Origin of the sequence: Paenibacillus sp. HJGM_3 (assembly GCF_045062745.1) — a bacterium.
In the GTDB taxonomy this organism is placed as follows: Bacteria; Bacillota; Bacilli; order Paenibacillales; family NBRC-103111; genus Paenibacillus_AA.
In genome coordinates this window covers 1-56,823 of the sequence record NZ_JBJGED010000039.1, presented here as the reverse complement: position 1 = coordinate 56,823, position 56,823 = coordinate 1, and the positions used below count along the sequence as shown (strand labels likewise).

General features: G+C 57.4%; 54 protein-coding genes (1 of these 54 only partly in view). 18 read left to right on the top strand and 36 right to left on the bottom strand.

All coding sequences use genetic code 11. The annotated features are described in order from the left end of the window. On the bottom strand, positions 1-290 hold the 5' portion of the coding sequence (locus tag ACI5FR_RS30240; RefSeq protein ID WP_405461433.1) for a YciI family protein. Its footprint begins 58 nt before the window's first position; the window shows 290 of its 348 coding nt (coding positions 1-290); the start codon lies at positions 288-290; the stop codon falls past the left edge of the window. A 146-nt stretch (positions 291-436) separates the two neighbouring features. Here ACI5FR_RS30240 and ACI5FR_RS30235 point away from each other — a divergent pair, with 146 nt between their 5' ends. From ACI5FR_RS30235 to ACI5FR_RS30220, 4 genes are all read left to right on the top strand, one after another. After that, positions 437-1,006, top strand: coding sequence for a DUF1697 domain-containing protein (locus tag ACI5FR_RS30235; RefSeq protein ID WP_405461431.1), 570 nt, complete (start codon positions 437-439; stop codon positions 1,004-1,006). Positions 1,007-1,184: 178 nt separating this feature from the next. Further along, the gene (locus ACI5FR_RS30230) at positions 1,185-3,266 is read left to right on the top strand and encodes a HelD family protein (protein ID WP_405461429.1); all 2,082 of its coding nucleotides are present in this window, start codon (positions 1,185-1,187) and stop codon (positions 3,264-3,266) included. Positions 3,267-3,330: 64 nt separating this feature from the next. After that, complete coding sequence (locus ACI5FR_RS30225; protein ID WP_405461427.1) at positions 3,331-3,720, top strand: iron chaperone; 390 nt, start codon at positions 3,331-3,333, stop codon at positions 3,718-3,720. 121 nt (positions 3,721-3,841) lie between these two features. Continuing rightward, positions 3,842-4,636 carry a TetR/AcrR family transcriptional regulator gene (locus ACI5FR_RS30220; RefSeq protein WP_405461425.1) on the top strand — a complete coding sequence of 265 codons (795 nt, stop codon included), beginning with the start codon at positions 3,842-3,844 and terminating at the stop codon, positions 4,634-4,636. 166 nt (positions 4,637-4,802) lie between these two features. Here ACI5FR_RS30220 and ACI5FR_RS30215 read toward each other — a convergent pair whose 3' ends face one another. The 4 genes from ACI5FR_RS30215 to ACI5FR_RS30200 form a co-directional block, all read right to left on the bottom strand. Beyond that, positions 4,803-5,591, bottom strand: a complete 789-nt coding sequence (locus ACI5FR_RS30215) for an ABC transporter permease (RefSeq protein ID WP_405461423.1) — start codon at positions 5,589-5,591, stop codon at positions 4,803-4,805. Then, the gene (locus ACI5FR_RS30210; protein ID WP_405461421.1) at positions 5,588-6,475 is read right to left on the bottom strand and encodes an ATP-binding cassette domain-containing protein; all 888 of its coding nucleotides are present in this window, start codon (positions 6,473-6,475) and stop codon (positions 5,588-5,590) included. The genes ACI5FR_RS30215 and ACI5FR_RS30210 overlap by 4 nt, the downstream gene beginning before the upstream one ends. Positions 6,476-6,647: 172 nt before the next feature. Continuing rightward, positions 6,648-7,598, bottom strand: a complete 951-nt coding sequence (locus ACI5FR_RS30205) for a hypothetical protein (protein ID WP_405461419.1) — start codon at positions 7,596-7,598, stop codon at positions 6,648-6,650. Between the two features lie 118 nt (positions 7,599-7,716). Then, a complete protein-coding gene (locus tag ACI5FR_RS30200) occupies positions 7,717-8,574 on the bottom strand; it encodes an Hsp33 family molecular chaperone HslO (protein WP_405461417.1) in 858 nt (285 codons plus the stop codon). 85 nt (positions 8,575-8,659) lie between these two features. On the opposite strand from ACI5FR_RS30200, the gene ACI5FR_RS30195 reads away from it, so the two are divergent. Next, a complete protein-coding gene (locus tag ACI5FR_RS30195) occupies positions 8,660-9,400 on the top strand; it encodes a MerR family transcriptional regulator (RefSeq protein WP_405461415.1) in 741 nt (246 codons plus the stop codon). A gap of 26 nt (positions 9,401-9,426) precedes the next feature. Here ACI5FR_RS30195 and ACI5FR_RS30190 read toward each other — a convergent pair whose 3' ends face one another. Continuing rightward, complete coding sequence (locus ACI5FR_RS30190; protein ID WP_405461413.1) at positions 9,427-9,627, bottom strand: CDGSH iron-sulfur domain-containing protein; 201 nt, start codon at positions 9,625-9,627, stop codon at positions 9,427-9,429. Between the two features lie 140 nt (positions 9,628-9,767). On the opposite strand from ACI5FR_RS30190, the gene ACI5FR_RS30185 reads away from it, so the two are divergent. The 4 genes from ACI5FR_RS30185 to htpG all read left to right on the top strand — a co-directional run bounded on the left by ACI5FR_RS30185 (position 9,768) and on the right by htpG (position 13,346). Next, entirely contained in the window at positions 9,768-10,250 is a 483-nt protein-coding gene (locus tag ACI5FR_RS30185; protein ID WP_405461412.1) for a MarR family winged helix-turn-helix transcriptional regulator, read from the top strand. Continuing rightward, entirely contained in the window at positions 10,243-10,800 is a 558-nt protein-coding gene (locus ACI5FR_RS30180) for an MOSC domain-containing protein (protein ID WP_405461410.1), read from the top strand. Before ACI5FR_RS30185 ends, ACI5FR_RS30180 begins: the two co-directional genes overlap by 8 nt. Before the next feature lie 77 nt (positions 10,801-10,877). Beyond that, complete coding sequence (locus ACI5FR_RS30175; RefSeq protein ID WP_405461409.1) at positions 10,878-11,297, top strand: VOC family protein; 420 nt, start codon at positions 10,878-10,880, stop codon at positions 11,295-11,297. A 174-nt stretch (positions 11,298-11,471) separates the two neighbouring features. Continuing rightward, positions 11,472-13,346 (top strand): molecular chaperone HtpG, encoded by a 1,875-nt coding sequence (htpG, locus tag ACI5FR_RS30170; RefSeq protein ID WP_405461407.1) that lies wholly within the window; start codon positions 11,472-11,474, stop codon positions 13,344-13,346. A gap of 377 nt (positions 13,347-13,723) precedes the next feature. On the opposite strand, the gene ACI5FR_RS30165 is transcribed toward htpG, so the two are convergent. The 7 genes from ACI5FR_RS30165 to ACI5FR_RS30135 all read right to left on the bottom strand — a co-directional run bounded on the left by ACI5FR_RS30165 (position 13,724) and on the right by ACI5FR_RS30135 (position 21,192). After that, positions 13,724-16,471 carry an alpha-L-rhamnosidase gene (locus ACI5FR_RS30165; RefSeq protein WP_405461405.1) on the bottom strand — a complete coding sequence of 916 codons (2,748 nt, stop codon included), beginning with the start codon at positions 16,469-16,471 and terminating at the stop codon, positions 13,724-13,726. Between the two features lie 182 nt (positions 16,472-16,653). Then, complete coding sequence (locus tag ACI5FR_RS30160; RefSeq protein WP_405461403.1) at positions 16,654-17,907, bottom strand: ATP-binding protein; 1,254 nt, start codon at positions 17,905-17,907, stop codon at positions 16,654-16,656. Positions 17,908-18,091: 184 nt separating this feature from the next. Next, positions 18,092-18,214, bottom strand: coding sequence for a cyclic lactone autoinducer peptide (locus ACI5FR_RS30155; RefSeq protein WP_405461401.1), 123 nt, complete (start codon positions 18,212-18,214; stop codon positions 18,092-18,094). 6 nt (positions 18,215-18,220) lie between these two features. Then, positions 18,221-18,742 carry an accessory gene regulator ArgB-like protein gene (locus ACI5FR_RS30150; protein WP_405461399.1) on the bottom strand — a complete coding sequence of 174 codons (522 nt, stop codon included), beginning with the start codon at positions 18,740-18,742 and terminating at the stop codon, positions 18,221-18,223. Next, positions 18,735-19,349: a hypothetical protein gene (locus ACI5FR_RS30145; protein ID WP_405461397.1), complete on the bottom strand. Its 615-nt coding sequence runs from the start codon at positions 19,347-19,349 to the stop codon at positions 18,735-18,737. Before ACI5FR_RS30145 ends, ACI5FR_RS30150 begins: the two co-directional genes overlap by 8 nt. Before the next feature lie 236 nt (positions 19,350-19,585). Continuing rightward, positions 19,586-20,647 carry a CotH kinase family protein gene (locus tag ACI5FR_RS30140; protein WP_405461395.1) on the bottom strand — a complete coding sequence of 354 codons (1,062 nt, stop codon included), beginning with the start codon at positions 20,645-20,647 and terminating at the stop codon, positions 19,586-19,588. 137 nt (positions 20,648-20,784) lie between these two features. Then, complete coding sequence (locus ACI5FR_RS30135; RefSeq protein ID WP_405461394.1) at positions 20,785-21,192, bottom strand: hypothetical protein; 408 nt, start codon at positions 21,190-21,192, stop codon at positions 20,785-20,787. A 337-nt stretch (positions 21,193-21,529) separates the two neighbouring features. On the opposite strand from ACI5FR_RS30135, the gene ACI5FR_RS30130 reads away from it, so the two are divergent. From ACI5FR_RS30130 to ACI5FR_RS30120, 3 genes are all read left to right on the top strand, one after another. Then, on the top strand, positions 21,530-22,135 hold the full coding sequence (locus ACI5FR_RS30130; protein ID WP_405461392.1) for a DUF2642 domain-containing protein: 606 nt from the start codon (positions 21,530-21,532) through the stop codon (positions 22,133-22,135). A 175-nt stretch (positions 22,136-22,310) separates the two neighbouring features. After that, entirely contained in the window at positions 22,311-23,699 is a 1,389-nt protein-coding gene (locus ACI5FR_RS30125) for an ArsB/NhaD family transporter (RefSeq protein WP_405461390.1), read from the top strand. A gap of 36 nt (positions 23,700-23,735) precedes the next feature. Continuing rightward, positions 23,736-24,401 carry a DUF2642 domain-containing protein gene (locus ACI5FR_RS30120; RefSeq protein ID WP_405461388.1) on the top strand — a complete coding sequence of 222 codons (666 nt, stop codon included), beginning with the start codon at positions 23,736-23,738 and terminating at the stop codon, positions 24,399-24,401. Between the two features lie 60 nt (positions 24,402-24,461). On the opposite strand, the gene sda is transcribed toward ACI5FR_RS30120, so the two are convergent. Continuing rightward, positions 24,462-24,623, bottom strand: coding sequence for a sporulation histidine kinase inhibitor Sda (gene sda / locus ACI5FR_RS30115; protein ID WP_405461386.1), 162 nt, complete (start codon positions 24,621-24,623; stop codon positions 24,462-24,464). 255 nt (positions 24,624-24,878) lie between these two features. On the opposite strand from sda, the gene ACI5FR_RS30110 reads away from it, so the two are divergent. Together ACI5FR_RS30110 and ACI5FR_RS30105 are read left to right on the top strand one after the other, a co-directional pair. Then, entirely contained in the window at positions 24,879-25,529 is a 651-nt protein-coding gene (locus ACI5FR_RS30110) for a response regulator (protein ID WP_405461384.1), read from the top strand. A 4-nt stretch (positions 25,530-25,533) separates the two neighbouring features. After that, positions 25,534-26,466 carry a polyprenyl synthetase family protein gene (locus tag ACI5FR_RS30105; RefSeq protein ID WP_405461382.1) on the top strand — a complete coding sequence of 311 codons (933 nt, stop codon included), beginning with the start codon at positions 25,534-25,536 and terminating at the stop codon, positions 26,464-26,466. Here ACI5FR_RS30105 and ACI5FR_RS30100 read toward each other — a convergent pair. Beyond that, a complete protein-coding gene (locus ACI5FR_RS30100; RefSeq protein WP_405461380.1) occupies positions 26,463-27,548 on the bottom strand; it encodes a CobW family GTP-binding protein in 1,086 nt (361 codons plus the stop codon). The two genes, ACI5FR_RS30105 and ACI5FR_RS30100, sit on opposite strands and share 4 nt — an antisense overlap. Before the next feature lie 84 nt (positions 27,549-27,632). On the opposite strand from ACI5FR_RS30100, the gene ACI5FR_RS30095 reads away from it, so the two are divergent. Further along, positions 27,633-27,809 carry a hypothetical protein gene (locus tag ACI5FR_RS30095; RefSeq protein ID WP_405461378.1) on the top strand — a complete coding sequence of 59 codons (177 nt, stop codon included), beginning with the start codon at positions 27,633-27,635 and terminating at the stop codon, positions 27,807-27,809. A 109-nt stretch (positions 27,810-27,918) separates the two neighbouring features. Here ACI5FR_RS30095 and nrdR read toward each other — a convergent pair whose 3' ends face one another. Then, positions 27,919-28,392 (bottom strand): transcriptional regulator NrdR, encoded by a 474-nt coding sequence (gene nrdR / locus ACI5FR_RS30090; protein WP_405461377.1) that lies wholly within the window; start codon positions 28,390-28,392, stop codon positions 27,919-27,921. Positions 28,393-28,502: 110 nt separating this feature from the next. Here nrdR and ACI5FR_RS30085 point away from each other — a divergent pair, with 110 nt between their 5' ends. Continuing rightward, entirely contained in the window at positions 28,503-28,727 is a 225-nt protein-coding gene (locus ACI5FR_RS30085; RefSeq protein ID WP_405461376.1) for an alpha/beta-type small acid-soluble spore protein, read from the top strand. 72 nt (positions 28,728-28,799) lie between these two features. Here the strand turns inward: ACI5FR_RS30085 and ACI5FR_RS30080 are convergent, their stop codons facing one another. The 5 genes from ACI5FR_RS30080 to polA form a co-directional block, all read right to left on the bottom strand. Beyond that, a complete protein-coding gene (locus ACI5FR_RS30080) occupies positions 28,800-29,381 on the bottom strand; it encodes a lytic transglycosylase domain-containing protein (RefSeq protein WP_405461375.1) in 582 nt (193 codons plus the stop codon). Further along, positions 29,378-29,974, bottom strand: a complete 597-nt coding sequence (gene coaE, locus ACI5FR_RS30075; protein WP_405461373.1) for a dephospho-CoA kinase — start codon at positions 29,972-29,974, stop codon at positions 29,378-29,380. The genes ACI5FR_RS30080 and coaE overlap by 4 nt, the downstream gene beginning before the upstream one ends. Before the next feature lie 51 nt (positions 29,975-30,025). After that, positions 30,026-30,721 (bottom strand): sporulation membrane protein YtaF, encoded by a 696-nt coding sequence (ytaF, locus tag ACI5FR_RS30070; protein ID WP_405461371.1) that lies wholly within the window; start codon positions 30,719-30,721, stop codon positions 30,026-30,028. Between the two features lie 64 nt (positions 30,722-30,785). Beyond that, positions 30,786-31,613, bottom strand: coding sequence for a DNA-formamidopyrimidine glycosylase (mutM, locus tag ACI5FR_RS30065; RefSeq protein ID WP_405461369.1), 828 nt, complete (start codon positions 31,611-31,613; stop codon positions 30,786-30,788). A 54-nt stretch (positions 31,614-31,667) separates the two neighbouring features. Beyond that, positions 31,668-34,319, bottom strand: a complete 2,652-nt coding sequence (polA, locus tag ACI5FR_RS30060) for a DNA polymerase I (protein WP_405461367.1) — start codon at positions 34,317-34,319, stop codon at positions 31,668-31,670. A gap of 105 nt (positions 34,320-34,424) precedes the next feature. Here polA and ACI5FR_RS30055 point away from each other — a divergent pair, with 105 nt between their 5' ends. Beyond that, a complete protein-coding gene (locus ACI5FR_RS30055; protein ID WP_405461366.1) occupies positions 34,425-35,177 on the top strand; it encodes an HAD family hydrolase in 753 nt (250 codons plus the stop codon). Here the strand turns inward: ACI5FR_RS30055 and ACI5FR_RS30050 are convergent. From ACI5FR_RS30050 to ACI5FR_RS30025, 6 genes are all read right to left on the bottom strand, one after another. Next, positions 35,141-37,432 (bottom strand): bifunctional diguanylate cyclase/phosphodiesterase, encoded by a 2,292-nt coding sequence (locus ACI5FR_RS30050; protein ID WP_405461364.1) that lies wholly within the window; start codon positions 37,430-37,432, stop codon positions 35,141-35,143. The genes ACI5FR_RS30055 and ACI5FR_RS30050 overlap by 37 nt on opposite strands. Positions 37,433-37,449: 17 nt before the next feature. Then, positions 37,450-38,112: a phosphate signaling complex protein PhoU gene (gene phoU, locus ACI5FR_RS30045; RefSeq protein WP_405461362.1), complete on the bottom strand. Its 663-nt coding sequence runs from the start codon at positions 38,110-38,112 to the stop codon at positions 37,450-37,452. 26 nt (positions 38,113-38,138) lie between these two features. Next, on the bottom strand, positions 38,139-38,891 hold the full coding sequence (gene pstB, locus ACI5FR_RS30040; protein WP_405461360.1) for a phosphate ABC transporter ATP-binding protein PstB: 753 nt from the start codon (positions 38,889-38,891) through the stop codon (positions 38,139-38,141). A gap of 21 nt (positions 38,892-38,912) precedes the next feature. After that, entirely contained in the window at positions 38,913-39,773 is an 861-nt protein-coding gene (gene pstA / locus ACI5FR_RS30035; RefSeq protein ID WP_405461358.1) for a phosphate ABC transporter permease PstA, read from the bottom strand. Next, a complete protein-coding gene (gene pstC, locus ACI5FR_RS30030; protein WP_405461453.1) occupies positions 39,770-40,675 on the bottom strand; it encodes a phosphate ABC transporter permease subunit PstC in 906 nt (301 codons plus the stop codon). Before pstC ends, pstA begins: the two co-directional genes overlap by 4 nt. A 176-nt stretch (positions 40,676-40,851) precedes the next feature. After that, positions 40,852-41,769 carry a phosphate ABC transporter substrate-binding protein gene (locus ACI5FR_RS30025; RefSeq protein ID WP_405461356.1) on the bottom strand — a complete coding sequence of 306 codons (918 nt, stop codon included), beginning with the start codon at positions 41,767-41,769 and terminating at the stop codon, positions 40,852-40,854. A 338-nt stretch (positions 41,770-42,107) separates the two neighbouring features. Here ACI5FR_RS30025 and ACI5FR_RS30020 point away from each other — a divergent pair, with 338 nt between their 5' ends. After that, entirely contained in the window at positions 42,108-43,835 is a 1,728-nt protein-coding gene (locus tag ACI5FR_RS30020) for a methyl-accepting chemotaxis protein (protein ID WP_405461354.1), read from the top strand. 602 nt (positions 43,836-44,437) lie between these two features. Here ACI5FR_RS30020 and ACI5FR_RS30015 read toward each other — a convergent pair. The 9 genes from ACI5FR_RS30015 to ACI5FR_RS29975 all read right to left on the bottom strand — a co-directional run bounded on the left by ACI5FR_RS30015 (position 44,438) and on the right by ACI5FR_RS29975 (position 56,414). Then, entirely contained in the window at positions 44,438-45,154 is a 717-nt protein-coding gene (locus ACI5FR_RS30015) for a response regulator transcription factor (protein ID WP_405461352.1), read from the bottom strand. Positions 45,155-45,281: 127 nt separating this feature from the next. Next, positions 45,282-47,084: a two-component system histidine kinase PnpS gene (pnpS, locus tag ACI5FR_RS30010; RefSeq protein WP_405461452.1), complete on the bottom strand. Its 1,803-nt coding sequence runs from the start codon at positions 47,082-47,084 to the stop codon at positions 45,282-45,284. Between the two features lie 186 nt (positions 47,085-47,270). Beyond that, positions 47,271-48,524, bottom strand: coding sequence for an alpha-L-fucosidase (locus ACI5FR_RS30005; RefSeq protein ID WP_405461348.1), 1,254 nt, complete (start codon positions 48,522-48,524; stop codon positions 47,271-47,273). After that, on the bottom strand, positions 48,521-49,660 hold the full coding sequence (locus ACI5FR_RS30000; RefSeq protein WP_405461347.1) for a Gfo/Idh/MocA family protein: 1,140 nt from the start codon (positions 49,658-49,660) through the stop codon (positions 48,521-48,523). Before ACI5FR_RS30000 ends, ACI5FR_RS30005 begins: the two co-directional genes overlap by 4 nt. Further along, positions 49,657-50,442: a sugar phosphate isomerase/epimerase family protein gene (locus ACI5FR_RS29995; protein WP_405461345.1), complete on the bottom strand. Its 786-nt coding sequence runs from the start codon at positions 50,440-50,442 to the stop codon at positions 49,657-49,659. The genes ACI5FR_RS30000 and ACI5FR_RS29995 overlap by 4 nt, the downstream gene beginning before the upstream one ends. Beyond that, positions 50,439-51,986, bottom strand: coding sequence for an extracellular solute-binding protein (locus tag ACI5FR_RS29990; RefSeq protein WP_405461343.1), 1,548 nt, complete (start codon positions 51,984-51,986; stop codon positions 50,439-50,441). Before ACI5FR_RS29990 ends, ACI5FR_RS29995 begins: the two co-directional genes overlap by 4 nt. Before the next feature lie 88 nt (positions 51,987-52,074). Further along, on the bottom strand, positions 52,075-52,947 hold the full coding sequence (locus ACI5FR_RS29985; RefSeq protein ID WP_405461341.1) for a carbohydrate ABC transporter permease: 873 nt from the start codon (positions 52,945-52,947) through the stop codon (positions 52,075-52,077). A gap of 15 nt (positions 52,948-52,962) precedes the next feature. Next, the gene (locus ACI5FR_RS29980; RefSeq protein WP_405461339.1) at positions 52,963-53,913 is read right to left on the bottom strand and encodes an ABC transporter permease; all 951 of its coding nucleotides are present in this window, start codon (positions 53,911-53,913) and stop codon (positions 52,963-52,965) included. A 167-nt stretch (positions 53,914-54,080) separates the two neighbouring features. Further along, complete coding sequence (locus tag ACI5FR_RS29975; RefSeq protein WP_405461337.1) at positions 54,081-56,414, bottom strand: helix-turn-helix domain-containing protein; 2,334 nt, start codon at positions 56,412-56,414, stop codon at positions 54,081-54,083. Between the last annotated feature and the right edge of the window lie 409 nt (positions 56,415-56,823).

Here is a 56,823-nt window from a genome sequence, read left to right as displayed (position 1 = left end):
GCCCACTCGAGTGCGGTGTCGAGATCCGGCACATCGATGATGAAGAATCCGCCGATCTGTTCCTTCGTCTCTGCGAACGGCCCATCCTGCACGAGCACTTCGCCGTCTTGCCGCCTAAGGGTTGTTGCGCTCTCCGGGGCGTGTAGGCCGGCGCTCGCCACCACGATCCCGGATTCGCGCAAAGCCTTCACATAATGCGCCCATCCGGCGAGATAGTCCTGCTGCCGCGACGGATCTTTTCGCTGCGCGAAATCCTCCGGGCTTTCATAGAACAAGAGTGTGTACTGCATAGTCCATTCCCCTCTCCAGTTTTAGTGAAGTGTACGTTTTCGCCACTCACTCTAATGACGCAGGATCAACCGCCATTTCGACAGCAAAGCCAAAACTTGTTAAACTATTTTTGTAAACGTATGCCAAAAGGAGGAATCTAGCTGCTATGACCATTCATATCGCCTTGCTTCGAGGCATCAACGTCGGAGGGCACAATAAGATCAAAATGGCGGATCTCAGGGTCGCTCTTACCGAGTCGGGCTTGGACCGGGTTCAGACGTACATCCAGAGCGGCAACATCCTGTTCGAGTCGGATGAAGACGCGGGCGCGCTCGCTGAGCGGATCGAGCATGTGATCCGGGAAACGTTCGGCCTCTCGATTAAGACCATTATAAGAACGCGCGAGGAAATGAACAAGATTGCCTCGAACTGCCCGTTCACGGACGAGCAGATTGCCCGGGCGGAAAAGAACGCGGTCGGCGAGGTGCTGTACGTCTCGATGCTGCTCGAGGAACCGCAGCCGGAGCGCGTGGACAAGCTGAAGGAGTACAAGACGAAGGACGAATCGTTCCACCTGTCCGGCAACAATCTGTACATGCTGTTCCACCCCACCATCCGCGATTCGAAGCTCGCCGTTCAAGCGGACAAGCTGGGTGTGCCGGCTACCGTGCGGAACTGGAAGACAATCAGCAAGCTCGTCGCCATGGCGAATGAAATGGCCGAGGCGAAGGCTTAGCAGGTGCGGTCTGACACAACAAAAAAACCAAGTCTGCGAACAGACTTGGTTGGGCTGACGTATGCCAATTTTTGGACCCACGATTAACTTATAATACTACAACGGAAAGGATAAGTCTATATTTTTTTGCGATTCTCTCTATACTTAAGGATATTCTGAACGAAGGAGAGATAGCGCCATGATCTGGAATGCAAGCGAGACGGATGAAAAAAAGTACTTGAGTGCCGTGACAGCCCAGCTGCAGCAAGCCGTGCGGGAGTTGGAGACGAAGATCGCCACGGCTTCCCATGACATTGTGGATACCAAAGCGTATATGTGGGCCAATCGGGACCAGCTGGATCCCGCGGAACGGGCCGCGAACTTGGTCGATCTATCACTCGCGATCGATTATGGGGAGAGGGCGGTTCATAAGCTGAGCAAGCTGCGGAAATTGGCGCAGTCCCCCTATTTTGGACGTGTGGATTTTCGAGCGGACGAGGATTCCCGGGCAGAAGCGGAGCCGTTCTACATCGGCCTCCACGCCTTCAGCACAGCCGAGCGTCAAGACAATGTCATCTACGACTGGCGCTCGCCGATTGCCGGCCTTTTCTACGATTACCAAGTCGGTCGTGCCTCTTATTCCGCTCCGGACGGTCCCCTAGACGGCGAGATGAGCTTGAAGCGGCAGTATAGAATCAGCAGCGGCGCGATGGAATATATGATCGAGAGCTCGATGAACATTCACGACGACATTTTGCAAAGAGAGCTGAGCCGCACGTCGGACGAGAAGATGAAGCATATCGTTGCCACGATCCAGCAGGAGCAAAATGCGATCATCCGAAATGTTACGTCCCGAGAGCTGATCATTCAAGGCGTCGCGGGTTCGGGGAAAACGTCGGTCGCCTTGCATCGGATCGCATTCCTTTTGTATCGGAATAAAGAGACTTTGACGTCCCCCCAGATTCTGATCCTCTCTCCGAATAAAGTGTTCTCCGATTATATCTCCAGCGTCCTCCCGGAGCTGGGGGAAGAGCATATTCCCGAGATCGGCATGGAGGATATCGCCGTAAGAGAACTCGGGGAGAAATGCTCGTTCCAGACGTTCGGCGAGCAGGTCGAGGAGCTTGCCCAGGGGGCGGACGTGTCCCTGATCGAGCGCATTCGCTACAAGGCGCGTATCGAGATGGTGCACGAGATCGACCGATTCATCGAATATGTCGGCTCAGCCTGGTTCGTGCCCGAAGCGATCGCGCTGGATCAAGCGTTCCTATCGAGGGACGCGGTATCGGAAGCCTACAATGCATCCAGCAGGCTGCCGGTCAAGCTCAGATTGGAAAAGACCGCCAGGACGCTCGCGGAAACCGCCAGAGACGACCAGGGAGCGCGGCTCCGACCATCCGCCTTCCAGAATATCTACTCCGCTGTGAAAAAGATGTTCCACACGCATTCGATCCTTTCCCTCTACAAGATGTTCTACGAGTTTATCGGCAAGCCCGAGCTTTTTCGGCTGAGACCGAAAGGCAAGCTGGAGTACGCGGATGTGTTTCCTCTCGTTTATATGAAAATCGTTTTCGAAGGCAAGGCGCCGTACGATACGGTGAAGCACCTCGTCGTCGATGAAATGCAAGACTACACGCCCGTTCAATATGCGGTGCTGGCCCGGCTATACCCGTGCAAGAAAACGATTCTGGGTGACGCCGGCCAGTCCCTGAATCCTTACTCCTCCTCGTCACTAGCGCTGATCAAGCTGGTATTCCCCGGAGCGGATACGGTCGAGCTTTTGAAAAGCTACCGGTCCACGATGGAAATCATCGCCTTCGCCAGGCACATCCTGCCTGAAAGCCCTATCCAACCGATCGAACGCCATGGAGAGGAGCCTCTTCTGATCGGGACCGAGGAGCCGGCCGAAGAGCTTCATCGCATTAGAGGCATAATCGGACAATTTCCTCGAACCGGCTTCCGCACGATGGGCATTATTTGCAAGTCGTCGTCTTGGGCCGAACAGCTGTATCAAGCGTTAGGAGCGACGGAGCCTCGGGTTCATTTGCTGGATTCCAACAGCCGGAAGTACGAGGAGGGAATTATGATTGCGTCCACGCAGATGGCGAAGGGCTTGGAATTCGATCAAGTGCTCGTCCCGTTCGCGAACGCGGAGCACTATTCGACCGAGATGGATCGGAGTTTGCTGTACATTGCCTGCACCCGGGCGATGCACCGGCTTACGCTGACATACTCCGGCGAGGCTTCTCGGCTCGTACCCCGCAATTCGGAAGAAACTTAGGTCCGTCGTTGTTGTATAATTAAGGTAGAGACGACCCCTTTCATTCCAATTCCAGGAGGCGCAGATGGCTGACGCTAAAAGCAATTTTCAATCGGTAGATGAGTATATCGTAACCTTCCCGCAGGACGTTCAAGCAATTTTGGAGCAAATTCGACAGACGATTCGAGAAGCGGTGCCCGAAGCGGAGGAAGTGATCAGTTATCAGCTTCCGGCGTACAAGTACCATGGGATGCTGATCTATTTCTCCGCCTACAAAGCGCACACCTCCTTGTCCTTCCCGCCTCCGTTCACTGTATTCGAGGTGTTCCGGGACCGCTTGGCCCCCTATGACGTCTCCAAGTCGGCGGTGAAGTTCCCGCTCGCTTCCCCTTTCCCGTACGACCTGTTGACCGACATGGTGAAGTTTCGGGCCGAGGAGAACCGGGAGAAAGAATCGAAGAAGAAAAAGAAATGAAACTATGGCGATTCACATAGCCAACGCCTGCAAATTTACCGGTAAGGTTTGACCAAGCCGTTTGTGGTATACTGTGTATAGGATATACAATTTCACCTAGAGCAGGTGTAGGGGAGTCGCCATGAAGAACAACCACGATGACGAGCATCAGACAGCCATACAAGATTTGCCGAACGGCGCGAAGCTGAGTTGGGGGCTGGCCAAGCAGCCGCGGAGAGGCCCGAAGGGCGAGCTCAGCGTCCCGCAGATCGTCCAGGCCGCCATCGCGATCGCCGACAAGGACGGGCTCGCCGCGGTCTCCATGAATCGGGTGGCGGCCGCCCTCGGATTCACGACGATGTCGCTCTACCGCTACATCTCCAGCAAGGACGACCTGCTGTTCCTGATGCAGGACGCCGTGTGCGAGACCGTGATGCCGGCTGAACTCGAGCATGCCGATGATTGGCGCGAGGAGATGCGCGCGTACGTAAGGGAATGCATGCGTTTGATGCGCCTTCATCCCTGGTACGGTGACATCCCGGTCAGCGGCATCCCCCTCGGTCCGCACAACCTCAAGCTGATTGACTGGGCGCTGCGTCCCATGCGGAACTTCCCGCTGAACGATTTTGAGAAAATGTCGATTGTCCTGCTGCTCAGCACGTATGCGCGGATGTTTGCGATGATTTCCCGCGATTTGGATCGGGCGATTGAAGCCGGCGCGAGTCCGGATTCGATCAGCGGATTGAATTATACCGCTGCCTTGCAGCACCTCGTCAAGCCGGAAAGTTTTCCGTACTTGTACCCGTTAATCGCGTCCGGCGCTTACACCAATGAGAACGAGTCCGACAATACGATCGGGAGCGACATTGATTTCGGGCTGGAACGCATTCTGGACGGGATCGAGCATTATTTGACCCGCAGTGGGTCTCGGAGATAGATTTCCGTACGAGCAGAATAGGAAGTCAACATGGAACGTGATTCCTCTAATCCACTAAAATAGCGGAACTAGGTTCCCTCCCCCAAACAACGGAGCCTATGTCTTCCAATTAAAAACAGCGGTCCGATCGAAATCGGACCGCTGTTTCGTTCCCGCACGCCCTTCCTTAGCGGCGACCCGCCTTGCGCTGGAAGGCGATGACGCACCAGACGATGGCGATGAACATAATGGCCAAGCACCAGACGACGGCCACCCAAGCGTGATCTTGAATGGAAGTGCCGGTGAGGAGGCCGCGAATCGTCTCGATAACCGGTGTGATCGGCTGATGATTCGCTACCCCCTGCAGCCAGCTAGGCATCGTGCTCGTCGGGACGAAGGCGCTGGACAAGTAAGGGAGGAATAAGAGCACGAACCCATAGCCGCTGGCGGCCGAAGGGCTGCCCGTCACAAGACCGATGGCGGCGAACAGCCAGGTGAACGTCAATATGAACAGGACGATGACGGCCAGTGCCCCCAGCCATTCCATCGGTCCTGCGGAAGGGCGGAATCCTACCAACAGAGCGACGCCGATGACGACTACGGTCGCGAGAAGATTGCGGGCCAGGCTGGCGACCACATGCCCGGTCACGACGCTCAGGCTCCGGATCGGCATCGTCCGGAAGCGGTCGATAATCCCGTTCGTCATGTCCGTAGCGACGTCCACCGCCGTACTCGACGAGCCGAAGCCGGCGCACAGCAGGATAATGCCCGGAACGACGTAGTTCACGTAGTTGCCGCTTGTATCGAGTGCGCCGCCGAATACATAAGTGAACAGCAGCATCAGCATGATCGGCAGCATAATGGCCATGATCAGCGCCTCGGTATTGCGCAGGCTGAGACGAATGCTCCGCCCGATGAAGACGGCGTTCGTCACCCCGAAGGACGCGCTTCTAACAGATTCACGCAAAGTGGTCATCGTACGGCTCCCTCCAATTTTTTCTCTGTCAGCGCCAGGAATACGTCATCGAGGCTAGGCTTCCGAATACTCACTCGGGTCTCATGAGCGAATTGCAGCGACAGCTCGGTGAGCGTGTGCCTCACATCCTGTATCGTGCCGGTGGTCGGCACCGTGCGGAGCAGTGTCCCGTGCGCATCGTGCAGGTCGATCACCTCGCCGCCTACGCGGGCTTTCAATTGCTCCGCCGTTCCGGTCGCTACGACGTGCCCGTCGGCGATTACGGCGATCAGATCGGCGAGCTGGTCCGCCTCCTCCAAGTACTGGGTCGTGAGGAATACGGTAATGCCCTGCTCCTTTAGCTGTCCGATGAGCTCCCACAGAGCGAGCCGGCTCGTCGTATCGAGGCCGGTCGTCGGTTCGTCCAGGAACAGTACCGGCCGCGGAACGACGAGACTGATTGCGAGATCGAGGCGCCGACGCATCCCGCCCGAATACGTTTTGACCCGCTTGGCGGAAGCATCCGTCAGTTGGAAATGAGTCAGCAGCTCATCCGCCCGCTCCCGCGACTCCGCCGCCGTAAGCCCCGACAGCCGGCCGATCATTCTGAGATTCTCGATCCCCGTCAGCGCTTCGTCGACTGCGGCGAACTGGCCGGTCAGGCTGATCGACCGCTTGACCTCATTCTTATCGCGGACGACCTCATAGCCGGCGACCCGGACCGATCCCGCATCCGGCGCGACCAAGGTGGACAGAATGTGGATCAGCGTCGTTTTGCCGGCCCCATTGGGCCCGAGCAGCGCGAAGATGCTGCCGGTCGGCACGGCCAGATCAATTCCGTCCAGCACGAGGTGGCTGCCGAACGACTTGCGAAGCCCTTTCACTTCAATAGCGTTAGCACTCATCATAGCTCTCCCTTCCTTTTCTCGGACAAGTAATTGTGTATTATATAAACAGTATATTATATACACTATTTTGTGGCAATTGTTTTTTATAAAGGAGTATGCCGGTCATTCCAAAAAAAGCAGCTGCAGCCAGGAACTCTAATGGAAGTTCCTGATTGCAGCTGCTTTTAGGCTAGTTCATTACCGCAGCGGCTCGGATCGCCTCGACAGCATGCTTGAACGTGAGCGCTTTGTCGGGATCATGAAAAATCGGGGCACCTGCATACAGCTGAACCCCCCAAGAGGGTACACTCGATGCCGCGGACTCGGTTAGGCTCTCCGGGAAATCCAACGCATCCAGAATCAGCTGCACCTTCCGATGATGCGGAACGAAATGTTCCGACCGGGCCAGCCACTCCCGCCCCCAGCCCGCGCCGCGTCCGCTCTTCGAACAATAAATCAGCGGGGTATACACATCTATGGCTTCCGCTAACGCTTTATAATCTTGGGCGAATATTCGGGTCAGCGCGCCATCGAATTCCTCCGGCGTCCACGGACACATATAAGCGCCGACTATGCAATCCGGCAAACGGGTTTTGATCAATCTCGAATAATGAAGCGCGTACTGGGCAATTTTGCGGCATTTATGATGTTTCCACTCTTCCGCATATCGAGCTAATATCTCTCTAGGAGAAGTAGCGTCAACGCCTGCGTGGTAACAGAAATCGGCGATACAGCGGCTGCAAAAGCAGCTGTCCTGCAAATCGGGCTCAGGCGTTTCGAACCAGCCGGCATAGGTCAAGTAATCGAGCCAAATGCCTTTTGGTTTATATTGCTTCAGCCCGGCCAGCAGCTGCTCTTCGATTTCCGCCAAAAAATCGGTTTGAGACAAACAAATTCCCTGTACTAACCTGCCGTATCGAATCGGCCGGCCGTCTACCCCGATTGGAATGAGAGCAGGTTGCTTTTCGAAATCGGCGCGGAACGTTTTGAATTCCACACACGCCTCCAATCCCTGCTCTTCGCAAGCCGCGAAAACAGCTTCATTAAACCCGTGGAACCATCTGGCGTTGACGCCATAATCTCGGACTTTGGCGGGCAGCTCCCCGCTTCCGTAGGGGCCGAACAATAAAGGAATCGACATCTCCAGTCACCTCTTCATTCTTTTTAAGTGGTCTTTCACTCTCTTCTACACCGTCGGATGCGATTCCTTTCCAAATGAAAACGGACCTGACCGGAAGATTGCCGATCAAGTCCTTGAGTTACAAATTCGCCAGTTCATCCGGCTGAAACGTATACTTGCGCCCGCATTTATGGCAGACGATCTCGAGGGGACGGCCCAATTCCCGCGCATCAACCACCTCCGCTTTGTCCAGGGCGTACAGCAGCGGATACACGAGCTCCTTCGAGCATCCGCAGAACAGACGGACCGGCTCTACGCCCACGAGCCACACGTCCTCGAACATCGACGCCAGCACCGTCTCTGCCGCTTCGCGGGATGGCGCCTCCTCGAGCAGCCGGCGATGCCGGGAGATTATGCCGCCAATGCGGTCCAGCAGTCCGCTTGGCGCGCCCGGCAGCAACTGAGCCATCAGCCCTCGGCTGGACGACACCTCATCCCGGTCACCTAGCACGACGTCGAGCGAGAACAAGGTCGGCGTCTGCTCGCTTTGCCGATAGTAATGCGACAGATCGTCCACGATGTTCGCATAAGGCATATCCGTAATACCGGTGAAGCAGCGGTTCATGCCAATATCCTTCGTGACCTGCATACATGCTCTGGCTCCCAGCCACTGCTCGATCGTCCTGCGGTCCCGGTCCTCCGTCGACGCCCGCAGCCATTCCTCGCTTACATAGCCGCTTACGTGGCCTGCGCTATCGGCATCTGCGTAGATGACGAAGTCACGCCGAGCGGCTTTTACTTTGAGATTCACGCTTTGATTATCCTTCAGCGTCCCTGCCACTAAGCTCATGGCCGACACGGTGCGGGCAAGAGCGGTGCTCAACACCGGGTTCATGCCGGGTTGACCGCAGACGGCTCTGATCAGCTCGGTATTCTCTACGAACATGATGCGGGCTTGGTGCTGATACGCTAACGCTTTGATCCTATAGGCTTCCATCGCTTCTTGCTCCTCTCTTCTTGCACCACTCCTACGAATCCTAGTATAATTCCTCACGTAACGTTAGGTTCAAGGAGGAACAGCTGTGCCAAAAGAGACCAATTGGAAAGTCGGAGAGCTGGCCCGGCGCTGCGGTCTCACGGTGCGGACGCTGCACCATTACGATGAGATCGGCTTGTTCTCGCCATCCGGCAGTACCGCCTCCGGTCACCGGCTTTATTCGGAGGAAGACGTCGTGAAGCTGCAGCAGATCATTTCACTCCGGCAGCTCGGCTTCGCCTTGGAGGATGTGAAAGCTTTCCTGCACGATCCGGATTACGATCCCCTGCAGCTCTTGGAGCTGCAGCTTGATCGGCTGAATGCCCAGATCCGGGCGCAGCAGGAGCTGCGTTCCCGGCTGGAGCAGCTGCAGGAGATGCTGCGCACCGAAAGGACCGTGTCGCCCGAGCATGCACTGGAGACAATTCAGCTGATGAACATGAGCCAGAGCCCTCATTTCCGGCCGGAGCAGGTTGCGGAATTGAAGATGCGGTATCAGAATATGGGGGCTGCCGAGTCCGAGCGGATGAGGGAACAAGGGCGGAAGCTGATCGATCGGTTCTCCGCCGCCATGCGGGACGGTACGTCTCCCGGCGATGAAGCCGTACAGCTGCTGGCCCGGCAATGGCAAGATTTGCTGCGCCAATTTACCGATGATGAGGAGCAACTAACGCGATCGGCGGAGCGGTATTACGGCGAGCACCCCGAGCAGGCGCGACCCTTCGGTATGGACGGTGAGCTATATGCGTATATTCGGGCAGCATTGGATGCGCAGCGAAGCATTTGACCGGATCGTTATCGCCCCTTCTGACCTCATCGTGCAGGCGACGCTTCCCTGTAACAGGCACTCTTATGCGTACCGTCGCAAAAAGGCTGGTTGCCCGACTGGCCGCACCGGCATAACGCGATCGTCTCTCCGGTCGTGAAGCGGTCCCCCTTGCCGTCTACCAGCTCGACTTGCCCTTGGATGACGAATGGACCTTCGTCGTACTTGACTACCTTAATGTTAGACATCGAATGATTCCTCCACATTGTTTTAGTTGACTGCACAACAAAATTATCACAGGAAAGTTGCTCAGTCAACAATTATTTTGTTGATCACGCAACTAAATTGCAGTAAAGTAGACCTATACCTACTACGAGGAGAGGAATCCATGAAGAAGGAACGATTGTCCGATTCCGAGCTCACCGCTTGGCGTATGTTCATCAAGTCGTACTCCAAAATCATCGAGCAGATCGAGCACGATCTGTCCGAGAACAAGCGCGTACCGCTAGGTACTTACGATGTCCTGATCGCACTGTTTGAAGCGCCGGACAAGAAACTGCGCCTTCAGCAGCTGCTGGACAAGGTGGTGCTCACCAAAAGCGGAATTACCCGTCTCGCTGACCGATTGGAACGTGAAGGCCTTATCCGCCGAGAGGTTAGCGAGACCGACCGGCGCGGTTTCTATGCCGTTCTTACGGAGGAAGGCGAACAGCAGCTGCGCCGGGCTTGGCCGATCTACGCGCGCGGGATCAAGCAATATTTCGCCGCTCCCCTCTCGGAGGATGACATTGCGGTGATTGGCCGTGCTCTCCAGAACATTCATCGGAACATGGAAGCCGTACGTGCGCAAGGGACGGACGAGCATGCATAGCGACACCGTTAACGTTCATGCCGTCATGCTGGCCGACCGGGCAGAAACGTTCGTCACTCGCCGGGTTCCGACCATCCATGTACAATTGGGAGGCATCCCGGGCGACCGTCACTATGGGCTCCTCCGACCCGCAGATTCTCGGCAAAAGATATATCGAAAGGGCACCCTGATTGCCAACCGGAGGCAGATCAGCATCGTCTCCGAAGAGGAGTGCGCCGAAATTGCCGTTCGCTTGGGAGTCCCCGAGATAGTGCCGGAATGGCTGGGCGCCAACCTGCTGATCAGCGGCTATGACAGGCTCACATTGCTGCCGGGCGGAGCCAGAATGTTATTTCCGGACGGGACCGGACTGATCTGCGAAGGCGAGAATAGGCCTTGTATCGGGCCGGGTCGAGTAATTGAACAGCACTATGGCATACCTGGGCTGGCGGCACGATTCGTATCCGCAGCGCAAAAAAGACGCGGCATCGTCTGCTCGGTGGAATGCGAAGGTACGATCGCCGCTGGAGATTCCATAAGAATTATAAGATTCGATGGATCGGAACAATAGCAATTGAGAAGAAACTCGCCGCCTCCCGGCCTGCTATACTGGATTTGTCTACCAAATCCATAAAGAGGTGAGTCCGAATGGCTACAACGGCAAGGCAAATTTACGTAAACCTTCCGGTCAAAGATTTGAATCGCTCGGTGCAGTTTTTCTCCAAGGTCGGCTTCGAGTTCCACCCGCGATTCACCGATCAGAACGCCGCTTGTATGATCATCGGCGAGAACATCTTCGCCATGCTGCTGACCGAAGATTTTTTCAAGCCGTTCAGCAAGAAGGCGATCGCGGACGCCTCTCAAACGACGGAAGTGATCATGGCGATCTCGGCCGACAGCCGGGAAGCAGTCGACACTCTCGTAGAACGGGCGCTCGCCGCCGGCGGTTACGTCTCGAACGACAAGACGGATCATGGATTCATGTACTCGTGGAGCTTCCAGGATATCGATCACCACTTGTGGGAAGTGCTGTACATGGATGAGAGCGCCATCGATCAAGTCCAGTGATGGTGCCGCTTACGTGGTCCGCACAAGTGCATCGAGTTGAACGAAGAGGGCCGCGCGGCCCTCTTTTTCTTGTATTGACTAACAAATTGAGGAATGTTATAAAACATAGTAGTGGCACTCTAAGACGACGAGTGCTAATCTAGCGAAACCGATCACTGAAGGGAGCTTTAACGAATGGAGAAAAAGCAGTTCCAGGCAGAGTCGAAGCGGTTGTTGGAGATGATGATCAACTCCATCTACACCCAGAAGGAAATTTTCCTCAGGGAGCTCATCTCCAACGCAAGCGATGCGATCGATAAAATTTATTACAAGGCTCTGACCGACGACAACCTCGTCTTCGACAAAGACAGCTACTATATTCAAGTGACCCCCGACAAGGCCAACCGGACACTCATCATCACCGATACCGGGATCGGCATGACCGAGGAAGAGCTGGAGACGAACCTCGGCGTCATCGCCAAGAGCGGCTCGCTCGCGTTTAAGAAAGAGAACGAGTCCAAGGACGGGCACGACATTATCGGCCAATTCGGGGTCGGCTTCTACTCCGCCTTCATGGTCGCCGACGTGGTGACGGTCGTCAGCCGGGCGCTCGGCAGCGACACCGCGTACAAGTGGGAATCGACGGGGGCCGAAGGCTACACCATCGAGCCCACGACGAAGGCTACGGTCGGGACCGAGATTACGCTGAAGATCAAGAGCAACACGGAAGAAGAGAATTACGACGAGTACTTGGAGCCTTATCGGCTCAAGGCGATTATCAAGAAGTACTCCGACTTCATCCGCTACCCGATCAAGATGGAGTTCACGGGCAAGCGGCCGAAGGAGGACAGCGACAGCGAGTTCGAGGACTACACGGAAGAGCAGACGGTCAACAGCATGGTGCCGATCTGGCGGAAGAACAAAAACGAGCTGACGGCCGAGGACTACGAGAAGTTTTATCACGAGAAGCATTACGGCTTCGACAAGCCGATCAAGCACCTCCACGTCAGCGCGGACGGAGCGGTCGTGTATCAAGCGATTCTGTTTATTCCGGAGAACATCCCGTTCGACTATTATTCGAAGGAATACGAGAAGGGCCTCGAGCTGTACGCGAACGGCGTCCTCATCATGAATAAGTGCGCCGACCTGCTGCCTGACCACTTCAGCTTCGTGAAGGGGATGGTCGATTCGGAGAGCCTGTCGCTCAACATCTCGCGGGAGATGCTCCAGCACGACCGTCAGCTGAAGCTGATCGCGAAGAACATCTCGAGCAAGATCAAGGGCGCGCTGCAGAGCATGCTGAAGGACGAGCGCGAGCAGTATGAGAAGTTCTACAAGTCGTTCGGCCGCCAGCTGAAGTTCGGCGTGTACAGCGACTACGGGGCGAACAAGGATCAGCTGCAGGACCTGCTCCTGTTCTATTCCTCGAAGGAGAAGAAGCTTGTCACGCTGGACGAATACGTCTCCCGTATGCCGGAAGAGCAGAAGTATATCTACTACGCATCCGGCGAGTCGAACGAGCGCATCGAGAAGCTGCCGCAGACGGAGCTCGTCGCCGACAAGGGCTTCGAGATTCTGTACTTCACCGACGATATCGACGAATTCGCGATCAAGATGCTTATGACGTACAAGGAGAAGGAGTTCAAGTCCGTCTCGAGCGGCGACTTGGGCATTGAGGCCGACAACAAGGAAGAGAACGAAGCCAACACTGAGTACAAGGATCTGTTCGAATACATGCAGAGCCAGCTCGGCGGCAAGGTGTCTGAGGTGAAGGCGTCGAAGCGGCTGAAGTCGCACCCGGTCTGCTTGTCCGCCGCGGGCGATCTGTCCATCGAGATGGAGAAAATCCTGAAGACGATGCCGAACAACGCCGATGTCAAGGCGGACAAAGTGTTGGAAATCAACGTGAACCACACCGTGTTCCAATCGCTGAAGGATGCTTTCGCTGGAGACAAGGAGAAGCTCAATCTGTATACGGCGCTGCTTTACAACCAGGCTTTGCTGATTGAAGGCTTGCCTCTGCAGGATCCGGTCGAGTTCACGAACGATATTTGCAAGATTATGGTGTAACGGCCCATCTTTGCAGAGCGAAACCGTCACTTTTAGGATGACCCGGCGCTAGATGCGCCGGAATAGCTGCAATTATTTCATCTAATTGAAAGTCAAGTCCGTCATCCTGGGCAATAGATGAAAAATTTTCCTCTATTGTGCCAAGGAACCGAAATTTTGGCGACTTTTCAGTGAATAGCTGCAAATTTTTCTTCTATCGGCTCGGAAAATCCGAAGTTTCAGAGAATAACGGCAAGTTTTTCATCTATCGGCGACCTAGTGGCAGGATGGAGTCTCTCAAGGCTCGATAACGCGTGTCCCTTTTTTACAACCAACTGGAAACCTCCCTCTTTTCCTTCGAACCCGATCGGTTCCGCAGAAAAAAGGGAGGTTTTTCCTTAATTAAACACCACGAACCGGTACGCGCCCGAACCCATCTCCAGCTCCGTCGCCTCTGGTGTCCGCTCCAGCACGGTAATCCCGGCCGAATCGGACAGCGCTAGCCCGCTCTCTTCCATCCGCTGATCGGGTCGGCCGGGCAGCCGGACATGCCCCGTCGTCCCCGCCGGCAGCCGCACGTCGAGGCAGAGCCGGTCCGCCTCCCGCCGCCAGCTGCATTCGATCGGCCCTTGGATCGAGTCGTACTGGCACCGGACGTAGTCGAGCCCGCCGCCTATCCGCGGGTGGATGCGAATCCGCTTAAACCCCGGCACTTCTTCATCCAGATCGATGCCGCCCACGAACCGGAAAATCCACTCCCCAACCGACCCAAGCGCATAATGGTTGAACGAGTTCATGCCCGGCCGCTGGAACCCGCGCTCTTCCGTCCATCCATCCCAGCGCTCCCAGATCGTCGTCGCGCCCTGGAGCACGGAATAGAACCAGGACGGGTAGCCGGTCTGCATCAACAGCCGGTACGCGACCTCCTCATGCCCGGACTCGACCAGCACCGGCAGCAGCCAGCGGGTGCCGTGGATGCCCGTCGACAGATGCCAGTCCCTAGCCTCCAACAGCTGCAGGAGCCGGCTCACGGCGAACGCCCGCTTGGGCTCCGGCAGCAGCTCCATCGCTATCGCCATGACGTAGGCGGCCTGCGTGTCGCCCTTGATCCGGCCCTCTGCGTCGACGTAGGCGCGATTGAACGCAGCCTTGATCGCGCCGGCCAGCTGCTCGTACCGGGCAGCCTCCTCCGGCCGGCCGATCACAGCGGCCATCCGGGCCAGCAGCGCCGTCGAATACGCGAAGTAAGCCGTAGAGAATACGTCGTAGGGGGTTGTCGAGAAGGGCGACACGTTCGGGAAATCGCCGAGACCGGTTGACTCCGGAATAGACAGCCAATCTCCGTATTGGGGCAAATCTTCCCGAAGGAGCCCAGGGTGCAGCTCCTCCAGATACGTGATCCACCGGGTCATCGACGCATAATGGCGCTCAATCACACTTGTATCGCCATACACCCGGTACATCATCCACGGAATGATCACGCCCGCGTCTCCCCATCCCGCCGAAGCCGTATGGTCGTATGTCATGTCTCCCCCATGCTCCGTCTTCCCGCCTGGGATGAACGGCGCGAAGTCGGTGAAGGCGCCTGTCGGCCGCTGCGCATCGGTCAAGTCGGTCAGCCACTTGACATAGAACGGAGCGGCGTTCATGAAGTAACTCGACGTGCGGAAGAACACCTGAGCGTCCCCGCTCCACCCTAGCCGCTCGTCCCGCTGCGGGCAGTCGGTCGGGACGCTGACGTAATTGCCGCGCTGCGTCCACTCGATGTTGGCCAGCAGCCGGTTCAGGAGCGGGCTTGACGTCTCCAGCGTCCCTGTGCGGTCCAGCGCGGAGTAATACACGACGCCGGTCACGTCCGACGGCTGCAGCTCACCCTGGTAGCCGGCGATCTCCGCATAGCGGAAGCCATGCAGCGTGAACCTAGGCTCGTACTCCTCAACTCCGCGCCCGCTCATCGTATAGATGTCCGTCTGCCGCGTCAGCCGCAGGTTGGCGGTATACAGCGCCCCGGTCGGGTCCAGCGCTTCGCCGTGCCGAAGCGTCACGACGGTCCCGGCCTCGCCCTGCAGTCGAACCCTGAGGCGGCCGACCATGTTCTGCCCCATATCGACGAGCCATACGCCGCTCGGATGGCGGGTGACGGAGAGAGGCGCCAGCTCCTGCATCGCTTGCACCGGCGGACAGCTGTCGGCAGAGAGGAAGCCTTTGTAGGCGTAGAACACGTTCGCCGCCGCCCAGCCGGCGTCGTCGAAGCCGGCCGCCGTCCAGCCGTGCATCTCCAACCGGGCGTCATACGTCTCGCCCATATGGTAATCGGTAGCGGTGAGCGGACCGAACGAAGCTCGCCACGACGTATCCGACGCCAGCGACTGCCTCGAGCCGTCCGCGTAATCGACGTTCAGCTGCACGAGGACACGAGGATCTTGACCGTATCGCTGATAGCCGAACATGCCGATATAGCCCGAGTACCAGCCGTGGCCGAGCAGGATGGCCACCGTCGCGGAGCCGCCCGGCTCTCCGGCGAGCGCCTCGGTAACCGACTCCGTAACGTCGTACATCTGGGCGGCAACGCGGATGCCGTACTCCGTCCAATCCGGCGCTAGCCGGTCGCCGCCGATGCGGCTGCCGTTCACGTACAGCTCGTAGGCGCCGAGCGCCGCGATATGCAGTGTCGCCTGGCGGATCGGGCGTGCCCGATCCGGCCGGAAGCTGCCGCGCAAGTACACCGCCGGCTTCGGCTCGGCATGGGTCGGCCGATGGCTCGACTTCAGGCCGATCCACCGGCCCTCCCACTCAGCTCGCGACAAGAGCCCCATCGACCAATGGGCCGTCTCGCTCCAGGCTGAGGGCACCCCCGACTCGTCCCAGATTCTCGTCTTCCAGTAATAGGTGCGCCCGGATTGGAGCGCTTCGCCCGCATAACTGATATGCTGAGACGCTTCCGATTCGACCTTCCCGGAGTCCCAGACGTCGCCTATGTCGGCATCCAGGTTATCCGGGCTAGACGCCACAAGCACGCGGTAGGCGCTCTGCCTCACCCCCCGGCGGTCCGATTCCAGCCGCCAGCTCAAGTAGAGGGGGCGGCGGTCCAGACCGGCAGGGTTATGCATGTAGAGCGTCCGCAGCTGCTGCACCGTCACATTCATCGTTCCATCCTCCTCTCGAAACCCCACAAAGTGATGTGGCCTTCTAAGCTCATTAAGAATGTAAAGGACAACGGTTGCGAAGAACATTCGGAAAATTAACGGTTTTATTAGGAATCTTGACTTCGGGCGCAGGTCAGCAAAAGAGCCGCCGAGTAACCTCGGCGGCTCCGGAATGAAGGCGGCTACGCCTTCGGAAAGGTGATCGTATACTGGGTGCCCTTGCCCAGCTCGCTCGTGACGTCGATTTTGCCGTTCATCTTCTTCAGGATGCCGAACGACACCATCGTCCCGAGCCCTGTCCCCTTCTCCTTCGTCGAATAATACGGCGTCCCGAGCCGCCGAACTTGCGCCGGGGTCATCCCGACGCCGGTATCGCTTATGTAGAGCGCCGCCTCATCCTTCATCGTATACGCCCGGAGCTCCAACGTGCCCCCATGCGTTATCGCCTCGATGGCGTTTTTGCCGATATTGACGAGCGCTTGCCGGAACTTGTGCCGGTCGCCTACAATCAAGATCTCCTCGTCCGCCTCCACGGCGTTGATATGAATGTTATTGAAATGCGCGTACGTCAGCAGCACATTGGACAAGTAAACGATTTCTTCATTCAGTGGAATCGTCTCGATCGTCTCCGGGTCCGGCTTCGCCAGCGCGAGGTAATCCGAGATAATCATTTGGGCGCGATCCAGTTCTTCCAGGCAGATTCGCTGATAGTAGTCCCTCCGCTGCTTGTCCAAATTGTCGATGCCGAACAGCTGGATGAATCCCCGGACAGTTGTAAGCGGATTCCGAATCTCGTGCGCCACCGAGGCGGCCATCTCGCTCACGATCTTGATCTTCTCGCTCTTCCACACTTCTTCCTGAATATGATGGTAGCGGTGCAAGAAATCGATCATCGACATGAGGACGATGAGGATGATCGCCTGGATAGCGTACGTCAGCGTCAAGGTCCCCGGCTGATCCAGGAGCAGCTCCAGTTCGCCCAATATGAATAAATACACGCCGAAGGTCACGAGCTTGATCATGGTGCAGAGAACAGCGGCCAGCAGCATCTTCCGAGCCCCGGTCATCGATCGGCCCCATTGAATGGCTCCAAGGGTCATTGCCAGTGTAGGCAGAATGGCCATCCCATATACCCACCCGTTAGGCGCTTCCTGCATGTAACGGACGAAGAGCAGCACCGCATACAACCCAATCGAGACAAGCGATCCCCCATACAACGAACCGGCGGCGAGCAGAATGGAACGGAAGTCATAGCTCAGCCCGTGGATGACGACCGGCATGTACATCGTCACGGCAATCGCAATCCCGAAAATGAGAAACAGCAAGATCTGGTACAAGGCCGGCCGGTTCCTGGTCCGGAGGATATACGGGTAGAACAGCAAGGGAGAGAAGATAATGAGAATGTTTAGCGTAAAATCCTTAAAAACATTGATCATGGGTGCCCCCTATGCCTGATCCGCTTGAATTCTGCTCTCTCCCCTTATCATAACCGATACCTGGGCTTCCCGAGAATAGAAAAAGCTCCGATCGAAGCAATTCGATGAGGCGAGTTCGTCTTTAGAGCTAATTCTGTAAAAAAAAAACCGAACCAACCGGTTCGGAGGCTGCAATTTAAAAAAATTATTTCAGCAGTTCTTTTGGCGCCTTCGGACGATGGACGGCCCACGGACTTGCCACACTCACAAACGCAACGGCTACTAATGCCAACAACTGTGATGCATATCGAGCGGCGACTTGTTTCACGACCTTTCACCTCCTTTCAGGAATGTGAAGCAGTGTGAGAGACTGGATGAGGAACCCAAGGGCTAGAGTTGGATTCTGGATGAAGAAATTGCTTGCGACGACAAGACAAGCCAATGCCTTCAACAGGGGGTAGTAGCGAGGCGGGATTCGGGTATGGCCTTCGATGTTGGCCGGTGCGAACACTAAGATTAAGAGAAGGCTGAGTACGCCGAAGATAGGCACCAATGAAGCTGTAACCGGAAGCTGCGGAAACCCGATGGCGATGATGCAGGATACGATCGTGCATTTCGTCGACGAATCCAAGTGAAACCCGCCTGTTGTGAACCTTAAACCAATGAAAGATAGAAGAAATAAGACCGTCTCGATTCCTTTTCCCGTCCAGATGCCAACGGTTATGGAAAGAAAGAAAATGATGAATCCATTGATCAGGATGATGAGCGCAAACTGCATGATGTCGATGCTGGTCGTCTTCTCCGGGTTCGCATTCTTAATGCCGGTAGCGATACGCAAAGCAAGGGCGTCAATCATTGCTCGAATCCTTTCTTATGGATAAATAGATCAAGAAAACGAAAATGGCGATAAGCGGGATCGTCATTAGAAAGAATGGGATCGCGCTATCTTCGCTGTTGTAATAGAGAGTAATCCAAGCCAGGGCGGAAGCGAGTAAGATGGCGATGAGGAATAGCCGATTCAGCCCTTTATACTGCACAAATGCGCGTTGCCCGAAAGGAACGTAAGCGAACCCAATCTTTCTGGACTTAAATAAGTATGTAATCAGTAACGCTGCTGCGCTCGACACGATCTGAGTGGTATAGCCGGGCAGCGTATTCGGTTTGACTTGATCGAACGTCAGGACGCCGGCCAAATCGAGGCCGAGCATAACGATGGACTGAAGGATTCCGTAAGCAACGTAACCTGTAACGGTTATAATCGCCGCGTAGAACACTTGAATCTGAAAAATAAAATGAATAAAGGCGAAGATTAGTAGAACCGTGACGACTGAATCCATTATGGCGTGGTTGAATCCGATTCGAATCGAGTAGGAGACGAAGGACAGCATCGCCGAGACGAACAGGACACTACTGTGGTACAGCTTGTACTCGAATCGGAATAAAGCGAACATTAGAGCAAGCATTGCCAAATACTCCATTGATGAAAACAAGATATACAGTACGAAATCCATTTTGCCCCATGCCCCTGTTCTATCAAAGTTGCCTCTATCTATAAATATACCATGTTTAGGTCTATTGACAACATGATTCTACAAACGCTTGATGCGATTTTGCAGGATTGTGACAGACTATGTAGGATGACGTCAAAATAAGCCCGGAACCCGGATATTACTAGGTCCTCGGGCCTATAAGAAGTCATTCAAAGCACTCGCTCGTGCACCGCTTCCCCTATAATCTCCCTCCTCTCCTCGATGTAGGACCGGATCAGCTGAGGCTCGTTCTTGAATACCGAATAGGACCATCGGCGAGCCGAATCCTTGTAAATGTGGGGAGCGATGCGTTCGACCATCTCCTCCACCACCGGTTGGATCCTCCTGACCGTAAACGTCTTGTCGAGAATCGTGCCGAGAATGCGCAGGTAGCGATCCGCCACTCTCGAGCTCGAGAGCAGCTTCCGGGTCAGGTGATTGTAGCCGCTCACGCGCACCAGATCGCTCCCGCACTTATTGCCGTAGCAATTGCGGCCCCACGTCCCCTCATAATCCCAGGGCACCATCCGGTAGTAGCCTTTGGTAGCGTGCTTGTAAATCGCATAGTTTTGGTCGAAGCCGTCATAGTTGCCGGTGAATACCGCTCCGGCCAGCCAGTGCAAGTAATTGTTCACGTCGAGCTTCTTGGACAAATACGTCTCGAGCTTCGATCCGCTGAGCGAGTTGATCTCGGAGATGAACGATTTCAGCTGCTGGCGATCCGAGGAGCCTCCAATTTTCAACTCATAGCCATTGAACAGCGACTCCTTCAGCCGGCTCGAATCCGGGTCGTACTTGCCGAAATTGGCATTGTCGTTTATCGCATACATCAGCGCCTTGACGGGAATGCCTCTTCTTCGGAAAAATGCGCCGTTGACGGCTTCGATCTCCAGATACACGCCCAAGCTTTGTCCGTTCAGCTTAAGCAGCACATGCTTCGTCTTTGGGCTCGGAACGCCGATCCATTCGAAGAAGCGGAACGAGAGCGCATTCCGGATCATGGACGGATCGTCGAACTCGGCATTCAGATGCACCGTCTTCCCTTTTCGTACGATTTCGTACGATTTCTTAGGGTAATCCCTCGTATGGCCGCCTCGATAACGCAGCTTGATCGGTTCTTTGACACCATTCGCCAGGAGGTAGGCCGTTACGAACTTGTCGCTCCATACATTGTGATTCAACTGCTTCCGCTGATCTTCCTCGATCACGAGCTGTCGAACCGGTAGGTCCATTCCCCATCCTCCGTTCCAGTTTCCCGCCATATATACGAAAAAGCCTATCCTGAGTAGATAGGCTTTTTGTAATGCTTTACTTTATGACGGCTCCCGCTTCCTCGCAACGGCGCTTGCCCTAGCTTCAGCGGCTCTTGCTAGCTTCTGCAGCCGCAGTGGCTTTTGCCGTGGCTTTTGCCGTGGCTCTTGCCGTGACTCTTGTCGCTCTTGTGGCTCTTGTGGCTCTTGTGGCTCTTGTGGCTCTTGTGGCTCTTGTGGCTCTTGTGGCTCTTGTCGTGGCAGCTCTTGTCGCTCCGGTGACTCTTGTCGTGACAGCTTTTGTCGCTCCGGTGGCTCTTGTCGTGACAGCTCTTGTCGCTCCGGTGGCTCTTGTCGTGGCAGCTCTTGTCGCTCCGGTGGCTCTTGTCGTGACAGCTCTTGTCGCTCCGGTGGCTCTTGTCGTGACAGCTCTTGTCGCTCCGGTGGCTCTTGTCGCTCTTGTGGCTCTTGCCACACGAGCAGTCGTCTTTTACCCATTTTTTGTTCTTCTTCTTCTTTTCCGACATGCTCTACTACCTCCTTCAGAAGAGATAGTACAAGTTATGTGAGTGCCGGAATTGCGGACACAGACAACCTCCTATTCGTTCAAAAGATAGTCTTGTAACTCCCCGTCCCCTCTTCAATCCGATTATACGAGACAAGCGTGGAAGTTCAGAGAAAATAGATTCGTATCCAGTACGATTCCGTACGGGATACATATTTATATACTACATATCGACATCCATGATAGATGAAAGGAGGTTGCCGCCTATGTAACCACTAAGGAAGTTCCGATGCTGGCAGGCCGTAACCGTCACTGGATTCGCAACCGTCATTACTAACTTTTGAGAGGGGAATTATACAATGGCGTATCAAGGTCAATTGAACAATCTGATAGGCAAAGAAGTGAAGGTCAACCGAGCCGGTCCCGATTCCATTCAAGGCCGTCTGCTCTCCGTCCAATCGGACCACATGATTCTGCATACGTCCGATAGCATCGTATATGTGAACGGCAGCCATGTGAAGAGCATCAGCGAGAACACCGGCAATACGAGCAACAACTACGGAACTCCTCCGCGCCACACCAAAGCGGGCAATTTCACTTCCCTGCTGCAAGGCCTGAAGCACCAGTTCGTCCAAATCAACCGCAACGGTCCGGAGAAAATCGAAGGCTTTGTGGCCGAAGGGACGCAAGACCACTTGCTGCTCGTGCACCAAAGGGAATTGATCCGTATTCCGGTGTTCCATATCAAGAGCGTAAGCATCCTGCTCAAGCAAAACAAAAACAAGGACAAGAGCAACAGCAATAAAAGCGGCGGCGACAACAAAAGCGATGGCAACAAGAGCAACAAGAGCAACAAGAGCAACAAGAGCAACAAAAGCGGCAAGAGCAACAAAAGCGGCAAGAGCAACAAAAGCGGCAAGAGCAATAAGGGCAAGAGCAGCAAGAGCAACAAAAAGAGATACTAACGTACGGCCTCTTATCTCCGCGTAAGGGGGGCAACCTCGTTCATGCTCATCCTACTCCTGACGGCAGGCATCGCACTCTACTTTATTTGTAACCCGAACGATCCACTGACAGTAGGTTACGTTCCCGACCCGATCGATTCGACAGATCCCCCCTGCGGGACTGAGGCGAGCCCGCATGCCTGACCTCGCGTTATGCGCTACCCTGACCGTCTTAAGTGTGACGGTTCTTTTTCTAATCGGGCGCCCGGGCGGTTGGAATCCCGCCATCCCAACCGCCGCAGGCGCGGGGCTGTTGCTCGCATTAGGGGCGCTCCCCCGGCCGGGCCTGTCCCCGAGCTTGTCGATCGCCGGCAGTGCCGCATTGACATTGCTATGTACGATCATGATGGCCCTCGTGCTCGACAGCATCGGATTTTTTCGGTGGACGGCTTACAATGTCATCCGCCGGGCGCAGGGCTCCGGCATTCGGCTGTACTGGCTGATCGGCCTGCTCTGTTGTCTGATGACGTTGTGCCTGAACAGCGAGGGCAGCATTCTGATCACGACACCGATCATCATCCGGATCGGGACGCTGCTGAATCTTCAGAACCGCCAGAAATTCCCGTATCTGATCTCCGGCGCCCTGGTCGCGATCGCGTCCAGCGTTCCGATCGGAGTCGGCAACCTCGCCACCCTGATCGGGCTCCGCATCATCGGGATGAATCTGAATACGTACGCGGCGCAGATGCTGCTCCCGGCCTTGCTCGGAATCGGCGCCATGGCGATGTTGCTGTTCCTGCTCTTCCGACATGCTATCCCGCGGCGTATCACTTTGTTCCTGCCGCCGGATACTCCGGTATTCCCGGACCACATTCCTCGTGCCTACTACAATCCGAAAACAATCGACCGTTGGATTCACAAGGGGAACTCGCCGCCAGCCGCTTCCATCGATTGGAGCTTGTTCCGCGCCGCTCTCGCCATCGTAGTCTTGGTAAGGATCGGTTATTATGCAGGCGCCCGGATCGGCATTCCGCCGGAATGGATCGCGGCAGCAGGGGCGGTCTCTCTGCTCGCCATCCGGTGGATCCGAGTCGGTGTCGGGCCGACAGACCTGTTGAGGAAAACCCCTTGGTCGATGTTCGTTTTTGCGGTCAGTCTATATATGGTCGTCGATTCGGTTCACCGCTCCGACATAACCGGCCTGCCGATGCAGGCGCTGAAGCCATATCTGGAGGCCGGAGGGCTGCAGACGGTCATGTTGGCAGGCTTCTCGGCGATGCTGATGTCGGGTCTGTTGAACCACTTGCCTGCCGGGATGCTCAGCGCCTTATCCTTATCCGAGTTGGGCCTGGATCCGGGTACGCTGCAGCTGGCTTATTTGGCGAATGCGCTTGGAATGGAGATCGGCGCCCTCCTGACACCGTTCGGCTCGGTCGGCTTGATGCTATGGCTGTTCCTACTGCGCAAGCACCATGTGGAGCTCTCTTGGAAGCGGGCCGTGTGGGTTATGTGCGTCGTCGTTCCTATCAGTCTAGCAATCAGTCTGCTCGGCTTGTATGCCGGGGCGCGGTGGCTGACTGGGTAACGATACTCGCAAAAAGTGAAGTGAAGGAGGTGTACTATGAACACCATGCGTGCGTTTATTGGAAAGCAGATTGAAATGGAAATTACGGGGAGGAAAATGCCGGTTCGGGGGTACCTGATCGATCTCGGCAGCGACATAGCCGTGGTCCATAACGGAATGCAGTTCTTGTACTTGCCTATTATTCATCTTCAGTGCATGTCTCTCTGCCAGCCCATCGACACGAGTCTGTCCGAGCCGCCGGAGCCGCCCTTCGAGAGTCAGACCGACATCTCGTACCGCAAAGTGCTGATGAATGCCAAAGGGATATTCACGGAGCTGTATATTACGGGCAACCAGTCCATTCACGGATACTTGACGAGCATTATGAACGATTTCTTCGTGTTCTATTCCCCGGTGTTCCGTTCGGTTTTCATTTCCATGCATCATTTGAAATATTTGATCCCCTACTCGCCGAACGTGACGCCCTATTCGCTGAAGCAGGACCGGTTCCCGCTGAATCCCAGCTCCCTGTCGCTCGCCCGAACGTTCGATCAGCAGCTGAAGAAGCTGGAAGGCGAATTCGTCATCCTCGACCTGGGAGAGAATCCGAACAAAATCGGTCTGCTAAGAAGCGTCCAGAACAACATGCTGGAGCTCATAACCGCCGACGGCAAGACGATCTTCCTGCATATGGAGCACGTCAAAACCGTTCACGTTCCCTAAGAAACTAGAAAAGCTTAGATATCGGCAAACCCGTCCATTGGCGGGTTTTTCCTTGCGGGGTTAACCCGTGAGCGAGCTCTCAGGCGCCGAGCCGCGCGAGGGCACGACGAGCTTGCGCTTCTGAATTTCGGAATAGAGCATCGAGATGAACGCGCGTTCCAATTTCATTTCAACAGCCTGCAAGTAAACGTCGATCAGATGAGCGTCGCTAAGCTTATGCATGGCAGCATGATCCCTTCCATTTTATGTAATATCTTCCCAACCTTATACCTAATATGATAGTCAAACTTTCCCTGAATCTCAGCACAATCCTATTGCATTCCCTCGCATTCTTTTCTTTCAACGTGTTGCATCGGCTCTACAATAAAATGCAAAAGAATTTGGCGTTTAGGGACTCTAGCAATATACTTTCTTTTTTTGATTTGATAAAATAAGGAAAGATTTAGCCCATCCGGAGCGAAGAGGTGAAGCAACAGCGTGAGCAAAAGCTGGAAGGTACTTGTAGTGGACGAGCACCCTCTGTTTGCCCATGCGACCGAGCAGCTGCTATCGAGAATCGAACGCGTAGAAGTCGTCGGAGTGATCGGTACCGCCCTGCATTGTATGGATGCAATCGCGAGATACAATCCCGATATAATATTCCTGGACTATCAGCTGCCTGACCATGAAGCGATAGAGATCGTCGCTACCATCAAGAAGAGCTACCCCAACATTCATATTCTGATATTCACCGGCAAAGACATTCCCGAACTGATGAATCCGTTCCTGGAGCTGCAAGTGAGCGGAGTGCTGTCCAAGGGAGCGAATCACGCCGTTATCATCCAGCACGTCCAAGGCATTATGAACAATTACGCCATGGTACCGCTCTCCCTCTATCATGAGCTGCGGAGGGTCCCGAAGTCGCCGCTCCTCGATGCCGGGCTGACCCGGGACGAGATCAAGATTATGGTCATGCTCGTCAAGGGCGAGACCCATGAGCATATCGCCATCCAGATGCATATCAGCAAGCGGTCCGTGGACAATTATTTGAAGAAGATCTATAGCAAGCTCAGCGTACAGACCCGTTCGCAAGCGATCGAGAAATTCCTCCAGAGCGACTATTACGAGCTTGCCTTGAAAGGGGACTAGAGCCGTGAAGCTCGCTACGAAGCAATTGCTGGATGAGGCGGCGGACCGGTACATGGCGGACAGCGAGCTGAACGGCCTGCTGAAGCGGTTCATAGCGCGGAAGGTGGAAGAGCAGTCGGCGTGGGCGGAGCTGACGATGGCGACGCACACCCTGTTCGGGGGGACGCATCCGCATATCGAGGAAGCCGCCGCGGTCACCGAGATGCTGCTGCTCGCGCTCGATATCGTCGACGACCTGCAGGACGGAGACAATCCCGAGATGCCGTGGCTGCAATGCGGACACGCCGTAGCCTTGAACGCCATCCTCTCGCTCGTGTTCGCCTCCGTAGGCGAGCTCGCCCGGCTGAACGGGCAGGGGTCCGCCCCCAATATCGACCTGCAGGTCGTGAGCCAGCTCGTCGCACAGGGCGTGCGGGGACAGCAGCTCGACATCAGCCATGCCGTCGAGACGGAGCAGGATTATATCGAGATGATCAGCGCCAAGTCGGGATCGATGCTGCGGCTCGCTTGCTATATCGGCTACGCGGCGGCCGGTCTGGAGGATACATCCGCGATGAAGCGGATGGAAGAGCTGGCGCTCACGATCGGCATCATTATCCAGATTCGCAACGACGTCCGCGACATCACCCGCTGGGATTTGAAGAACGATTTGCTGCACAAGAAAAAAACGCTGCCCGTCCTGTTCTTGCTCACCGAAGAGGCGGACGACGCGTTCGAGCCGCTCCTCGCCTATTATGAAGGCCGGCTGTCCCGCGACGAGTTCCTGCTTCACAAGCACGCATGCCTCACGCACATCGAACGTAGCGGGTGTCTGGAATACGCGGCGGTCATCGAGACGCTGTTCAGGGACCGTGCGGAGGAACTATTGGCAGGGTTGGGACGCGGTCCGTCCGAACGCTCCGATTTCCTCCATCTGACCCTCGGAGCGGCAGGCTAGACTGCGGAATGGGCCTCCAGCTCCTCGAGTCGGCGCCGCAGCTCTTCACGGTCGAAGTGCTCGCCGATGAAGACGGCTACGTCCGGCACCTCGCGCTGAGGAGTAATCCGCATGCAATCGAGCTGGCGGTACGCATATTGGAACATGAACCGGGAAGAGGTATCCGTGAACGTCAGGATGCCTTTGGCCCGGTATATTTCATTGGGCAGCTCGTTCATGAATTGCTCGAACCGTTCGCTGTCCACTGGACCGTCCATATAATGCGTATAGACCATGACATGATCGTGAGAATGATGAGCATGGCGGTGAGAACGGTCGTGAGACTGGTCGAGATCGTGACCTTGGTGATCATGATTATCGTGGTCGTGACATTGATGATCGTGGTGATCGTGGTCGTGGCCTTGCTGGTCATGTTCGGCCTCGGGACCCATTGCTATCGGCTCGTTAAGGCTTGAGACCAAGCTCAGGTCGAACTCGCAGCGCACCGTATCCAGCACCCGAGCATGCCCGTTCCATTCTTCGATCAGGACATGGCAGGCGATCCGCTCCTCTTCGGAGATGAGATCGATTTTGTTCAGCACGATGAGCGAGGCGGCGCGCAGCTGGTCCTTCATGAGCCGATACGTTTGGCCTTTGCCCTTCTCGTGAGCGGCCAGCAGCTGCGCCGCATCCATGACCGTGACGATGCCCTTCAGTTCCGCGCGAAGCAAAAGCGAGGCTTCCGTCACGCCGTCGAGCAGCTCCAGCGGATTCGCCGCGCCGGTGCACTCCACATACACCACATCCGGCCGATGCTCATTCACCAGCCGCATAATCTCCACACCCAAGTCTCCCCGCACTGTGCAGCAGATGCAGCCGCTCAGCATTTCGGCCATCGCGACGCCTTCTCCCACCTCCAGCCCGTCGAGATTCACGTCTCCGATTTCATTCATGACGACGGCCGCTTTAAGTCCCTCCGCTTCGGCCTGCTGGAGCAGCCGGGCGAGCAACGTCGTTTTGCCGCTGCCGAGAAACCCGGCCAGCACATACACCGGGATGACGCGCTCGCGCCCGGCGTTCTTCTCGTACTCAGTCTTACTCATAGTGTAGACTCCACTCCTCCAATAATATTCGGAATTTCCATCCGGATCATGCGGGGACTCTAACCTCGAAGGAGGTGGCGTTCCATGGATCGCGAAACGATTCGTGCGATGGAGCCGAAGTACACCGGGAATACCCGTCATCTGACGGAAGGCGAAGCGGCGGCCATCATGCACAATGACCCGACCTATGAAGGGGATGAGGACGGTATGCTCGAGCACATCCCGCCCGTTCTGCTCCTCGGCATCAACCGCCCGCAATAACCGCCTGCTCCCGACATAACGGTCCCTAACCCTTCCGGATGTCCGGAAGGGTTAGGCACGTAGAGGACGCGAGCAAGTACTCCGATTTCCACGTATTCGGCCCGCTTGGCTACTTGGAAGGATTCGGATCCTGCTTGCCCAGCAATTGCGTCAGTTCTTTCATGAACATATTGATATCCTTGAACTGCCGATAGACGGAGGCGAACCGTACGAAGGCGACTTCGTCGACAGGGTGCAGCTGCTCCATGACGAGCTCGCCGATCTCCCTGCTGGCCACCTCGGCGTGGGCATGGCTGCGCAGCTCCTTCTCTACTTCCGCAACGATGAATTCCAGCTGCTCCATCGACACCGGCCGCTTCTCGCAGGCGCGGATGAGGCCCCGCAGCATTTTATCCCGGCTGAATTCCTCCCGGCTCCCATCTTTCTTGATGACGATCAGTGGAGTCTCTTCGATCATCTCGAATGTCGTGAATCTTCTCTGGCACTTGTCGCACTCCCGGCGTCTGCGAATCGACCGATTCTCGTTCGCGGGCCTGGAATCCAGCACTTTGGTGCCGGCATAATCGCAGTACGGACACTTCATCGGCGTTCCTCCTTCGTCTTCCGGCTGACCGTGATTTCCATTGTTTTGATAGCATGAACCTATTTCAACCGTCGCATAATAGGATTACCAACGACAAGGAGGTGAACAACATGGCAGGACAAGGATCTCGCTCCAACCAACTTGTAGTTCCCCAAGCGAACCAAGCGTTGGACCAGCTGAAATTTGAAGTCGCGCAAGAGCTTGGCATTTCCATGTCGACAGACGGGTACTATGGCAACATGGCTACTCGCGACGCCGGATCCATCGGCGGTAACGTAACGCGCCGCCTCGTACAGATCGGCGAGCAACAACTGGCAGGTCAACAACTGAGATAATCCGTTCCCTACAAGAGAAACGCGAGACGGCCCTTCATCCTTCGGGAGAGGGGCCGTTGCTTTTGCACGGGCTTACGTAGTGCGGGGCCCCAGTTCCTCATCGTACAATTTCACGTATTTATTATAATAATACATCACCCGCTGAATGTAATGGCGGGTTTCCCCGAACGGGATTTTATCGATATTTTTGAGCGTCCCGTCCCAGATTCCGCTCGACAGCCACTTCCTCGCATTGCCGGGTCCGGCATTGTAAGCCGCGAGCACCGCGATCCGGTTCGAATCGAACTGCTGGTACAGCGAGTTCAAGTACCAGGCCCCCACCTCGATGTTCACGTCCGGCCGCTCTAGCGAATGCACCGTTTTGTCCGCGTAATCGGCCTTCTCCACGATCCATTGCGCCGTATCCGGCATGAGCTGCATGAGGCCGATCGCGCCCTTGCGGGACGTCTTCTCCGGGTTGAAATTCGTCTCGACCCGGATAATCGCGGCGATCAGGAACGGATCCACGTTGTAGTTCGTGGCGCTGACCCGGATATCCTTCTCGTACTTGATCGGATACATCCATGTGCCGAGCAGTCTCGTATTGTAGAACAGGAACACGACGAACAAGAACAACAATAGAGCAAAAACGCGTTTTTTTCGAAAAAACTTCATCCCAATCCCTTTCTGCTCCAAAATTGGTCCAGCTGCCGTTCGGTCGCTTCGAGCGTACCGCTGTTGTCAATCACGATATCCGCCCATTGCCGCTTCTGCTCGATCGGCAGCTGCGCCGCGAGCCGCCGCTCCGCCTGCTCCGCCGTGAGGGAATCGCGCGCCATCAGCCGGGCGAGCTGCACCTCGCGAGGGACATATACAAGCATCACTTCCTCGAACATGGAAGCCAGGTTCGACTCGTAGAGCAGAGGGACATCGACGACGACGAGCTTGTCCGGCTGCAAGCGCTCGAACTGCGCGAGCTGTTCCCGCATTGTAGCGCGGATCGGGGGATGCAGAAGCCCCTCGAGGTCCCGCCGGGCCGTCTCGTCGCCGAAGATCCGCTCGCCTAGCTTCTTGCGGTTCAAGCTCCCGTCCTCGTTCAGGATGGCTTGTCCGAACCGCTCGGCGACTTGCGCCAGCACGGGACTGCCCGGAAGGACGACCTCGCGCGCGATCCGATCGGCGTCCACCAGGTTCGCCCCCCGCTTCACGAGCATCGCCGAGACCGTGCTCTTCCCGCAAGCAATACCCCCCGTCAAGCCAATGTTCATTTGGGCTCCCCCTTGTGCCACTCATCTGGATTCCATACGCCAATCACTGGATTACAAGAGCTTCATCAGCCCCATAAGGATCAAGAGAAATCCGGGGAGAAAGCTCAGCTTCTTCATCCAGGCCCGGTTCGCGTACAGCATGCCGACACGAAGCCCTGTCGCAATGAACAGGCCGCTCGAGCAGGCGATCACGAATGCGGTCATGAGCGAGCTGAACCCGATGAAGGCCGCCCCGATACCGGCGCCGAAGGCGTCCAGCGACAGCGCGATCCCGAGCAGCACCGCTTCCGAGGCTGAGATAATACCGGACCGGTCCATATCGGCGAGCGACGGCTTGCGCAAAATCTGAATCACGAGGCCGAGCCGCTTCCACTCGATGACGACGATCGTCTTGACCTGGTCTCCTTCGTTCTTTGTCACCTCTGTGACGGTAACCGGGACCTGCTCCCCCGCCCCTTCCGAATCGGCGTCCGGCTGTTGGTTACGGACGATCTGCAGGATCGCCCATACCCCGATCCCGATCAAAATCAGCGCTCCGATGCTCGTAGCGGCGCGGGGACTTAAGAATTGGGACACAAAGGCGCCGAGCTGCATCGCGATCCAGAAGATGAATCCCGAGCAGCCCGAGATGATGACGATCGACAGCACTGGAATCCGAATTCGTCTTAATCCGTAAGTAACCCCTACGCCGAAGCCGTCCAGGCTGACGGCCAGCGCTAATAAACACAAAGACACATATAGCTGCATCCGCACGACGTCCTCTCCGCTCTAGGCTCTTACCCACTATATGCGAAAGAGGCGGTTTCGTGCCTTACAGCTTCTGACACTCGGGGCACAGATGGGTACCCCGGCCGCCGACGACCGTCTTCACCATAAGCGTCCCGCAATGGGAGCAAGGGTCGCCGTCGCGGCCGTAGGCGTGCAGCTGGTGCTGGAACATTCCCATTTCGCCCTGTCCGTTCACATAGGACTTGATCGAGGATCCGCCGGCATCGACGGCATCTTGCAGGGTGGAGACGATCGCGGTGTGAAGCGCATCCAGTTCCTCCCGCGAGAGAGACCTCGCTGGGCGCTCCGGATGAATACGCGCCATATGGAGCGCTTCGTCCACATAGATGTTGCCGATGCCGGTCACGATCTCCTGGTTCAGCAGCAGCGGCTTGATCTTCGTCGAACGGGATGCCATCCGCTGCCGGAATTCCTCGGCCGTGAACGCCGGATCGAGCGGCTCGACGCCCAGCTTGTTCAGCGGAGCGCTCGACCACTCCTCGCCCGGCGCGAACAAGTGCATCGTGCCGAATTGGCGCACGTCCTTGTAGCGGAGCTCCGTGCCGTCGTCGAAATGGAACACGACGTGCGTATGCTTCTCCACCGGCTCCTCAGCCCGGTACACGCCGTACCGGCCCTCCATGCGCAGGTGGGACACGAGCACGAGCTCGTCAAGCAGCAGGCGCAGGAACTTGCCCCGCCGCTCGACGGCGCGGATCGTCTGCCCTTCGAGCAAATGGCTGAACTGCCGCACGTCGTCCGGCCGCTGAATGATGCGCGGCAGATGGACGGAGACGCGTTCGATCCGCTTGCCCGCGACGAGCAGGGTCAACGTGCGTCGAACCGTTTCTACTTCTGGCAATTCAGGCATGATGTGTTCTCCTTAGCTGTATAAAATGATCCATAATAACGCTTGCGATCCGATTTATTTCGCTTCGTACCAATTGACGCCGTCGTTCACGTCAACCTTGAGCGGAACGTCAAGCGCCAAGGCGCTCTCCATCACTTCCGGCACCAATGCCCGCATGAGCTCCAGCTCCTCCTCCGGTACCTCGAACACGAGTTCGTCATGCACCTGCAGCAGCATGCGGCTTCGCACGCCCGCGTCCTGCATCCGCTTCGCGATCTGCACCATCGCCAGCTTGATAATATCGGCGGCCGTCCCTTGGATCGGCGTGTTCATCGCCGTACGTTCCGCGAACGAGCGTAGGTTGAAGTTCGACGCGTTAATGTCCGACAAGTAGCGGCGGCGCTGGAGCAGCGTCGTCACATAGCCGTTCGTGCGGGCTTGCTTCACGATGTCGTCCATATAGCGGCGGACGCCCTGGAAGACGGAGAAGTATTGTTCGATGAATTGGGCCGCGTCCTTCCGCGTAATGTGCAGGTTCTGCGACAGCCCGTAGTCGCTGATCCCGTAGACGATGCCGAAGTTGACGGCCTTCGCCTGCCGGCGCATGTTCGCGTCCACCTCGGTCTCGGCGACGCCGAACACGTCCATCGCCGTCTTCGTGTGGACGTCCATATTGTTGCGGAATGCCTCGATCAGCTTCTCGTCCTTCGAGATGTGCGCCAGCACCCGCAGCTCGATCTGCGAGTAGTCGGCGGCCAATATATGCCAGCCCGGCTCCGTCGGGACGAACACTTTGCGGATCTTGCGCCCTTCCTCGAGCCGGATCGGAATGTTCTGCAGGTTCGGGAACTGGCTGCTCAGCCGTCCCGTAGCGGCGATCGTCTGCTGGTAATACGTATGCACCTTGCCGGTCTCCGGGCGAATTTCCTTCAGCAGCCCTTCCACATACGTCGATTGCAGCTTCGCGAGCTGCCGGTAATGGAGAATGCTCCGCACGATCTCGTGATACGGCTCGAGCTTCTCCAGCACCTCGGCATCGGTGGAATACCCGGTCTTCGTCTTCTTGACGACCGGGAGCTTCAGCTTCTCGAACAGCACGTCGCCGAGCTGCTTGGTCGAATTCAGGTTGAATTCCATGCCGGCCAAGCCGTAGATCGTCTCGGCGAGCTTGTCGATCGTCTTGCCGAGCTCCGCGCCCAGCTGGCGCAGTCCCTCTCCGTCCACGCGGATGCCGGTCTTCTCCATCCCGGCCAGCACGGCGGCGAGCGGCTTCTCGAGCTCGAAGTACAGCCGGTTCATCTCCTTGTCTTCGAGCTCGCGGCGCAGCACCGGCACGAGACGATTCACCAACGCGGCCTTGCGGCACAGATGCTCGCTCAGAGGCTCGAGCTCCGGCAGCTTGAACTTCGCGCCCTTGCCGTACACGTCCTCGTCGGCGGCGATGCGGGGCAGCCCGAAACGGCCGGCGAGCGCGTGGAGCGCATGATTCGACTCGGTCGGATCGAGCAAGTATGCCGCGATCAGAACGTCGAAGTCCACGCCGCGCAGCGGCACTTGTCTCCATGCGAGCGCTACCTCGGCGCGGTGCATGTCGTACACATACTTCTTCTCATCGGGGTCCCCGAGCCACCGGCGGATGGGCGCTCCGCTCGCGGTGAACAGCCGGTCGCCTGGAAGGTACGCCACCCCCGTCGGGGTGAAGAAGCTGAGTCCCACGATCGCCGCGGTATGCGGGTTGTCGCCGATCACTTCCACGTGCACCGCCTCGACCTCGCTCGCCTCCAGCTGCTTCACGAAGCCCGGGATCCGGCCTTCGTACAGCACGTAGACGTCGAGCTCCTCCTGGGGCTCGTCCGACACAGGCGCGCTCGGCAGCTCCAGCTTTTCGATCAGCGACTTGAATTCGAGCTTGCGGAACATCGCGCCGAGCGCGTGTCCGTCGTAGCCGTCGTACTGCAGCGTGTCCAGCTCAATCTCGAGCGGCACCTCGCGGTAGATCGTGGCGAGATCCTTGCTCATGCGGGCGCTGTCCGCGTGCTCGCGGATCTTCTCCTGCATCTTGCCGCTGATCTCGTCGACGCGGGCCAGCACTTCTTCCACGCTGCCGTATTGATGCAGCAGCTTCAGCGCGGTCTTCTCGCCCACGCCCGGGATGCCCGGAATGTTGTCCGAGGCGTCGCCCATCAGCCCCTTCAGATCGATGATCTGATGCGGCTTCAGCCCATACGTCTCGTGAATGTGCTCCGGCGTGAAACGCTCCACCTCGCTGACGCCCTTGCGGGTCAGGGCTACCGTTACGTTCGGGGAGCTTAGCTGCAGCATATCCTTATCGCCCGTAACAACGACGACCGGGAAATCCTTCTCGTCCGCCAGGCGCGTCATCGTCCCGATAATGTCATCGGCCTCGTAGCCGGCCAGCTCGAACTGGGAGATGCCGAACGAGCGCAGCAGCTCCTTCACGACCGGGAATTGCTCGGACAGCTCGGGAGGCGTCTTCTCCCGGCCGCCCTTGTAGTCCTCGTAGCCTTTATGTCGGAACGTCACTTTGCCCGCGTCGAAGGCGACGAGGAAGTGCGTCGGTTTCTCTTCTTCGATGAGCTTGAGCAGCATGGTCGTGAACCCGAACACCGCGTTCGTATGCAAGCCGGATGAATTGCTAAGGAGCGGCAGCGCGAAAAACGCCCTATAAGCGACGCTATTGCCGTCAATTAGAATCAATTTGCTCATTATCCACCTCTTTTAGTCCAGTCCTTCTTCCATCATAGCACAAATGGCTCTCATATCCTATGCACCGCGCTCATATGGATGAAGGATAAAGGAGATGTGGGCCTCATGAGGAAAACGAGCATTCCGCAGACGGTACGGACGCTGTTCTTCGACATGAACAATACGATGATCGACCCGGAGCAATCGTTCGAGCGGTGCTTTACGAATATTTTGTCCGATTTCACAGGAAGATGGGAGCCCGACGATCCGGCTGCGACCCCGGACAAAGCGGTCCAGCTGTATCTGAGCGAGTGGAACAAACGCAAGAGCAAAGGCGGCGCGGATACGTTCGAGCTGCGCAAGCAATGCCTGAAGGCCGCCCTGCGGCATTATCCGTTCGCCGTTAACGATGCGTTCGTCCACTCCTTCTTCCGCGAAATGAAGAAACAGCAGCGGCAGCATGCCGTGCTGTTCCCCCAAGCCGCCGAAACGGTGCGCGCGCTGGCCAAGCACTATCAGCTGGCCGTCATCAGCAACGGCAACCGCGACGTCCAGCACGGGATGATCACCCGGTTCGGCCTGTCCGGCGAGCTGCCGATGGAGCGGATCTTCACGTCGAAGAAGGGGGAGTACCGCAAGCCCGACCCCGCCATCTTCCTCCACGCCCTGAAAAACACCTCTACCCCGCCCTCCGAAGCCGTCATGATCGGCGATTCCTGGACGAACGATATTGCGGGAGCGCTCAAGTGCGGCATGCATGCGGTCTGGATCAACCGGAACAGCGGCAAAAAAATAACGGGGCGCAAGATCGGGAAGCAAAAAGTAACGGTCATTCGCCATATTCAAGAGCTCCGGGACGTACTGCCATTCGAAGGCTGACAGACGACATAGACGCTGCCCTTGCGCGACTTCGCCTCTTTCTTCAGCTTAGCCGCCTCCTGGGAGATGTGCTCCAGCGTCATCTCCGCGTAACCCGGGCACAGGATCAGCGAGAGCGACAAGCTTACGCCGTCGGCGTCGACGGGCTGCCCCTCGCGGTCGAATACCCGGCGGCGCTCTTCCCCGGGCCTCGGCTCGTAGAAGGAGCCAACTCCCTGCTCGAACAGATGGATCATTTCCTCGCACAGCCGCTCCGGCTCGTCCGCATCCGTGATGACGATGAAGTCGTCGCCCCCGATATGGCCCACGAAATCGAACGGGTGGCCGCTGATCCGGCTCGCCTCCTGCAGGACATCGCCGGTGAACTGAATCATCTGATCCCCTTTATGGAAGCCGAAGCGGTCGTTGTACCATTTGAAAAAATCCAGATCGGCGTAAATCACGGAAAAGTCGCGCTTCTCCCCCAGCCGCTTCGTAAGCTCCCGCTGGATCTGCACGTTGCCCGGGAGTCCGGTGAGCGGATTGGCGATACGGGCATGCTCGATGTGGGCCTTCGTAATCGACTCCAGAATCGACCGGATGGACGCAGCGCCTAGGAATTGACCCGACGAGGTGATGACGACATAGTCGTACAGCTGGTTGAATTCCCGGGATGTCGCCATCTGGGACACTTGATCGATCGGCATCTGCTCGTCCACGATGAGCGGATACCTATCCATGAGCTGGCTGATCGGCCGGTTCCAATAGAGCGACAGGCCGTATTGGCCCGCGAGCTGCTGGAACAGCTTGTCCCGCATAATAAGGCCGACCGGAGCGCCCTTCGCGACGATGACCGCGCAGATGACGGGCTCGTTCGCCCGGAAGTAATTGGCGACCTCCGAGATGGACGTATCGGGTCCGAACGTCCGATTCGGGACGGCGAGCTGCCCAATGGTCATTAGGGCGCTCGCGCTCTTCAGCTTGCGCTGGCGCAGCAGATGCTCCATGACGTCCCTGGACAACGGCGCGAGAAGGGGCTCCGGCCGCGCGAGGAAGTAGCCTTGGCCGAGGTGGACGCCCATCTGCATCAGCTTCATAAGCTCCTCGAGCTTCTCGATGCCTTCGGCGATGATACGGATGTTCATTTTCTCGGCGAAGGAGACGAATGTCTCCAGGATGTTCTCTTTGATCTTGTCTTTATGGATATCCTGAATGAGCGAGCGGTCGACCTTGATGAAATCCGGCTGCAGCTCGGCAATCGCCTGCAAGGAGGAGTACCCCGCCCCGGCGTCGTCGATCGCGATCTGGTACCCTTGGCTGCGATAGTGCTGCAGCAGCAGCTTCGTCGTCGTGAAATCCTCGATCGAGCTGCGCTCCGTAATCTCGAACACGACATTGTGGGGAGTCAGCCCGCGGGCTTCGAGCAGCTTGAGCGTCTGACCCGGGGTGAATTGGGGATCGTGAATGACATGGGCGGGAATGTTGATGAACACCCGCTCCGTCTGCGACAGGCCGATACAGCCGGAGACCGCTTTCTCGCGCGCGAGCCGGTCCAGCATGTACAGCATGTTCTCCCTCTCGGCGAATTGGAAGAGGTGGATCGGGGAATGGAACACGGAGCCGACCGGACCGCGGGTGAGCGCTTCGTAGCCGAAGATGCGCGCATCCTCGAACGAGACGATCGGCTGATACACGGACGTAATGAGCTGCAGGTCCATGATCGACAGGAACTCACGGGTTTCGTCGGACGCCTCGGAGCCGTCCTGCAGCCGGGCGGCGCGAATCGCTTGCTTCACAGCTATGTAGATGCAGTGGTCCATATGGGCCAGGTCGGACTCCCCGAAGGCGCCCTTCCCTTTCCCGTCGGCTCTGTTCGGTCCCTCTGAGAGCAGGGCCGTCCCCATATGAAAATCGATCGGCACCTGCCGGCGGTCCGACTCCGTCTTGTAGCGGATCAGACGGGTCAGCTCCAGCTTCAAACGGGTGCCGATCTCCTGCAAATCTTTGTAGTGCCGGTCGTCGGGCTGCTTCACCTTGAGTGCGGCGAAGAAAAAGAAATCGGCTCCGACCCGGTTCATTTTGAATATCGATGGGGTCTCGGCTTGGAGCTGCAGCAGGCTCGATTTGATCGAAGTGAGCAGATGCTCTCCATAACCGCTGCCCGCCAGGCTTTCCCATTCGGCATAGCGGGCGATGTCCAAATAAATCAGCCCTACTCGGCTTGTTTTCCATTGATGTCGGATCCGTTCCAGCTCTTGGCTGTTCAATCGGAACATGCTTATCCCTCGCAGTATTATACGTTCAGATCCGGCCGCTTGCCCTTCACGAGATATACGACGCTCTCCCCGATGTTCGTCGCGTGATCCGCCATCCGCTCCAGGTAGCGGCTGACGAAGCAGAGCAACAGCGACTGGTTGACCGTCTTCGGATTGTCCACCATGAACACGAACAATTCGCGCAGAATCTGGCTGTGCAGCTGGTCGACTTCATCGTCCATTTTCGCCATCTTGTACGCCAGATCGACGTTCTCATTGACGTACGCGTCGATGCTCTCGTTCGTCATGAGCTGCACGATCTCGGCCATCCGTGGAATGTCGACGAGCGGCTTGATCAGCGGCTCCTCGCCGATGCGCAGCGTAACCTTCGCGATATCGACCGCCAGGTCTGCCATCCGCTCCAGATCGCTCGCCATCCGGAAGGCGATGATGATGCGGCGCAGATCTTTGGCCACGGGCTGCTGGGTCGCGATCAAGTTCGTGCCCAGCTCGTCGATCTGCTCCTCCATCGCGTTGATAGCCGCATCGTCGGCGATAAGCTGCCGGGCCAAGTCCAGGTCTCCGGCCTTCAGCGACTGGACGGACAGGAGGATCGCCTTCTCCACCTTCTCGCCCATCTCGATCAAATGCTTGCGCAGTCCGCTCAGCGCGGAGTCAAACTGTTGACGCTTCGTTACCATCGCTTAAGTTCCCCCTACTCGAATAATCAGCCGAATCGGCCGGTAATGTAATCTTCCGTACGCTGATCGTCCGGGTTGGAGAACAGCTTCACGGTGTCGGCGAATTCGACCACTTCCCCGTTCAGGAAGAACGCGGTCTGGCCGGATACGCGGGCCGCCTGCTGCATGTTGTGCGTGACGATGACGATCGTATACTGGTCCTTCAGCTCCTGGATCAGCTCCTCGATCTTCAACGTCGAGATCGGATCGAGCGCCGACGTCGGCTCGTCCATCAGCAGAATCGTAGGGCTGACCGCCAGCGCCCTGGCGATGCACAGCCGCTGCTGCTGCCCGCCGGACAAGCCGTAGGCCGATTTTTTCAAGTAATCCTTCACTTCATCCCACAGTGCGGCGGCGCGCAAGCTCTTCTCCACGATCTGATCGAGCTCGGCCTTATTGGAAATCCCATGAATACGAGGGCCGTAAGCGACGTTCTCGTAGATCGACTTCGGGAACGGGTTCGGCTGCTGGAACACCATCCCGATCCGTTTGCGCAGCGCCTCCACGTTCACGCCGGGACCGTAGATGTCTTCGCCCCCGACCGTGACGTTGCCGCTGATCCGTACCCCGCGGATCGTATCGTTCATCCGATTCAGCGTGCGCAGCAGCGTCGATTTGCCGCAGCCGGAAGGACCGATGAACGCGGTGATCGACCGCTCTTGAATGTTCATCTCAATCTGCTTGAGCGCATGAAATTCCGTATAGTATAAATCCAGATTGGAGATTTCGATGATTGCCACTTGGATAGGCCCCCTTTTTATTTACTTCTCGCCGGTCATTTTCTTTTGGACCATACGGGTCGGGATGGCGATCAGCAGGTTGAATACGAGCACGACCAGAACGAGCAGCGCCGCGCTGCCTTGGGCGATCTCCTTCGCATCCGGCGCCAGCGAGCTGCCGCCGACATACCACAGATGGACCGCCAGCGTCTCGCCGATCGCGAACGGATCGAAGTCCGGGAATTTCCGGGATACCGAGGTCCCTGCCGTGTAGATCAAGATCGCCGTCTCCCCCAGCGCCCGTCCGGCGACCAGCGTGATTCCCGTCACGAGTCCCGGGAGCGCGGCCGGCAGCAGCACCTTGCGAATGCTTTGCCAGCGGGTCGAGCCCAAGGCGAGGGAAGCTTCCCAGTACGACTGGGGCACCGTGCGCAAGCTTTCTTCGGTTACGCGCACCAGAACAGGCAAGTTCAGCAGCGCCAGCGTGGCCGATCCCCCAAGGATCGAGAACCTCCAGCCCATCCAGTTCACGAAGATCAAAGCGCCGAACAAGCCGAATACAATCGAAGGCACGGAGGACAACGCCTCTACCGATATGCGGACGAGGTCCGTGAACTTGTTCTTCTTGGCGAATATGCTCAAGTACACGCCGGCCCCGATGCCGATCGGCGTTGCGAAGAGCATCGACAGGAATAAGATGTAGAACGAGTTGAACAGATGCGGCCCGACGCCGCCTCCCGCCGTCAGCTCTTGCGGCTTTCCGGTGATGAAGTGCCAGGACAGGTGAGGCAGCCCAGCCCCAAGGATGCGAACGAGGAACCAGGCGAGAATCAGGATGATGACAATGCCCGCGCCCCAAAAATAAATCGTGGCCAGCCGGTTCGTAATTTTGTTCAGGTTCATTTCAGGTCACTCCTTCGCGATAAGATCCGGATGCCGAGAATGAGACCCAGTGATACGAATAGGAGCAGCAGCGCCATCATGTAGAGCGCGTTGTTCCAAGCGGTGCCGTAGAACGTATTCGCCATATCCTTCACGATGGCGGTCGTGAGCACGGTCGTGGAATCGATCAGCGAGCTCGGGATTTTGGGCGAGTTGCCGATGACCATGAAGACGGCCATGGTCTCGCCGATCGCGCGGCCCATCCCCAGGATGACCGCGGTTAGAATGCCGGGGCGCGCGGCCGGCAGCAGCAAGCGCCAGATCGTCTGCCAGCGCGTCGCGCCGAGCGCGAGCGACGCCTCCTCGAGCCTCCGGGGCAGCGAGCGGATCGAGTCCTCGGAGATCGACATGATCGTCGGCAGGATCATGACCGCGAGGATGATCGCGGCGGGCAGGATGCCATAGCCGATGCCGCCGAATACTCGGGCAAGGAAAGGTACGATCACGGTCAGGCCGATCAAGCCGTAGACGACCGAAGGGATGCCGACGAAGAGGTCGGCCGCGGGGCGCAATATTTCGCGCATCCACTTTGGCGCGATCTTGGCGATAAACACCGCGCCTGACAAGGCTAACGGCACCGCCAGCACAACAGACAGCGCCGTCAGCAAGATTGTACTGTACAAGAATGAGAACGCGCCGAATTTCGGCTTGTCCGCTGTCGGGGACCAGTCCGAAGAGAAGAAAAACTCTTTAAGCGACACGTCCCGGAACGTCTGAAGCCCCTGGTAGCCAATGAAGGCAATAATCGCGAAAATTATGAGCGTGACGAGCGTAGCGCTGGATATAAACACCCACCGCATCACGTCGTCCGTTCGTTTCTGTCTTTTTGTCCATTTGTCGGAAGCCGACTTTATTCTTGCCATACCGATCACCAATAGCTCCCCCTCTCATTCCTTATGATAGGGGCGGACTGTTTTCCCCATATTAATAATTTGTAAAGTGAATGTAAAAACGGGCAGTACCTAAGCAACCGTACCCACAAGCTTAGAAAAGCCCAAAAAGAGCTGTGCCTCGGCACAGCTCTTGGGATTCCACGATCTTACTTCTTCAGAAGGTCGGCCGGCAGGAAGCCAAGGTCCACGACTTCTGGTTTATTCAAGAACTCTTTGCTCATAATAAAGTCGAGGAATGCTTTCGTAGCGCCAGTCGGCTCGCCCTTCGTGTACATATGCTCGATGCCGTACAGCGGGTATTTGCCGGCTTTGATGTTGTCGGCCGAATATTCGACGCCGTCCAGCTTCAATGCTTTGATCTTGTCATTGCCTTTGATGTAAGGCACGTCTACATATCCGATGGAACCGGCCGTGGTGCCTACCGCTTCCGCTACCGTTTTGCTCGCGTCTTGCGTTACGCCGTCTTTTGTAAACTCTTTGTTGTCCAGCACGATTTGCTTCACGAGCTTCCGAGAACCGGAGCTTTCTTGACGGTGTACAACGTTGATCGGCTGATCCTTGCCGCCTACTTCTTTCCAGTTCTTGATGTTGCCCATGAAAATGTCGGCTGCTTGCTGCTTGGTCAAGTTATCCACGCCCACGTCTTTGTTCACGATCAGAGCGAACGGAGCGAGCACGACGATGTTATCCTTCAGCTTGTCCTTGTATTGCGGATCGGCTTCTACGTCGGAGTTCCCGATATCGGATACGCCGTCAGCCACGTTTTTCACGCCTGTACCGGAGCCGCCGCCTGTTACCGTAACTTCGGCCTTCGGATTTTTCGCCATGAAATCTTGAGCGGCCTTCGCCACGAGCGGCTGCAGCGCCGTGGAGCCGGAGGCGGATACTTTCCCCGTCACTTCCGGAGCTTTAGTTGCTGTTGCTGCGGCGGAAGGAGCCGGAGTCGAACCGTTTGTCGTAGTTTTCGAATCGTTGTTTTTGGTCCCGCACCCTGCCAACGCCCCCGTAGTCAGAACCGCTACCATTGCCAAGCCTAGCATCTTTCTCGACATCAGCTTAAACATCTCTGAATGCCCTCCTCTTTCTCTTGGTTTGTTTTTGTTGTCTACGTTTGTAATCGTAGCAATTGATTGTTAAGAGAAATCCGTCTCAACGTAAAGGCAATGTAAAAATGTGAGCCGTCGGGTTGCCGGGGGAAAACGGTGAACTGGGTGAGTGCGCGATGCCGTCGGAAAATCCAGCTATTAGATGAAGAGAGTCGGCGGGTGACAGGTATACCGGCGTTCGTGGCAGGACGCCTGAGCAAGGTTTAACATACGATTTACAGACTCTCATGTTCTACTTAATAGTTTCTCCCTATACTGAGCCTAGATAGAGACATCCACATATTGGAGGGGTTCGAATGGGATGGAGGACGATGACAGTCTCCTGGAAAGGGAAGCTGCTGCTCAGCTTCGCGTTGCTCGCGCTCGCGTTTCTGGGTGTGGCGGGATTCAATCAGCAACAGGTACGCGGCATCGAGGAGCAGTTCGATCATCAGACGGCTAAAACCGAGCAGCAGCTATTGGCGCGGGATTTGCTCGTTATGACGCAGGAGCTGAAGGACATTTCTTCCGGCTTGATGATCTCCCGCGACCTTACATATGTAGACACCTACAATAAGAAACGGGCGGAATTCGAGGCCCTGATCAGCCGGATCGGCAATACGGCCGAGACCGACGAGCAGCGCGCCTGGCGCAGCGAACTCGTCATGGCCCGCACGAATTTCCTCGAACTGTTCGACCGGGCGGTGAGCTTGATGGAGAACAAGAGCTTGACCGACCGGGATATTCAAAAAAACACCGACTCCCTCTATCGGGAAACTCAGCAGGAGCGGGATCGGGTGTTCGAGCTGGTGAGCCGGTTCGACGCCGACTTCTCCCGGGCGGCGGACGCGGCGGCAGCGGCTTCTCGCGCCAGCTTGGCGCACACTACCGCAGTCATGGCGGTCGCTTCCCTGCTCGTGCTGCTCCTCACCCTGGCCGTCTCCGCTTATTTGCTGCAAGCGTTCATCCGGCCGGTGCGCCGCCTGCAGCGCGCCGCGGCGGTACTGGCCGAGGGTGACTTCCGCCAGCCGATCGGCTCCACGTCGCACGATGAATTCGGCCAGCTGAGCCGGGAGTTCGACCGGATGATGGCGCAGGTGCGGACGATGCTGCAGGGGACGCACGGCATCGCCTCCTCGCTGTCGGAGCGGTCCGGCCGGTTCCGGCATTTCGCGCAAGTGACGGCGTCCGCGAACGCGAGCATCGTCCGTGCGCTCGAGGAGATCTCCACGGGGGCCGACCAGCAGGCGGCCCAGACGGAGAAAAGTGCGCAGCTCGTCGCCGAGCTGGCGGACGAGGTGGCCGGCATCTCCGGCCACGCCGAGCACGTGCATGCGCTCAGCCGGGAGGCGAGCGGCAATACGCGGACGGGCTCGCAGGCCGTCCTGCAGCTGCAAGCGGCCGCCGGCCGCTCGGAGGAGCTGCTCGGCGCGGCGGCGGCGGCGATGGAACGCTTCGTCGCGGATTCCGAGCAGATCGGCCGCATCGTGCGGACAATCCGCGACATCGCGACGGAGACGAACGTGCTCGCCGTCAACGCCGCGATCGAGGCGGCGCGTGCGGGGCAGCACGGCCGCGGGTTCTCCGTCATCGCCGGCCAGGTGCGGCAGCTGGCGGATGAGAGCGCGTCGTCTGCAGGCTCGATCGCGCAGCTGATCGGCGCGCTGCAGGAGCAGACGCACGAGGTCCGGCAGCAGATGCACAGCGTGCAGGACGCCGCCGCCGTGCAGAGCGGCAAGCTCGCCGATACGCTGCAGTCGTTTCGCTCGATCGAGGCTTCCATCGAGCAGCTGCACGGGCGCATGGGGCTGATCCGCGAGCAAACGCATGCCGCCAAGACGCGCAACGCCGGCTTCGCCGAGACGCTGACACTCGTGGTGGCGATCGCCGAGGAGACCGCGGCCGGTGTGCAGGAAGTGAACTCCACGTCCGTGGAGCAGCACGAAGCGATCCAACAGATCGCGGCGCAGTCGGACGACATTCACGAGCTGGCGCAGCAGCTGTTCGAAGGCATGAGCCGGTTCAAGATGGAACTGGTAGGGTGAGCAGACGATGGCGGATCTGGGAAGGTAGAGCTGGAGCTCAGAAGGGTAACTTAACGGGTAAGCAGGTGTGAGTGGAACGTGGACGATTAGCTGGACGGATATGCGAGCGAGACTGGAACGTGGACGATCAGCTGGCGAGGACGGAGCGTTCAGGGGTAGCTTGACGGGTAAGCAGGCTAGACGGAACGTGGACGATTAGCTGGACGGATATACGAGCGCGACTGGAACGTGGACGATCAGCGGACGGATATACGAGCGAGACTGGAACGTGGACGATCAGCTGGCAAGACGGGCGTTCAGAGCTGGACGAATGGTCAGGCGCGAGCGGAACGTGGACAGGTCAAGAGCTTGGGACTAAACAAACAATGAGAGGGAATTTCTCCCTCTCTTCCAGCTCATAAGACGCGAAAAAGCCCAATGAGAGGGAAAATCTCCCTCAAATTCGGCCTAAATGACCCGGATCGAGCTAAATCCCGAGATAAAGAGGGAGGTTTTCCCCTTCTAACCCTCAAATCGTTCAGTTCGGTACGTAAAAGAGGGAGAAATTCCCTTTCCGTAAGCTCGGCAGGTGCTTACGCATTTGCGTGAGCGTGAAAAATTATTCACTTGCGCGCCCCGTGCACAACGAGCTTGTACCCGAGCCCGCGGATCGAGTCGATCTGGACGCTCTCCTGGTTCATCTCCAGCTTTTTGCGCAGGGAGCTGACATGCACGTCAACCGTGCGCTGCCCGCCTACATAGTCGAAGCCCCACACGATATTCATCAAATCGTCGCGAGTAATGACGACCCCCGGCCGTTGGGCCAAGTACAGCAGCACCTCGAACTCCTTGGGCCGCAGCGGGATCGACTGGCCGTTCAAGCTCACCTCGTACCGCTCCGGGTAAATTTTCAACTCGCCCAGCCGGATAACCTTATCCTGCGTGTCCTCGCTGAGCAGCATCCCTTCGTCGGACATCGTCCTCCGCATGACGGCGGACACGCGCGCCAGCAGCTCGGCGACCCCGAACGGCTTCGTGATATAATCGTCCGCGCCGCTCTTCAGCCCCTGGACGACTTCCTCTTCCGCATTGCGGGCCGTGAGGATGATGACCGGGGTCTTGTTGCCTTTTTGACGCAGCTTTTGCAAAATCTCAAACCCATTCAAGCCGGGCAGCATAATATCGAGAATGATCAGATCGTAAGCGAACTGCTGAGCGGCCTGCAGCCCTTCCCCGCCGTGATCGACGACGGTCGTCTCATAGCCTTCCTGCGACAAATTATAAGAGAGCAACCGGGCCAAGGTAGGCTCGTCCTCGATCACCAATATTTTTTTAGACATGCGAACCCCCCGCTCCAAAACTATAGTTAGGCTAAGTGTAGCATATGTTTGTAAACGTTGCTTTAATCTATTGTAAACGCCATGTAAAGAGAACCCCGCTGAACGGGGTCTCCACTTACATACTCATTCAACTATGAATGACCGGAAGCTCGATCGTGAACCGGGACCCGCTGCCGAGATCGCTTTCGACGCGAATGACGCCCTTATGCAGCTCGACGAGATGCTTCACGATCGACAGGCCGAGCCCGGTGCCGCCGGAGCTGCGGGAACGCGCCTTGTCCACCCGATAAAACCGTTCGAAAATGCGGGGCAAATCTTTCTTCGGAATGCCGATGCCGGTGTCCGTAATCTCGATGCGGATCCGCTCCGACTCTTGTTGGTCGCCGGGAACGGACATCGCCCGGACCTTCACCTTGCCGCCCTCCGGCGTATAATTGATGCCGTTCGAGAGCAAATTGATCATAATCTGGCCGAGCCGGTCCTCGTCGGCTTCCAAATACAGCTCCTCGCTCGCCTCCAGCGTAAGCCGGATCGATTTTTTCTCCGCCTCCGTCTGGAGCATCTCGATCGTCTTGCTCAGGAAACTGTTCAGATGCACGGGCGAGAACTGCAGCGGAATGCGCTTCGACTCGATCTTCGACAGCTCCAGAATGTCGCCGATAAGACGGTTCAGCCGTTCGCTCTCGTCATAGATAATTTGGAGGAATTGCTTCGCAATCGCCGGGTCGTTCATCGCGCCCGCGAGCAGCGTCTCGGCGAAGCCCTTGACGGCCGCGACCGGCGTCTTGAGCTCGTGGGACACGTTCGCCACGAACTCGCTCCGCACCTTCTCCAACCTCCGGATCGCGGAGATGTCGTGCATGACGATCACGAGGCCGGCCCATTCCTGCTCGACCGGAACCATCGGCACGAGGTTGACCTCCAGAATGCGCTCCTCCGGGAAGTAGAAGAACATCTCGTCGCGAATGCGCTCGTTGCGGTCCATGCTCTCCTGAATCATTTGCGCCAGCTCGTAAGGGAGCTTGGCTTCGTCGTACCGCTTGCCGATCAGCTCCTTGGGCGAATAGCCGAGGATGTCTTCCGCCGGCCGATTCAGCAGAACGACGATCCCGTCTTCGTCGATCATGACGACGCCGCTGATCATGTTGTCCATCACGCTGGACAGCCGGGTCTCATTCTCGCGAATGCGGTTCATCTGCACCTGCAGGCTGTCCGCCATCGTATTGATCGCTTGGCCCAGTTGGCCGATCTCATCCTGGTTGCGAATATAGACGCGCGATTTGTAGTTCATGTTAGTGATTTGCCGCGCGACGCGGGTTATTTTCTCCAAAGGCCGCGTCAACTGGTAAGCGATCCGATAGCTGATGCCCCCGGCGATGGCGAACACGACGAGCAGACCGCCGAGCAGCCCCCACCAGAGCGTGTTGATCGTCGTCTCGACTTCCTCTAGCGACATCGACAGCCGGGCGTAGCCGAACAGCTGATCCTGCTCGCGGATGGGCAGCGCCACGTAGAGCATCGTCCGGTTCGTCGTATCGCTGTGACGCTTGGAATAGCCTTCGCCGATCTCGCGCGCTTCGCGGATTTCTTCCCGGCCCGCATGGTTGTCCATCTGGCGCGGATCGGAGTCGGAATCCCCCAACACCTGCCCATCGGCCGCGACGAACGTCACCCGAGCCCCTGCCGACTGACGCAGGTTCACCGCGAGCTGGGCATACTCAGCCGGGGTCATGGCGGAAAAGGCGCGGCTATTCGGCTTCGTCGATTCCACGGTTGCGAGCAGCATCTCGATCTCCCGCTTCATGCTGCTCTGCAACGATTCGACCTTGGACCGCTCGATCATAACGGCCATGAAGACACCCGCGGCGAGAACCGAGGCGCCGATCAATATAATAAACAGCAGCGTTAACCTGGTGCGAAACTGCTTCATCGTCATGTTCCTTTCCCCGGCTGTTCGGATTCCGTTGCCGATTCTTCGACGTATCCAATCTATTTTATCTCGAAGGCTGCCGGGAATCCAGTTAAGATCATGTTAAGGCGCCATCCCGATGAATCCGCCCCCTATCCGTATAAAAACAGCCCGACCGGCACCGCCGGTCAGGCTGTTCGCATCTCGTCACTCCACTTCCGCGATGCGCACGACAAGGTTCACCCCATAGGGGAATCCGGTCGCGACGACCCGGAGCTCCCCGGACGAAGGCTCGTGCTGGAACTCGAGCAGATCCCCGCTATCCAGCCAGCGAATGGAAGAGACGGGGCGGTGCAGGCCGGTAAACCGTTTCTCCCCCGCGCCTCCGCCGTTCACGGTTACGTTGCTGTCGCCTCTGATCTTCAGGCGGTGGATGAACAAATACAGCTTGCCGTCCTTCCCCTCGAGAGCGAAGTCGCCGCCTTCGCCTTCGACCGCCGACGGACGGCCGTCGTAGATCGCGCGGCCGTTCAGCTCCAGCCAGTCGCCCATCAGCTCCAGCATCGCTTCCTGCATCTTGGGGATGCTTCCCCCCGCGGTCGGGCCTACGTTCAGCAAGTAGTTCGCCCCCGCCTTCCGGCATGCGCACAAGCTCTCGATCAAATGAGGCAGCGACTTGTACATGAAGTCCCGGCTCCCGATGCCCCAGTGATCGTTCATCGTCTCGCACATTTCGGCCGCTACGTATTTCTTCATCCCTGCGCGGTTCATCGGCTTCGGCCGGCCTTGCTCATACGTGACGCTGTCGATCTCCGGATGACCGAGCTCGCCGCGATGCCCGAGTCCCGTGTTGTTGACGATGAGCGCTTCCGGCTGCAGGCGGCGAATCATGCCGTATAGTTCATCCAGCCTCCAATCGTCGTTCGGCCGGTCCCAGTTGCCGTCGAACCAGAGGCCTCCGATCGGACCATAGTGCGTACACAGCAGCTCCACCGACTTGTACAAGTAGTCCAAGTAGGCGCCAAAGTCGGAGGCATATTCCTCCCGGGACCAATCCAAAGTCGTATGGTAGAGCACGGGGAGAATCCCCTCCGCCCGGCAGGCTTCCACGAACTCGGCGACGAGATCCCGCCCGGCCGGGCTATGCACCGCGTCGAAGCGATTCAGGCCTCTCGTATCGTATAGCGAGAATCCGTCGTGGTGGCGCGCCGTTAAGGTGATGTAGCCCATCCCGGCCCGTCTCGCCGTACGGGCGATCGCCCGGGCATCGAATGTATCCGCCCGGAACGTCGTCTGCAAACGGGCGTACTCTTCCTTCGGAATGCGCCGGGTGCGCTGGATCCATTCGCCCTGGCCGAGCTGGGAATAGAGCCCCCAATGAATGAACATCCCGAACGCCAGCTGCTCGAAGCGCGCGACGCGGGGCTCGGGCACGGGAACCGCGTCCTGATTCCCACTCATAGCTCGCCCTCCCGAGTATACCGGCTCGTCTTCATCCGTTCGTGCAGATGAGCCAGGTACAGCTCTTCGTCGATCGGCAGATCTACCCAACCGTCGGTCCACGTGGACAGATGCATCGCGTTCGACAGCATCAGTCCCTTAATCCCGTCTTCTCCTGGCGAGAGGAGCGGCACGCCGTCCCGGATCGCGTCGGTGAAGTTTTGCGTCGTCAGCAAATGCCCGTCCTTCTCCTGCTTGGGCAGCGGAATGTCGCACTTCCAGCATTCCGGCTGACGGAACAAGTCCTTCGTCGTCCGGTTGAACTCCGACTCGGACACGGTCAGCCGCCAGAACGTCAGCTTCCCGTCCTCGATGACGATCTTCCCCCGATCGCCGACGAGCTCATAGCGATTCGTCCCCGGCGCCTCTCCGGTAGAAGTGATGAACTGCCCGGTCGCCCCGTTCTCATATTCCGCGAAGGCGACCACTTCATCCTCCACTTCGATATCGCGGTGCTTCCCGAAGTAGCAGGAAGCCCGGATGCGCTTCGGCATCATATCCATCGTCCACTGCCACAGGTCGAGCTGATGCGGCGCCTGGTTGATGAGCACGCCGCCTCCCTCGCCGGCCCACGTGCCTCTCCACGTGCCGGAATCGTAATAGCTCTGCGGGCGGTACCAGTTCGTGACGATCCAGCTGGAGCGACGAATTTCCCCCAGCTCGCCGGACACGACGAGCTCGCGGAGCTTCCGGTACAGCGGCTGGGTCCGCGCGTTGTACATCATGCCGAAGACGGTGCCGGCCCGGGCGGCGGCTTCATTCATCGCCCGCACCTGCTTCGTGTAGACGCCGGCCGGCTTCTCCGTCAGCACATGCAAGCCCCGGCCGAACGCCTGAATCGCGATCGGAGGATGATCGAAGTGAGGGGTCGCGATATACACCGCATCGAGCGCACCCGAGCCGAGCATCGCCTCGATCGAATCGAACATGCGGACCGACTCCGGGAGCTGACTCGCCGCCCACTTCAGCCGGTCGGGGAACAGCTCGCACACCGCCGCCAGCTCCGCTCCTTCGACTTCTCCCTTCGCCAAGTATCGGGCCGTCATCATGCCCATCGTCCCTAACCCAATAACGCCGAATCTCACTCGATCGCTCATAGGTTCCTCTCCCCTCGTTGTAGACGGTCGGCCAATCGATGCAGATTGTCCAGCGACAGCTGCAGGCTGTCGAGCGGGTCGCCGGGGCATACATCCTGCTCGACCGCATACCACTCGATCCCGTGCCGCTCGCCCCAGAGCAGGATCGGCGCGAAGTCGATGCTGCCGGTGCCGATCTCGGCGGTCGTCTGCGCGGCGTCGTCCGACATGTCCTTCAGGTGAATGATCGGCATGCGGTTCGCGTAGGCCTGCAGGAACTCGTACGGGTCCCTTCCGCCTTTCTTCACCCAATACGTATCGATCTCGGCCATAATCTTGTTGTCCTCGGATGGCTCCAGCAAATATTCGATCGCGCTCACTCCATCCACCTCGGTGGCGAATTCGAACGCATGGTGGTGGTAGGAGAAGCGGAAACCCTTCTCCGCGATCCGCTCGGCGATGCCGTTCAGCACACGGCGCATATGCCGGTACCCGTCGGGATGCTGGTATTCCTTCGGCATATAAGGGCAGATGATGTCTCGCGTCCCGAACAGCGCCGCCTCCTCCATCACCGTCTCGAGCTCTTGCTCCAGGCGTTCGAACAGCACATGGACGCCCGCCGTGGCAAGGCCGGTCTCCCGCAGCACCGCCGCGATATCCCGGGCGGCCCAGCCCCGCAGCCCGGAGATTTGCACGGCCGGCCATCCCATCTCGCGGACGGCCCGGAGCACGCCGGGGAAGTCTTCCTCCGTCTGCCGATGCAGCGTCATGAGCTGCGCGGCGAATTTATCTTTCATGCTCATTTTTTCTTATCCTCGTTGTACTGGTCCATCAGCTCTTTCAAGATCGTGGCGCCCAAGCCTTTGCTCCAGGCATCCACTTCCGTTTGGACCGCGCTCCATTCGCCTTTGCCCAGCACGTAGTTGACGGACGCTTCAGTCAGCTTCTTCTGATGATCCGGGTTTTTGCCGGCCGTGTCGGACAAGTATTTCAGCAGCGGATTGGGGACCCCCACTTTTTCGAAGCCGTCGAGCACCGCCTTTTGCGCCTTCTGCACGTCCGCCAGCTGGGAATCGACATAATAGTGCTTGCTGTACACGTTCTCCAGAATGAGCAGGTTCGGCTTCTCCTTGTCGAACAGCTTCTTCTGCTCGTCGGTCCGCTCCGGCACGCCTAGCTCTTTGTTGTAGCTGTTGTAATGGACACCCTGGATCCCGGCCTTGAAAATGGTCGTCGCCTCTTCGGAAGCACTCCAATCGAGGAATTCCACGATCTTTTTGGCTTTGTCCTTCGACACGTTGGACGGCACGACCCAAATCCCGAAGTAGCCTTCGATCATTTGCACGCCTTTTTTCCCACCAGGTCCTTCCAGGTAAGGAATACCCACGAGCTCAGCCTTCGGATCCGCTTTTTTGAGCGTCGCCACCACATTCTCGTTCAGGAGCCCCACATTGTTGACGAAGGCGCCGCCTACCCCGGACAGGAACTTGTCGCGGGATTGCCCGCCCTTGATCACCGGAGCGTCCTTGTCGATCAAGCCGCTGCCTTGCGCCATCCGGATCCAGTCGAGGAAGCTCTTGTATTCCGGCGTCTGGAAGTAGGCGACCGGCTTGTCGCCCTCGATCTTGTACACGTTCGGCAGCCCCAAAGCGTATGCGACCGGATTCATCGAGCTGAAATAAGGTGACGAGTATGGACCTGCGATCAGCGGGATCGTGTTGCCGCCGCCGGCCGGGTCTTTCTCCTTGAACACCTTCAGGGCGTTCGTGAATTCATCCAGCGTCTTCGGCACCGGGAGATTGTATTTGTCCAGCCAGTCCTTGCGCATGAAGATGTTCGCGTTCCCGCCCCCGAATTCGCTGCGCGGCCGGGGCACGCCGTACACCTTGTTTTTGATGCTCGTCATGTCCCATGTGTACTGGGGAATTTGCTGGAGATTTTTCATCCCCTTGATGATGTCGGTTAGATCATGAAAGGCGCCTTGGCTGACAAGCTTCTCGTACTTCGAATCTTTCCCGTCGGTCAGCAGGATCATGTCATATTGGCTGCCTGCGGCAATGGCGATGTTCACTTTGTCGGGATACACGTCGCCCGGGACGAACTCCACGTTCAGCTTGACGTTCGCGCGCTTCTCGATCTCTTTCAGCGCCTGGTTGTTCTCCATGACCGGAGGCTCTCCGCCCGCCAAGATCGCGAGCGCTTTAATCGACGTCGGCTCCGCCGGCTTTGTCCCTACGGTCGCTGACGGACTGGACGCGCCCCCCTTGTCGTCGGACGAACCGCACGCCGTCAAGATGCTGGCGGTCAAGGTGATGGCGGATACAGCCGTAATCCATGTTTTCTTCATAGTTCCAGAACTCCCCTCGAATGATATTGAATACAAGTCCCTGATGCCTGACTGGAAGCCGCTGAGCGTTGTACTGCCGAAATGCGCTCTATTCTTTGATCGAGCCGAGCATCGCCCCCTTCGCAAAGTGCTTTTGCAGAAACGGGTACACGACTATGATCGGGACCATCGCCACGAGAATGGCGGCCATCTTCACATTGTCTCCGACCTTGCTCACGAGCTCGAAGTTCAAATTGCTCTCGGCGGCGATATTCGCATTCCCCGCGATGACCATCAGCCTCAGCAGCACTTGGATCGGCCACTTGCCGCTGTCGCTGAGATAAATGATCGCCCCGAAAAACGAGTTCCAATGCGCGACCATAAAAAACAGCGAGAAGGTGGCGATGATGGGCATGGACAGCGGGATGACGACCGACCACAGAATCCTCAGCTCTCCCGCACCGTCGATCCGGGCGGCTTCGTCCAGACTTTCCGGCAAGTTCTGGAAGAACGTCTTCATGACCAGCACCGTAAACGCATTCGTCGCCCCTGGCAGGATTAACGCCCAGTAGCTGTTCAAGAGACCTAGCCATTTGATGAGCAGATACGAAGGGATAAGCCCGCCGTTGAACACCATCGTGAACAACATGAGGTAGAGCATCCAGCGGCGGCCGGGGAGCGTTTTTTTGGACAAGGCGTAAGCGAGCGTGATCGAGATCAGGAGGTTGAACACCGTGCCGACGGCGGTGATGTACACTGTATTCCCGATGCTGATCATGAACCGGTCGGTCGAGAATAAGTACCGGTACGCCTCCAAGTTCCATTCCTTCGGGATTAAGAAAAATCTCCCTCCGATCGACTCGCTGACCGGACTGACCGAGACGGCGAACATGTACCAGAACGGTACGATCACCGTCAGGGACAGGGCGAGGAGGAACAAGGCATTGATGAAATTGAACGCTGAGAACCGCTTCAGAACCATGGTGATCCTCCTTCCCTAGAATATCCCGTCTTCTTGGAACAATCGCGCGGCGAAATTGGCCCCCAGCATCAGAATGAGACCGACCACCGAATTGAAAAGCCCGATCGCGATGCTGTAGCTGTACTCGAAGCGCTGCAGCCCCACCTTGTACACGTACAAGTCGAAGACGCTTGCGGCCGTTTCGTTGAAGTTGTTCCACATGAGGAACACTTGCTGGAAGTTCGAATCCATGACCGATCCGAGCCTCAGGATGAGCAGAATGACGATTGTGCTCCGGATGCCGGGCAGCGTAATGTGCCAGGTCCGATGCCAGCGGTTCGCACCGTCCACGGTAGCCGCCTCGTATTGCTCCGGATTGATGCCGGCGAGCGCGGCCAGGAAGATGATCGTGCCCCAGCCCGCATCCTTCCAGATCTGCTGCAGGACGATCAGCGGCCGGAACCAGTCGTTGCTCATCAGGAACGGTATGTTCGTCTCGAACCACTGGTCCGTATAATGATTCAACACGCCGGAGGGGCCGAAAAAGATGAAGGTAATCCCGACGATGATGACCCACGAGACGAAGTGCGGCAAATAGACGACCGTCTGCACGAACCGCTTGAACAGCGCCGACCGCACCTCATTAAGCAGCAGAGCCAAAATAATCGTGAACGGAAAAAAGAAAAACAAGTTGTAAAAGCTCAGCAGGAGCGTATTCTTCAGAAGCTGCAAGAACACCGGCTCCGAGAAAAATCGCTGGAAGTGATCAAAGCCCACCCAATCGCTCTTCCAAAGCCCCTTGTACGGGCTGTACTCCTGAAAGGCCAGCAGCACGCCCCACATCGGCACGTAATGAAACAGTAAAAAATACAGAAGACCCGGTGCCGCCAAAACATAAAACCATACATGCTTTCGAAGCAACTGCCGTCGTAAGGACTCCGGCTGCTTCAGCTTTGCTTGCTTCTGGACGATCGACGCCTGCGCCATAAGTTTCCCTCCTGCTCGTTCGACTTGCTGGTCGATGAAGTTTGCCTGATGTCGACCTTACCGGATGGAAGCGTTGCCATCAACAGCAAACTTTTCTCTTGCATGCACTTTTTTCGTGAATAAAAAAAGTGCACTTCTACGGAAAAAGTGCACTCCAAGCTTGGCCTTCACTTGTACAGTTCCCGGTAGCGGGTAGGCGTCACGCCTTCATGCTTCTTGAATACGCGGTAATAGTACGAGGGCTGATATCCTACGAGAAACGCGATGTCATTCACCTTCTCCGACGAGTGCAGCAGCAGCTCCTTCGACTTGTCCAGCCTTAGCCGCGTCAAGTAATCGATGAAGTTCACGCCGGTCACTTCCTTGAAGCTGGCGCTCAGCCGGGACATCCCGACGTCGAACCGGTCCGCGTACATCTCGAGCGAGATGTCCTTCGGGTAATCCTCTTCGAGCAGGCTGACGACCTTCTCGACCGTCTCGCTCATCAGATCGTATTGGCTCGTGTTCTCGCTTTGCTCGATTCGGTCGAGATAGGTACCGATCTTTCGCTTGAACCAGACAAGCATCTCCTCCGGCTCCCGGATCGAGGACAGCTCCTCGTACAGATCCTCCCCGTCGTATAAGGTGAGCGGATTGTAGCCGGTTAGGAGAATTTGATGGATAAACGTACCAAGCAACTGATTCATCCCCTGCCTCACGGCGATCTCCGTCTCGCCGCTATCCGAGAGAGCGTGTACGAACTGTTCGACCGACACGAACGTTCCCTCCCGGTCGCCCGCCCGCAGACTGCACAGCAGCTCCTTCTCCGCTTCGAACGGATAGACGATCGCCGTATCCTTGGGCGCCGTCTGCTCCATAACGAAAATCTGGCTCATCTCTTGGACGTTCCGGTGACGGAAGGAGCGGAACACCTCCTGGTAAGCGAGAGGCAGCTCGCCGATCCGTTCCACCGGCTTGGCGATGCCGACCAGGACATGCAGATGCAGCACGGTAGTGAGCCCTCGGATCGCCTGTTCGCTGAACTCGTACAGCTGCTGACGCATCTCTTCCGTGGGTCGCTCGGCCGGGAGGAGAACGAATAGCGAGATCGACAAGTCCTGGCCGCTCCCGCTCGAGACTTCGGCCTGCTCGAACTGGCTCTCGGCCAGCTCGCCGATGACATTGGCCGCCGCGAACGTAGCGAGCTGCTCCTCGCCGTCGCCGAACCGGTCGCGAATTTTGTTGTAGCCGATCAGCCGGAAGACGACGAGCGCGAGCGCCTTGCCCTCCACATCCCAGCCGTATTGGTCCATCCGGCTGCGCAGCTCCTGCTCCGACAGGTGGCTTAGGTGCTCGTTCAGCAGCTGGAACAAGAACAGCTCCCGCAGCGTCCCGATCTGCTGCTCCATCCGTTCGTGCAGCAGCTGGCTCTCCCGGTTCACGAACTGCCACTGCCGTTCGATGAAGTCTACCTCGTCCCCGGTGCCGGTATCGAGCTGGCCGGATTTCGTCGACCGGAACAGCTGCACGACCCGGTCGAGCGGCTGCGTTACCTTCCTCGACGCGAACCAGGCGAGCAGGATCGAGGCGAGGATTCCGATCCCCCCGACGGCGAGTAAAATGCGCGACGCGGTCACAACCGGCTGCGTCAGCCGGGTAACCGGCGTGGCCGATACGTATGTCCAGCCCGTTCGCTCGATGATCCCGTACGTGACTGCGTATTTGTCCCCGTTCCAAAGGCTGAAGAACGAGCCTTGCCGCTGATCCGGACGATGGCCGATCTCGTCGCGCAGGAAGTAATCGAAGGCGCGATCCCCGTCCTGCGAGCCGGTCGCCGGTTCGAGCCAATCCCCGTTCGCCTTCAGGATGAAGGCGCTTCCTTGCAGCTCGGGATCGAGCCGCATCAGATCGTTAATCGCCGCCGGATTGACCTGAACGAGCAAGTAACCGTAGGGCGATCGCTCCGGCACCATCTGCACGATCGAGAGCTGCCCCTGTGCATACGTCCAATAGCGTTCCGTGTCCCGGATCAATAGGGAGCGGAAGAATTCGAGCTCCTCCGGGTTCGTGATAGGCACCACCACGCTCTGATTCAAGGCGGACAAGTACATGCTGCTGTCCGGCACGACGAGCCGCACTTCCTTGATCAGCGGACTCGAATTGCCCATGACGAGCAGTGTCTTGGCCAAGTTCAATTCGAGGACCGGGTCCTTCTGCAGCGATTCCGGAGACATAGAGCCGAGCGGGGTCTGGAAGATCGGATTGAACGTCCACATCGTCACCATTTTCTCGAGCTGCTCCAGCTGCCCGTTCAGCGTCTCGGCCATATGCTGCAGGCGCAGCTGATGCGTCCGGTCTACTTCCCGCTCGATCTGGGCCGTACCCACGAAATACGTAATGATGGCGAGCATGGCCGTCGGCAGACTGGCAAACAAGAGGACCATGATGAAGCTCTTGCGGAGCAGAGGGGCGTTCGTCCGCAGCAGCCTTTTGGGGACTAGTCGGTTCGTAATGAGCTTCAACCGTGCAGCCTCCTTATTGAGATTAGAAAATAGGATTAGGTCATGGAAACTTTTGGGTTACCGATAACGCTTACACAAATGACTTGCTCCGCCCGATCGGTCGGTACCAAGTTCCGTTATTGTAGCATTGCCGGGCGGTCGTCGGCAAACGGAAAATAAAGAGCCCTACTGCGTAGAACTCTTTAGAGTGCAATCGATTAAATGGATCGTGCTCCCCGTCCATCTTGTTAATTTATGTTTACTAATAAGCATAGTCGCCTAACAGGTATAGGCGTGTTTGGGGCGCTTCGAGTCGAATTGTTAACCTACCTTTGGTTAATAGTAAGGTGGGCTGTTACTACTTAGGTTCCCTTTTCAAACTCCATAATATTGGTTAATAATTCCTAACCAAACCATGGAGCGATGGGGG

Coding starts and splice junctions, on each gene's coding strand:
- ACI5FR_RS30235 (WP_405461431.1), top strand. CDS start 437: ATGACCATTCATATCGCCTTGCTTCGAGGCATCAACGTCGGAGGGCAC.
- ACI5FR_RS30230 (WP_405461429.1), top strand. CDS start 1,185: ATGATCTGGAATGCAAGCGAGACGGATGAAAAAAAGTACTTGAGTGCC.
- ACI5FR_RS30225 (WP_405461427.1), top strand. CDS start 3,331: ATGGCTGACGCTAAAAGCAATTTTCAATCGGTAGATGAGTATATCGTA.
- ACI5FR_RS30220 (WP_405461425.1), top strand. CDS start 3,842: ATGAAGAACAACCACGATGACGAGCATCAGACAGCCATACAAGATTTG.
- ACI5FR_RS30215 (WP_405461423.1), bottom strand. CDS start 5,591: ATGACCACTTTGCGTGAATCTGTTAGAAGCGCGTCCTTCGGGGTGACG.
- ACI5FR_RS30210 (WP_405461421.1), bottom strand. CDS start 6,475: ATGAGTGCTAACGCTATTGAAGTGAAAGGGCTTCGCAAGTCGTTCGGC.
- ACI5FR_RS30205 (WP_405461419.1), bottom strand. CDS start 7,598: ATGTCGATTCCTTTATTGTTCGGCCCCTACGGAAGCGGGGAGCTGCCC.
- ACI5FR_RS30200 (WP_405461417.1), bottom strand. CDS start 8,574: ATGGAAGCCTATAGGATCAAAGCGTTAGCGTATCAGCACCAAGCCCGC.
- ACI5FR_RS30190 (WP_405461413.1), bottom strand. CDS start 9,627: ATGTCTAACATTAAGGTAGTCAAGTACGACGAAGGTCCATTCGTCATC.
- ACI5FR_RS30185 (WP_405461412.1), top strand. CDS start 9,768: ATGAAGAAGGAACGATTGTCCGATTCCGAGCTCACCGCTTGGCGTATG.
- ACI5FR_RS30180 (WP_405461410.1), top strand. CDS start 10,243: ATGCATAGCGACACCGTTAACGTTCATGCCGTCATGCTGGCCGACCGG.
- ACI5FR_RS30175 (WP_405461409.1), top strand. CDS start 10,878: ATGGCTACAACGGCAAGGCAAATTTACGTAAACCTTCCGGTCAAAGAT.
- htpG (WP_405461407.1), top strand. CDS start 11,472: ATGGAGAAAAAGCAGTTCCAGGCAGAGTCGAAGCGGTTGTTGGAGATG.
- ACI5FR_RS30165 (WP_405461405.1), bottom strand. CDS start 16,471: ATGAATGTGACGGTGCAGCAGCTGCGGACGCTCTACATGCATAACCCT.
- ACI5FR_RS30160 (WP_405461403.1), bottom strand. CDS start 17,907: ATGATCAATGTTTTTAAGGATTTTACGCTAAACATTCTCATTATCTTC.
- ACI5FR_RS30150 (WP_405461399.1), bottom strand. CDS start 18,742: ATGATTGACGCCCTTGCTTTGCGTATCGCTACCGGCATTAAGAATGCG.
- ACI5FR_RS30145 (WP_405461397.1), bottom strand. CDS start 19,349: ATGCTTGCTCTAATGTTCGCTTTATTCCGATTCGAGTACAAGCTGTAC.
- ACI5FR_RS30140 (WP_405461395.1), bottom strand. CDS start 20,647: ATGGACCTACCGGTTCGACAGCTCGTGATCGAGGAAGATCAGCGGAAG.
- ACI5FR_RS30135 (WP_405461394.1), bottom strand. CDS start 21,192: ATGTCGGAAAAGAAGAAGAAGAACAAAAAATGGGTAAAAGACGACTGC.
- ACI5FR_RS30130 (WP_405461392.1), top strand. CDS start 21,530: ATGGCGTATCAAGGTCAATTGAACAATCTGATAGGCAAAGAAGTGAAG.
- ACI5FR_RS30125 (WP_405461390.1), top strand. CDS start 22,311: ATGCCTGACCTCGCGTTATGCGCTACCCTGACCGTCTTAAGTGTGACG.
- ACI5FR_RS30120 (WP_405461388.1), top strand. CDS start 23,736: ATGAACACCATGCGTGCGTTTATTGGAAAGCAGATTGAAATGGAAATT.
- sda (WP_405461386.1), bottom strand. CDS start 24,623: ATGCATAAGCTTAGCGACGCTCATCTGATCGACGTTTACTTGCAGGCT.
- ACI5FR_RS30100 (WP_405461380.1), bottom strand. CDS start 27,548: ATGAGTAAGACTGAGTACGAGAAGAACGCCGGGCGCGAGCGCGTCATC.
- ACI5FR_RS30095 (WP_405461378.1), top strand. CDS start 27,633: ATGGATCGCGAAACGATTCGTGCGATGGAGCCGAAGTACACCGGGAAT.
- nrdR (WP_405461377.1), bottom strand. CDS start 28,392: ATGAAGTGTCCGTACTGCGATTATGCCGGCACCAAAGTGCTGGATTCC.
- ACI5FR_RS30085 (WP_405461376.1), top strand. CDS start 28,503: ATGGCAGGACAAGGATCTCGCTCCAACCAACTTGTAGTTCCCCAAGCG.
- ACI5FR_RS30080 (WP_405461375.1), bottom strand. CDS start 29,381: ATGAAGTTTTTTCGAAAAAAACGCGTTTTTGCTCTATTGTTGTTCTTG.
- coaE (WP_405461373.1), bottom strand. CDS start 29,974: ATGAACATTGGCTTGACGGGGGGTATTGCTTGCGGGAAGAGCACGGTC.
- ytaF (WP_405461371.1), bottom strand. CDS start 30,721: ATGCAGCTATATGTGTCTTTGTGTTTATTAGCGCTGGCCGTCAGCCTG.
- mutM (WP_405461369.1), bottom strand. CDS start 31,613: ATGCCTGAATTGCCAGAAGTAGAAACGGTTCGACGCACGTTGACCCTG.
- polA (WP_405461367.1), bottom strand. CDS start 34,319: ATGAGCAAATTGATTCTAATTGACGGCAATAGCGTCGCTTATAGGGCG.
- ACI5FR_RS30055 (WP_405461366.1), top strand. CDS start 34,425: ATGAGGAAAACGAGCATTCCGCAGACGGTACGGACGCTGTTCTTCGAC.
- ACI5FR_RS30050 (WP_405461364.1), bottom strand. CDS start 37,432: ATGTTCCGATTGAACAGCCAAGAGCTGGAACGGATCCGACATCAATGG.
- phoU (WP_405461362.1), bottom strand. CDS start 38,112: ATGGTAACGAAGCGTCAACAGTTTGACTCCGCGCTGAGCGGACTGCGC.
- pstA (WP_405461358.1), bottom strand. CDS start 39,773: ATGAACCTGAACAAAATTACGAACCGGCTGGCCACGATTTATTTTTGG.
- pstC (WP_405461453.1), bottom strand. CDS start 40,675: ATGGCAAGAATAAAGTCGGCTTCCGACAAATGGACAAAAAGACAGAAA.
- ACI5FR_RS30025 (WP_405461356.1), bottom strand. CDS start 41,769: ATGTTTAAGCTGATGTCGAGAAAGATGCTAGGCTTGGCAATGGTAGCG.
- ACI5FR_RS30020 (WP_405461354.1), top strand. CDS start 42,108: ATGGGATGGAGGACGATGACAGTCTCCTGGAAAGGGAAGCTGCTGCTC.
- ACI5FR_RS30015 (WP_405461352.1), bottom strand. CDS start 45,154: ATGTCTAAAAAAATATTGGTGATCGAGGACGAGCCTACCTTGGCCCGG.
- pnpS (WP_405461452.1), bottom strand. CDS start 47,084: ATGAAGCAGTTTCGCACCAGGTTAACGCTGCTGTTTATTATATTGATC.
- ACI5FR_RS30005 (WP_405461348.1), bottom strand. CDS start 48,524: ATGAGTGGGAATCAGGACGCGGTTCCCGTGCCCGAGCCCCGCGTCGCG.
- ACI5FR_RS30000 (WP_405461347.1), bottom strand. CDS start 49,660: ATGAGCGATCGAGTGAGATTCGGCGTTATTGGGTTAGGGACGATGGGC.
- ACI5FR_RS29995 (WP_405461345.1), bottom strand. CDS start 50,442: ATGAGCATGAAAGATAAATTCGCCGCGCAGCTCATGACGCTGCATCGG.
- ACI5FR_RS29990 (WP_405461343.1), bottom strand. CDS start 51,986: ATGAAGAAAACATGGATTACGGCTGTATCCGCCATCACCTTGACCGCC.
- ACI5FR_RS29985 (WP_405461341.1), bottom strand. CDS start 52,947: ATGGTTCTGAAGCGGTTCTCAGCGTTCAATTTCATCAATGCCTTGTTC.
- ACI5FR_RS29980 (WP_405461339.1), bottom strand. CDS start 53,913: ATGGCGCAGGCGTCGATCGTCCAGAAGCAAGCAAAGCTGAAGCAGCCG.